Annotated in this window: 58 protein-coding genes and 1 rRNA gene (1 of these 59 running past the window's edge); 52 read left to right on the top strand and 7 right to left on the bottom strand. The window is 52.7% G+C overall.

The window, feature by feature from the left end; translation table 11 throughout:
* The 23 genes from DXH47_RS01250 to trxA all read left to right on the top strand — a co-directional run.
* Positions 1–42, top strand: the end of a protein-coding gene (locus tag DXH47_RS01250; protein ID WP_129031275.1) for a competence/damage-inducible protein A. The gene continues 1,212 nt to the left of window position 1, outside the view; only the last 42 of its 1,254 coding nucleotides appear in the window; the start codon falls outside the window, past its left edge; the stop codon is at positions 40–42.
* 92 nt (positions 43–134) lie between these two features.
* Positions 135–1,298 carry a recombinase RecA gene (recA, locus tag DXH47_RS01245; protein WP_225423473.1) on the top strand — a complete coding sequence of 388 codons (1,164 nt, stop codon included), beginning with the start codon at positions 135–137 and terminating at the stop codon, positions 1,296–1,298.
* A gap of 259 nt (positions 1,299–1,557) precedes the next feature.
* Entirely contained in the window at positions 1,558–3,117 is a 1,560-nt protein-coding gene (gene rny, locus DXH47_RS01240) for a ribonuclease Y (RefSeq protein ID WP_129031274.1), read from the top strand.
* A gap of 115 nt (positions 3,118–3,232) precedes the next feature.
* Entirely contained in the window at positions 3,233–4,030 is a 798-nt protein-coding gene (locus DXH47_RS01235; RefSeq protein WP_129031273.1) for a TIGR00282 family metallophosphoesterase, read from the top strand.
* A 32-nt stretch (positions 4,031–4,062) separates the two neighbouring features.
* Positions 4,063–6,795 (top strand): DNA mismatch repair protein MutS, encoded by a 2,733-nt coding sequence (mutS, locus tag DXH47_RS01230; protein WP_129031272.1) that lies wholly within the window; start codon positions 4,063–4,065, stop codon positions 6,793–6,795.
* Positions 6,796–6,851: 56 nt separating this feature from the next.
* On the top strand, positions 6,852–8,864 hold the full coding sequence (gene mutL, locus DXH47_RS01225; RefSeq protein ID WP_129031271.1) for a DNA mismatch repair endonuclease MutL: 2,013 nt from the start codon (positions 6,852–6,854) through the stop codon (positions 8,862–8,864).
* Positions 8,865–8,942: 78 nt separating this feature from the next.
* Positions 8,943–9,545: a Holliday junction branch migration protein RuvA gene (gene ruvA / locus DXH47_RS01220; RefSeq protein ID WP_129031270.1), complete on the top strand. Its 603-nt coding sequence runs from the start codon at positions 8,943–8,945 to the stop codon at positions 9,543–9,545.
* A 27-nt stretch (positions 9,546–9,572) separates the two neighbouring features.
* A complete protein-coding gene (gene ruvB / locus DXH47_RS01215; RefSeq protein WP_129031269.1) occupies positions 9,573–10,589 on the top strand; it encodes a Holliday junction branch migration DNA helicase RuvB in 1,017 nt (338 codons plus the stop codon).
* 15 nt (positions 10,590–10,604) lie between these two features.
* Positions 10,605–11,642 carry a tRNA preQ1(34) S-adenosylmethionine ribosyltransferase-isomerase QueA gene (gene queA / locus DXH47_RS01210; RefSeq protein ID WP_170954927.1) on the top strand — a complete coding sequence of 346 codons (1,038 nt, stop codon included), beginning with the start codon at positions 10,605–10,607 and terminating at the stop codon, positions 11,640–11,642.
* Between the two features lie 13 nt (positions 11,643–11,655).
* Complete coding sequence (gene tgt, locus DXH47_RS01205; protein ID WP_129031267.1) at positions 11,656–12,801, top strand: tRNA guanosine(34) transglycosylase Tgt; 1,146 nt, start codon at positions 11,656–11,658, stop codon at positions 12,799–12,801.
* Positions 12,802–12,872: 71 nt separating this feature from the next.
* Positions 12,873–13,328, top strand: coding sequence for a preprotein translocase subunit YajC (gene yajC / locus DXH47_RS01200; RefSeq protein WP_225423472.1), 456 nt, complete (start codon positions 12,873–12,875; stop codon positions 13,326–13,328).
* Between the two features lie 111 nt (positions 13,329–13,439).
* Positions 13,440–14,540: a DNA polymerase IV gene (gene dinB, locus DXH47_RS01195; protein WP_129031266.1), complete on the top strand. Its 1,101-nt coding sequence runs from the start codon at positions 13,440–13,442 to the stop codon at positions 14,538–14,540.
* Between the two features lie 97 nt (positions 14,541–14,637).
* Positions 14,638–15,597, top strand: a complete 960-nt coding sequence (locus tag DXH47_RS01190; RefSeq protein WP_129031265.1) for a DHH family phosphoesterase — start codon at positions 14,638–14,640, stop codon at positions 15,595–15,597.
* A gap of 1 nt (position 15,598) precedes the next feature.
* Complete coding sequence (locus DXH47_RS01185; protein ID WP_129031264.1) at positions 15,599–16,957, top strand: DEAD/DEAH box helicase; 1,359 nt, start codon at positions 15,599–15,601, stop codon at positions 16,955–16,957.
* A 278-nt stretch (positions 16,958–17,235) separates the two neighbouring features.
* On the top strand, positions 17,236–19,875 hold the full coding sequence (alaS, locus tag DXH47_RS01180) for an alanine--tRNA ligase (RefSeq protein WP_129031263.1): 2,640 nt from the start codon (positions 17,236–17,238) through the stop codon (positions 19,873–19,875).
* Positions 19,876–20,062: 187 nt separating this feature from the next.
* On the top strand, positions 20,063–20,335 hold the full coding sequence (locus DXH47_RS01175; RefSeq protein ID WP_129031262.1) for an IreB family regulatory phosphoprotein: 273 nt from the start codon (positions 20,063–20,065) through the stop codon (positions 20,333–20,335).
* Positions 20,332–20,769 (top strand): Holliday junction resolvase RuvX, encoded by a 438-nt coding sequence (gene ruvX / locus DXH47_RS01170; RefSeq protein ID WP_129031261.1) that lies wholly within the window; start codon positions 20,332–20,334, stop codon positions 20,767–20,769. The genes DXH47_RS01175 and ruvX overlap by 4 nt, the downstream gene beginning before the upstream one ends.
* An 8-nt stretch (positions 20,770–20,777) precedes the next feature.
* Positions 20,778–21,086, top strand: a complete 309-nt coding sequence (locus tag DXH47_RS01165) for a DUF1292 domain-containing protein (protein WP_129031260.1) — start codon at positions 20,778–20,780, stop codon at positions 21,084–21,086.
* Positions 21,087–21,215: 129 nt separating this feature from the next.
* Positions 21,216–21,527, top strand: coding sequence for a cell division protein ZapA (locus tag DXH47_RS01160; protein ID WP_129031259.1), 312 nt, complete (start codon positions 21,216–21,218; stop codon positions 21,525–21,527).
* 1 nt (position 21,528) lies between these two features.
* Positions 21,529–21,825 (top strand): CvpA family protein, encoded by a 297-nt coding sequence (locus DXH47_RS11955; RefSeq protein ID WP_263853887.1) that lies wholly within the window; start codon positions 21,529–21,531, stop codon positions 21,823–21,825.
* Complete coding sequence (locus tag DXH47_RS11950) at positions 21,822–22,055, top strand: CvpA family protein (protein WP_263853886.1); 234 nt, start codon at positions 21,822–21,824, stop codon at positions 22,053–22,055. The genes DXH47_RS11955 and DXH47_RS11950 overlap by 4 nt, the downstream gene beginning before the upstream one ends.
* A gap of 26 nt (positions 22,056–22,081) precedes the next feature.
* The gene (locus tag DXH47_RS01150; protein ID WP_129031258.1) at positions 22,082–24,442 is read left to right on the top strand and encodes an endonuclease MutS2; all 2,361 of its coding nucleotides are present in this window, start codon (positions 22,082–22,084) and stop codon (positions 24,440–24,442) included.
* Between the two features lie 112 nt (positions 24,443–24,554).
* A complete protein-coding gene (trxA, locus tag DXH47_RS01145) occupies positions 24,555–24,872 on the top strand; it encodes a thioredoxin (RefSeq protein WP_129031257.1) in 318 nt (105 codons plus the stop codon).
* Between the two features lie 164 nt (positions 24,873–25,036).
* Here trxA and DXH47_RS01140 read toward each other — a convergent pair whose 3' ends face one another.
* Positions 25,037–25,552, bottom strand: a complete 516-nt coding sequence (locus DXH47_RS01140; RefSeq protein WP_129031256.1) for a YslB family protein — start codon at positions 25,550–25,552, stop codon at positions 25,037–25,039.
* A 199-nt stretch (positions 25,553–25,751) separates the two neighbouring features.
* Here DXH47_RS01140 and murI point away from each other — a divergent pair, with 199 nt between their 5' ends.
* The 4 genes from murI to cbpB are packed head-to-tail and all read left to right on the top strand — an operon-like array spanning position 25,752 to position 28,232.
* Complete coding sequence (gene murI / locus DXH47_RS11805; protein WP_225423471.1) at positions 25,752–26,585, top strand: glutamate racemase; 834 nt, start codon at positions 25,752–25,754, stop codon at positions 26,583–26,585.
* Between the two features lie 3 nt (positions 26,586–26,588).
* Entirely contained in the window at positions 26,589–27,188 is a 600-nt protein-coding gene (locus DXH47_RS11800) for an XTP/dITP diphosphatase (RefSeq protein WP_225423470.1), read from the top strand.
* 2 nt (positions 27,189–27,190) lie between these two features.
* On the top strand, positions 27,191–27,721 hold the full coding sequence (locus DXH47_RS01130; RefSeq protein ID WP_129031255.1) for a YfcE family phosphodiesterase: 531 nt from the start codon (positions 27,191–27,193) through the stop codon (positions 27,719–27,721).
* A gap of 4 nt (positions 27,722–27,725) precedes the next feature.
* Positions 27,726–28,232: a cyclic-di-AMP-binding protein CbpB gene (gene cbpB / locus DXH47_RS01125; protein ID WP_129031254.1), complete on the top strand. Its 507-nt coding sequence runs from the start codon at positions 27,726–27,728 to the stop codon at positions 28,230–28,232.
* A 73-nt stretch (positions 28,233–28,305) separates the two neighbouring features.
* Here the strand turns inward: cbpB and DXH47_RS01120 are convergent, their stop codons facing one another.
* Entirely contained in the window at positions 28,306–29,187 is an 882-nt protein-coding gene (locus tag DXH47_RS01120; protein ID WP_129031412.1) for a mechanosensitive ion channel family protein, read from the bottom strand.
* A gap of 229 nt (positions 29,188–29,416) precedes the next feature.
* Between DXH47_RS01120 and DXH47_RS01115 the strand changes: the two genes are divergently transcribed.
* Both DXH47_RS01115 and DXH47_RS01110 read left to right on the top strand, forming a co-directional pair.
* Positions 29,417–29,833, top strand: coding sequence for a DUF948 domain-containing protein (locus tag DXH47_RS01115; protein WP_129031253.1), 417 nt, complete (start codon positions 29,417–29,419; stop codon positions 29,831–29,833).
* Positions 29,834–29,854: 21 nt separating this feature from the next.
* Positions 29,855–30,283 (top strand): hypothetical protein, encoded by a 429-nt coding sequence (locus tag DXH47_RS01110; protein WP_182150712.1) that lies wholly within the window; start codon positions 29,855–29,857, stop codon positions 30,281–30,283.
* A 363-nt stretch (positions 30,284–30,646) separates the two neighbouring features.
* Here DXH47_RS01110 and DXH47_RS01105 read toward each other — a convergent pair whose 3' ends face one another.
* The gene (locus tag DXH47_RS01105; RefSeq protein WP_129031252.1) at positions 30,647–31,744 is read right to left on the bottom strand and encodes a M24 family metallopeptidase; all 1,098 of its coding nucleotides are present in this window, start codon (positions 31,742–31,744) and stop codon (positions 30,647–30,649) included.
* Positions 31,745–31,942: 198 nt separating this feature from the next.
* Here DXH47_RS01105 and ccpA point away from each other — a divergent pair, with 198 nt between their 5' ends.
* The 3 genes from ccpA to DXH47_RS01090 all read left to right on the top strand — a co-directional run bounded on the left by ccpA (position 31,943) and on the right by DXH47_RS01090 (position 37,841).
* Positions 31,943–32,944, top strand: coding sequence for a catabolite control protein A (gene ccpA / locus DXH47_RS01100; RefSeq protein WP_129031251.1), 1,002 nt, complete (start codon positions 31,943–31,945; stop codon positions 32,942–32,944).
* A 167-nt stretch (positions 32,945–33,111) separates the two neighbouring features.
* Positions 33,112–33,936 (top strand): hypothetical protein, encoded by an 825-nt coding sequence (locus tag DXH47_RS01095; protein ID WP_225423469.1) that lies wholly within the window; start codon positions 33,112–33,114, stop codon positions 33,934–33,936.
* A 347-nt stretch (positions 33,937–34,283) separates the two neighbouring features.
* Positions 34,284–37,841 (top strand): leucine-rich repeat protein, encoded by a 3,558-nt coding sequence (locus tag DXH47_RS01090; RefSeq protein ID WP_129031249.1) that lies wholly within the window; start codon positions 34,284–34,286, stop codon positions 37,839–37,841.
* 91 nt (positions 37,842–37,932) lie between these two features.
* Here the strand turns inward: DXH47_RS01090 and DXH47_RS01085 are convergent, their stop codons facing one another.
* Positions 37,933–38,673, bottom strand: a complete 741-nt coding sequence (locus DXH47_RS01085) for an amino acid ABC transporter ATP-binding protein (protein ID WP_129031248.1) — start codon at positions 38,671–38,673, stop codon at positions 37,933–37,935.
* Positions 38,666–40,144 (bottom strand): ABC transporter substrate-binding protein/permease, encoded by a 1,479-nt coding sequence (locus DXH47_RS01080; protein WP_129031247.1) that lies wholly within the window; start codon positions 40,142–40,144, stop codon positions 38,666–38,668. Before DXH47_RS01080 ends, DXH47_RS01085 begins: the two co-directional genes overlap by 8 nt.
* A 405-nt stretch (positions 40,145–40,549) precedes the next feature.
* Between DXH47_RS01080 and DXH47_RS01075 the strand changes: the two genes are divergently transcribed.
* From DXH47_RS01075 to DXH47_RS00995, 17 genes are all read left to right on the top strand, one after another.
* Complete coding sequence (locus DXH47_RS01075) at positions 40,550–41,287, top strand: YebC/PmpR family DNA-binding transcriptional regulator (protein ID WP_129031246.1); 738 nt, start codon at positions 40,550–40,552, stop codon at positions 41,285–41,287.
* A gap of 215 nt (positions 41,288–41,502) precedes the next feature.
* Positions 41,503–42,474, top strand: coding sequence for a competence type IV pilus ATPase ComGA (gene comGA / locus DXH47_RS01070; RefSeq protein ID WP_129031245.1), 972 nt, complete (start codon positions 41,503–41,505; stop codon positions 42,472–42,474).
* Positions 42,461–43,462: a type II secretion system F family protein gene (locus DXH47_RS01065; protein WP_129031244.1), complete on the top strand. Its 1,002-nt coding sequence runs from the start codon at positions 42,461–42,463 to the stop codon at positions 43,460–43,462. Before comGA ends, DXH47_RS01065 begins: the two co-directional genes overlap by 14 nt.
* A complete protein-coding gene (gene comGC / locus DXH47_RS01060) occupies positions 43,462–43,776 on the top strand; it encodes a competence type IV pilus major pilin ComGC (protein ID WP_129031243.1) in 315 nt (104 codons plus the stop codon). The genes DXH47_RS01065 and comGC overlap by 1 nt, the downstream gene beginning before the upstream one ends.
* A gap of 10 nt (positions 43,777–43,786) precedes the next feature.
* Positions 43,787–44,242, top strand: a complete 456-nt coding sequence (locus DXH47_RS01055; RefSeq protein ID WP_129031242.1) for a hypothetical protein — start codon at positions 43,787–43,789, stop codon at positions 44,240–44,242.
* Positions 44,193–44,420, top strand: a complete 228-nt coding sequence (locus DXH47_RS01050) for a hypothetical protein (RefSeq protein ID WP_129031241.1) — start codon at positions 44,193–44,195, stop codon at positions 44,418–44,420. Before DXH47_RS01055 ends, DXH47_RS01050 begins: the two co-directional genes overlap by 50 nt.
* A complete protein-coding gene (locus DXH47_RS01045; protein ID WP_129031240.1) occupies positions 44,417–44,845 on the top strand; it encodes a prepilin-type N-terminal cleavage/methylation domain-containing protein in 429 nt (142 codons plus the stop codon). The genes DXH47_RS01050 and DXH47_RS01045 overlap by 4 nt, the downstream gene beginning before the upstream one ends.
* On the top strand, positions 44,806–45,018 hold the full coding sequence (locus DXH47_RS01040) for a hypothetical protein (RefSeq protein WP_129031239.1): 213 nt from the start codon (positions 44,806–44,808) through the stop codon (positions 45,016–45,018). Before DXH47_RS01045 ends, DXH47_RS01040 begins: the two co-directional genes overlap by 40 nt.
* A gap of 110 nt (positions 45,019–45,128) precedes the next feature.
* A complete protein-coding gene (locus DXH47_RS01035) occupies positions 45,129–46,145 on the top strand; it encodes a class I SAM-dependent methyltransferase (protein WP_170954925.1) in 1,017 nt (338 codons plus the stop codon).
* 17 nt (positions 46,146–46,162) lie between these two features.
* Entirely contained in the window at positions 46,163–47,353 is a 1,191-nt protein-coding gene (locus tag DXH47_RS01030) for an acetate/propionate family kinase (RefSeq protein WP_129031237.1), read from the top strand.
* A gap of 211 nt (positions 47,354–47,564) precedes the next feature.
* Positions 47,565–48,971, top strand: a complete 1,407-nt coding sequence (locus DXH47_RS01025) for an amino acid permease (RefSeq protein WP_129031236.1) — start codon at positions 47,565–47,567, stop codon at positions 48,969–48,971.
* Positions 48,972–49,208: 237 nt separating this feature from the next.
* Positions 49,209–50,057: an aldo/keto reductase gene (locus tag DXH47_RS01020; RefSeq protein WP_129031235.1), complete on the top strand. Its 849-nt coding sequence runs from the start codon at positions 49,209–49,211 to the stop codon at positions 50,055–50,057.
* Positions 50,058–50,072: 15 nt separating this feature from the next.
* Entirely contained in the window at positions 50,073–50,681 is a 609-nt protein-coding gene (locus DXH47_RS01015; protein WP_129031234.1) for a metallophosphoesterase family protein, read from the top strand.
* 56 nt (positions 50,682–50,737) lie between these two features.
* Positions 50,738–52,123, top strand: coding sequence for a bifunctional metallophosphatase/5'-nucleotidase (locus DXH47_RS01010; RefSeq protein ID WP_129031233.1), 1,386 nt, complete (start codon positions 50,738–50,740; stop codon positions 52,121–52,123).
* Positions 52,124–52,136: 13 nt separating this feature from the next.
* Positions 52,137–52,802, top strand: coding sequence for a YutD family protein (locus DXH47_RS01005; RefSeq protein WP_129031232.1), 666 nt, complete (start codon positions 52,137–52,139; stop codon positions 52,800–52,802).
* An 11-nt stretch (positions 52,803–52,813) separates the two neighbouring features.
* Positions 52,814–53,608, top strand: coding sequence for a TIGR01457 family HAD-type hydrolase (locus DXH47_RS01000; RefSeq protein ID WP_129031231.1), 795 nt, complete (start codon positions 52,814–52,816; stop codon positions 53,606–53,608).
* Positions 53,601–54,236: a TIGR01906 family membrane protein gene (locus DXH47_RS00995; RefSeq protein ID WP_129031230.1), complete on the top strand. Its 636-nt coding sequence runs from the start codon at positions 53,601–53,603 to the stop codon at positions 54,234–54,236. The genes DXH47_RS01000 and DXH47_RS00995 overlap by 8 nt, the downstream gene beginning before the upstream one ends.
* Positions 54,237–54,301: 65 nt before the next feature.
* Here the strand turns inward: DXH47_RS00995 and DXH47_RS00990 are convergent, their stop codons facing one another.
* Complete coding sequence (locus tag DXH47_RS00990) at positions 54,302–54,997, bottom strand: VTT domain-containing protein (protein WP_225423468.1); 696 nt, start codon at positions 54,995–54,997, stop codon at positions 54,302–54,304.
* A 102-nt stretch (positions 54,998–55,099) separates the two neighbouring features.
* The gene (locus DXH47_RS00985; RefSeq protein WP_129031229.1) at positions 55,100–55,609 is read right to left on the bottom strand and encodes a phosphatidylglycerophosphatase A family protein; all 510 of its coding nucleotides are present in this window, start codon (positions 55,607–55,609) and stop codon (positions 55,100–55,102) included.
* A gap of 122 nt (positions 55,610–55,731) precedes the next feature.
* Here DXH47_RS00985 and DXH47_RS00980 point away from each other — a divergent pair, with 122 nt between their 5' ends.
* The 3 genes from DXH47_RS00980 to DXH47_RS00970 all read left to right on the top strand — a co-directional run.
* Positions 55,732–56,319, top strand: a complete 588-nt coding sequence (locus DXH47_RS00980) for a peptidylprolyl isomerase (RefSeq protein ID WP_129031228.1) — start codon at positions 55,732–55,734, stop codon at positions 56,317–56,319.
* Positions 56,320–56,355: 36 nt separating this feature from the next.
* Complete coding sequence (locus DXH47_RS00975; RefSeq protein ID WP_129031227.1) at positions 56,356–56,745, top strand: CvfD/Ygs/GSP13 family RNA-binding post-transcriptional regulator; 390 nt, start codon at positions 56,356–56,358, stop codon at positions 56,743–56,745.
* Between the two features lie 467 nt (positions 56,746–57,212).
* A 16S ribosomal RNA gene (locus tag DXH47_RS00970) occupies positions 57,213–57,671 on the top strand; the annotation flags it as partial.

Below are 57,671 nucleotides of genomic sequence, written 5' to 3'. Positions count from 1 at the left end.
GGTTTAGATTGGTTACGGCGACTGATCCCGGCAGCAAAATAAGGGGAACTTTTGTTCTGGTTTTGCTTGCATTTTGTCCCTAATGCCGGTATAGTATTACTTGAATGTTTAAGAGCGATTAAAGGAGGATTTGAATGGCTGACGAACGACAAGCGGCGTTAGATAAAGCGCTGAAGAAGATCGAAAAAGATTTCGGTAAGGGCTCCATCATGCGGATGGGTGACGATGCCAAGACACAAGTCTTGACGGTGCCATCTGGCTCGTTGGCTTTGGACGTGGCCTTAGGTGTCGGGGGTTACCCACGGGGCCGAATCGTTGAGATTTACGGTCCTGAATCATCTGGGAAAACGACCGTTGCCTTACACGCGGTAGCCGAAGTGCAAAAGCGCGGCGGTACGGCGGCCTACATCGATGCCGAAAATGCCTTGGATCCCGCCTATGCGACGGCTCTCGGGGTAGATATTGACAATCTCTTGCTGTCTCAACCGGATACCGGAGAACAAGGGTTACAGATTACGGATGCGCTGATTTCTTCGGGAGCGGTCGACATCGTGGTCATTGACTCCGTGGCAGCCCTGGTTCCACGGGCTGAAATCGAAGGCGAAATGGGTGACGCCCACGTGGGGTTACAGGCCCGGTTGATGTCCCAAGCACTCCGGAAACTATCCGGGACCATCAACAAGACCAAGACCATTGCCCTCTTTATCAACCAGATTCGGGAAAAAGTTGGGGTCATGTTTGGGAACCCAGAAGTTACGCCCGGTGGTCGGGCTTTGAAGTTCTATTCGACGATTCGCCTGGAGATTCGGCGGGCCGAACAGATCAAGAACGGCACGGACGTGATTGGGAACCGGACCCGGATCAAGGTCGTGAAGAACAAGGTTGCGCCGCCGTTTAAGAAAGCCGAGGTCGACATCATGTATGGCCAAGGAATTTCCCAGACGGGTGAATTGCTCGACATGGCGGTCGAAAAGGACATCGTGGACAAGAGTGGGTCCTGGTATTCTTACGGTGAAGACCGGATTGGTCAAGGCCGCGAGAACGCTAAGCAGTATTTAGCGGACCACCCGGACATGATGGCTGAGGTCAACCAACGGGTTCGTAAGGCCTACGGGGTGGCTGATGAAGACGCCAATGACGATGAAGCAGCGGGCAAGTCCAAGGCAAAGACCAAGGACGACGCTAAGTCAACAAAGTCGGCAACCAAGACAGCCGATAAAGCAGCTGCGACTAAGGGGACAGCCAAACCGGATACAACGCCTGGTGCGACGGTGATTCAACCCCATTCAACCAAATAACTAACTGACGAAACGATTTGAGAAACGCTCAGCCAATGGAATGACCACTGGCTGAGCGTTTTTTGTAAGCCGGCAATTGCTCGTCTACCGTGAAGCCATGCGGCTTGAACTGATTTTTGAACTTAGTCGGGGTTTCTGGTGAGTTTAGTTGACAGGCCCCCTAGCAACTATTAAAATTAAGTTTGTGTCAGTTATCATATAAACATCTTAAAAAGTCTGATTTTTAATTAGTCATTTTTGATGATGCGGAGGTGGAATCATGAGTGTTCCAAGCATAATCCTCGCAATCATCGCTATCGTTGTTGGTGTCGTGGGTGGTTATTATTTACGGAAATCCGTTCACGAACGACAGTTAGACGCTGCAAAGTACACGGCCAAGGGTGTATTAGCGGAGGCACATAAACAAGCTGAAACGGCTACTAAAGAGGCTCTGTTAGGGGCTAAAGAGGACAGTCATAAGTACCGCGCGGAAGTTGAACAGGAGCTCAAGCAACGCCGAGCCGAAGTTCAAAAACAAGAGGATCGGTTGATTCAGCGTGAAGAGACGTTGGACCGGAAAGATAACTCACTAGAGAAGCGTGAAAACGCTTTGAACCGGCGGGACAAAAAGCTGAGTGCTGAAGAGCAGAACTTAACTCGTAAGCAGCAACAAGCAGACTCACTGATTGAAAAACGGCAGGCAACGGTTGAATCCGTTGCGGCCTTATCCCAGGAAGACGCACGGGACCTGATTATTTCCGAAGCCAAAACGACTTTGGCCGGGGAACGTGCCAAAATGATCAAGGAGAGCGAAGAAACTGCCCGCAAGACGGCCGAAGCGAACGCGAAGGACTTAATCGTCTCCGCGATTCAACGCAGTGCCGCCGACATGGTGACCGAAACGACGATTACCGTTGTGACGTTGCCGAACGACGACATGAAGGGTCGAATCATTGGGCGTGAGGGTCGTAATATTCGGACCTTAGAAACGCTGACCGGAATTGATCTTATTATTGATGATACGCCCGAGGCAGTCGTCTTGAGCGGATTTGATCCGTTGCGGCGCGAAGTCGCGAAGATCGCGCTAGAGAAGTTGATTCAAGATGGCCGGATTCATCCGGCACGAATTGAAGAAATGGTTGCCAAAGCGAAGAAGGAACTCGGCGAACGTATCCGAGAACTCGGTGAGCAAGCAACCTTTGATTTGGGAATTCATTCGATGCATCCCGAACTGATCAAGCTCGTGGGTCGCTTGAATTTCCGGATTTCTCACGGGCAAAATGCGTTAGCCCATTCTATTGAAGTGGCGAAGATCACTGGGGTCTTGGCCGCTGAACTCGGTGAGGATGTTACGTTAGCAAAACGTGCAGGATTACTACATGATATTGGCCGCGCTGCAGAGCACGAAGATGACAGTTCATTTATCACCCTCGGAACGGAACTGGCGAAGAAATACCGGGAAAGTTCGACCGTGGTAAACGCCATCGCGGCGCAAGCAGATCAGACGGCTCCGCAATCTGTGATTGCGGAACTGGTCGAGACCGCGGATACGATTTCTGCGACCCGACCGGGAGCACGTTCGGATTCCCTGGAAAGCTACATTCACCGCTTAGACAAACTGGAGACCATCGCCAATGAATTTGACGGGGTCGACCATAGCTTTGCCATTCAAGCGGGACGGGAAGTTCGGGTCATTGTGCGGCCGGAGAAGATTTCCGATACGGATGCCGTGGTCTTGGCCCGCGACATCAAGAAACGCATTGAAAGTGACCTGGATTATCCGGGCCACGTCAAAGTTTCCGTGATTCGGGAAGTTCGGTCAGTTGAATATGCAAAATAAGTCAGAGAAGCTAGGCCCTAGGTCCTAGCTTTTTTACGTCATAACCTAAAGAAGCATGGTAAAATAGACAATATTTGAAGTGGCGGCAACGACCCGCCCAGATAGGGGAACGAAAATGCGTATTTTATTTGTTGGTGACGTGGTCGGAAACGTTGGGCAGGCCATGATTCACGAGTATTTGCCCCAATTGAAACGGGACTTAAAGCCCCAAGTGACCATCGTCAACGGCGAAAATTCCACACCGGTGGGCCGCGGAATCAGTTATAAAATTTATAAGCAATTATTGAAAGATGGCGCCGACGTGGTGACTATGGGGAACCACACCTGGGATAACGCGGAGTTGTTTGACTTTATCGATGATGCGAACCGGTTGGTCCGGCCCGCCAACTTCCCGGGTGAGACACCGGGACAGGGCTGGACCAAGGTCAAGGTCAACCAACAGTCGTTGGCCGTGGTCAACCTGCAAGGGCGCGTCTTCATGAACCAATTGGTCGATGACCCGTTTGCCAAAATGACGGCGCTGTTGCCACAATTGGACACGCCGTTTGTCTTCGTCGACTTCCACGGGGAGGTCACCAGTGAAAAGCGGGCCTTTGCCATGCGCTTTACCGGCAATGTGTCAGGTGTCGTCGGCACCCACACCCACGTGCAGACCAGTGACGCCCAGGTCCTGGACCACCAGACGGCCTTTTTGACCGAAGTGGGGATGACCGGTCCAGCCGACAGCATCTTAGGGATGCAGGCTGACAGTGTCATCACCAAGTTCGAGAATCAACGACCAGCCCGCTACACGGTCCAAGAACAGGGACCGGGGCTGTTATCGGGGTGTGTGATCGACCTCAACGACAAGACGGGCCACGCGACCGCCATTCGGGAGATTTTAATCAGTCCCGAGCATCCCTATCAAGGCTAGGACGACGGAAATGGAAGGATGACAGAATTTTCATGAGTACACCAAAGCTAACCCCGATGATGGTTCAATACCAAAAAATCAAGGATCAATATCCCGATGCCTTTTTATTCTACCGGCTCGGGGACTTTTACGAAATGTTTAATGACGACGCCGTTAAGGGGTCACAATTACTTGAATTAACGCTGACGACGAGAAGTCACAGCTCGAAGAACCCCATTCCGATGTGTGGGGTACCGCATAAGGCGGTCCAAAACTACGTGGACATCTTGGTCGACCAGGGCTACAAGGTCGCTATCTGTGAACAGATGGAGGATCCAAAATTGGCCAAAGGGATGGTCAAACGGGAAGTCATCCAACTGGTGACGCCTGGGACCCAGACCGATACGGGCGCAGCTGGGGCCAAACGGAACAACTATTTGACGGCCTTGATGATGCCGCAGGCCGACCAATATAACCTGGCTTACACGGACCTTTCGACCGGAGAGCTCAAGGCGGCCGCTATCGATAGCCGGACCACGGTCATGAATGAACTGATGAGTTTACAGACCAAAGAAGTCGTGGTGGACGACAGTGTGCCCACGGCCTTGACCAACCAATTGCAGAAGATGGGGATTTTAATCTCTAAGCAGGAGACCGTTGAACCTAGCGCTGAGGTCAGTTACGTCCAACAAGACCTGACCGATCCCCGCTTACAACAAGTCGTGGGCTTATTGGTGACCTACGTGACAGTGACCCAAAAACGCAGCTTAGCGCATTTGCAACGAGCAGTGGCCTACAAGCCCACGTCGTTCTTGAAGTTTGACCACTCGTCACAGGTAAACCTGGAACTGACCCAAAATCTGCGGACCAAAAAGAAGTCTGGGACCTTACTCTGGTTGCTGGACGAGACCAAGACGGCGATGGGGGGCCGACTGCTTAAGCAGTGGCTCGACCGCCCGTTAATCGATCGGCAGCAAATCGAGACCCGGCAGGCGCGGGTGGGTGCCTTACTGGACCACTATTTCGAGCGCAACAGTCTCCAAGATGAACTGGTCAAGGTCTATGATTTGGAACGCTTAGCCGGCCGGGTCGCCTTTGGTAGCGTCAACGGCCGGGACTTGATCCAACTCCAGACCTCACTAGAACAGGTGCCACAAATCAAGCACACCCTAGCGGAACTGGATGAAGCAGTTTTTGACCCGTTGCTGACGCAACTGGACCCGGTCGACGACGTGGCAGCGGCCATCAAGGCCGCTATCGTCCCCGAACCACCATTGTCGGTCACCGACGGGGGTCTCATTAAAGATGGGTACAACGACCAATTAGACACCTATCGCGACGCCATGCGTAATGGCAAACAGTGGTTGGCTGAGATGGAAGCCCACGAACGCGAAGTCACCGGAATCAACAACTTGAAGATTGGCTATAACCACGTTTTTGGCTATTACATCGAAGTGACCAAGGTCAATTTGGACAAGTTACCGGCGGACCGATACGAACGCAAGCAGACCTTAGCCAACGCAGAACGGTTCTCGACGCCTGAATTAAAGGATAAAGAACGCTTGATCCTGGAAGCGGAAGAAAAGTCGGTCGCTTTGGAATACAAGTTGTTCGTAGACTTACGCGAGCAGGTCAAGTCTGCTATCACGCGCCTTCAGAAATTAGCCGCAGCGATTGCGAGTCTCGATGTGTTACAGAGCTTTGCCGTGGTCAGCGAAAATTACCACTTTGTGAAACCGACTTTTACTACGGGGCACGTCTTGGATATCAAGCAGGGCCGGCACCCGGTCGTGGAGAAGGTGTTAGGGCGCCAGTCCTACGTGCCCAATGACGTCGAGATGCCCGACGACACCACCATCTTACTGATTACGGGGCCGAACATGTCCGGGAAGAGTACCTACATGCGGCAACTAGCGTTAACGGTCATCATCGCGCAGATGGGGTGCTTCGTCCCAGCGGAAAGCGCGCAGATGCCGATTTTTGACCAAATCTTCACGCGTATTGGGGCGGCCGACGACCTGATTTCGGGCCAGAGTACCTTCATGGTGGAAATGCAGGAAGCTAACCGAGCACTCAGCCAGGCCACCGAAAATAGCCTGATCCTCTTTGACGAAATCGGGCGGGGGACCGCAACCTACGATGGGATGGCGTTAGCCCAGGCCATCGTGGAGTTTGTGCACAACCATGTTCACGCGAAAACGCTGTTCTCGACTCACTACCATGAATTAACGGCCTTAGACACCGTGCTCCCTGCGTTACGTAACGTGCACGTGGGCGCGGTCGAACAAGATGGTGATTTGGTCTTCTTACACCAGGTCCAGCCTGGTCCTGCCGATAAGTCATATGGGATCCACGTGGCAAAACTGGCGGGGATGCCGGAGTCGTTACTCAAACGGGCCGACGTGATTTTAGGTGAGTTGGAACAACAAGCCGCCAGTGCACCGACCGTGGCCAAGGAACTGACGCATGATCACCCTAATGTGGCTTCTGCTGAGTCACAGTTTGCTACAACCAGTCCGGTCAGTGCCAGTACCAGTACTAGTACCGTTGCGGAACAATCCGTTTCGGCTGTGTCCGCGACGCCGGCAGCAACCAGCGATGCGGTGACACCCAAACCACAACCAACGGATGCCGACCAACAACTGTCCCTGTTTACGGATGAACCGGAGGTCGACCCCACTCAAGCCAAGGTTTTAGCCCAATTGAAGGACTTGAACTTAATGGGGATGACGCCGATGGCTATCATGAACCAGGTCTACCAGTGGCAGCAGAAATTGAACAAATAAGACAAGACGGCGGCCAAGATGCGCGCCGATAAAACTAAGCGAAAGGAAGGGTCACAATGGCGAAAATTCATGAACTAGCCTCGGTACTAGCCGACCAGATTGCGGCGGGTGAGGTGGTCGAACGCCCCGCTTCCGTGGTCAAGGAATTAGTGGAAAACGCCATTGACGCGCACAGTACCCAGGTGGACATCACCGTGGAGGAGTCTGGCTTGAAACGCATCTCGGTGGTCGATGACGGTGACGGTATCGCCGACGAAGACGTTGAGATGGCTTTTAAGCGCCACGCGACTAGCAAAATTACTGACCGGCGGGACCTCTTTAAGGTCAAATCACTGGGGTTTCGGGGTGAGGCTTTACCGAGTATTGCCTCGGTGGCCGACGTCACGTTGACCACGTCCACGGGCAGCGTTGGCACTATGATTCATAACGTGGGGGGCAAGATTGTGGCCCACGAGCCCGCGGCCGCCCGTAAGGGGACCGACGTCACGGTCAAAGACCTATTCGGCAACGTCCCGGCCCGGTTGAAGTATTTGAAATCACCGACGACCGAGTTGTCTAAAATTACGGACATCGTTAATCGTATCGCGTTGAGTTATCCCGACATCGCTTTTTCGCTGGTGCATAATGGCCGCGAATTAACGCGGACCAGTGGTCGTGGTGACCTCCAGCAGGTGATCGCCGGCATCTACGGGGTCCAAAGCGCTCGTAAGATGGTGGCTATCTCTGGTGAGACGCCCGACTTCAAGGTGAGTGGGTACGTGAGCCTACCAGAACTGACCCGGGCCAGCCGGCAATATATCTCGATACTGCTGAATGGTCGCTACATCCATAACTACCAGTTGAGTAAGGCCCTAGTCGCCGGTTACGGCTCGAAGTTGATGGTCGGCCGGTACCCGCTTGCGGTGCTGGCCATCACCATGGACCCGTTGCTGGTAGATGTGAACGTGCACCCGACCAAGCAAGAAGTCCGGATCAGTCAGGAAGCGGATCTGACCAAGTTGATTCAGACTACCGTCTTTCAACGCTTGTCTCAGGAGAACTTAATTCCGGATGTTTTCAGCGAGATGCCGAAAAAATCTCGGACCGAACCGGCCAGTGACCAGTTGACCATGGCGTTGAACCAGGTCTCCCAAAAACACGCGCCGACTAGTAGCTTAGCGGCCGCCCCGCACGCAAGGTCCGCGGCTTCGCTCACGGCTCAATCAGCCGCCACGGCACCGGAAACGGCTGCGACTGAAAGTGCCGACCGCCCAGTGGGACCCGCACCGATGACCACGCCGACGACTAACCCGGTCGAACCGGTGATGGTACAGTCGGCCGCCGAATTACAGTTGCCGGCGGTCCAGGCGTTTGATGCCAAGTACCAGCATGAGGGCAAGGTCTGGGCGTTAGGAGCACCGGACCCCGCACCACAAGTGGCCACGGCGCCAGCCCAGCCCACGTCGCCGCAACCTCGGTTCCCCCAACTGCGCTACTTGGGGCAGGTCCACGGGACTTATTTACTGGCGGAAGCGGACGATGGTTTGTACCTGATTGACCAACACGCCGCTCAAGAGCGAGTCAACTACGAGTATTACCGCCAGGCGATTGGCGAGGTCGGTGACGATGAACAGAAGTTGCTGGTGCCTATCGTCTTGGATTACCCGACTACGGACATCCTGGCATTGAACGACCATTTAGATACCTTAGCGAGTGTTGGGATTCACTTGGAGTCGTTTGGACCGAACAGTTTCATCGTCCACGAGCACCCGACCTGGTTCAAGGCTGGCCAGGAAACGGCGACCATCAAAGAAATGATCGACTGGGTCTTACGGGACGGTAAGTTGACCGTGGCTGCCTTTCGAGAGAAGACCGCCATCATGATGAGTTGTAAGCGAGCCATCAAGGCGAACCACCATCTGGATGGTCAACAGGCCCAAGCCCTCTTGGCCAAGCTAGCGACCGCCGAGAACCCGTTCAACTGTCCTCACGGCCGCCCGGTACTGGTTCACTTTACCGACCAAGATTTGGAACGCTTGTTTAAACGGATTCAAGATCCACACCATAGCGGGGATGATTGGGGCGAGTAGTTTCTCCGTAATTGTTGGTGCGAATATGGTACAATTTAAAAAAGCAAACGTATGTTTCTAAAAGGAGAATCAAGCGGCATGTATGAATACCTACGAGGGACCGTGGCGGCCATCAAACCCGACCATATCGTGGTCGATGTGCAGGGCGTTGGCTACTTGGTCAACACGGCCAATCCCTACCGCTACACCCAAGACCAAGAAGTCACGATTTACGTCTATCAGGCGGTCAGTGACTCGGCCCAGACCCTTTACGGGTTTGCAGACTATGCGGAAAAGCAATTGTTTTTGAAACTGATCAACGTGAGTGGAATCGGGCCCAAGAGTGCTTTGGCGATTCTGGCCAATCCAGACCACCAGGGACTGATGGTCGCCATCAAGACCAACGACATCAGCTTTTTGACTAAGTTTCCTGGTGTGGGCAAGAAGACCGCGGGCCAGTTGGTCTTAGATTTGCAAGGCAAGTTGGATGACTTAGCGGATAACGAGTCGCCGGACCTGTTCAAACCGGAGGCCGTTGCCACGGGCACGACCAACGCCCAGCTCGACGACGCGTTGGCGGCGTTGCAAGCTTTGGGCTACCGGGAAGCCGCCGTCAAAAAGATTACCCCGCAACTCAAGCAGTTAGCGGGTCAAGACACGAACGAATACTTGAGTGAGGGCTTACGGCTCTTGACCAAGTAATGGCAAATGAGAAAGGAGGGGTCGTGTATGGCAGATGACGACCGCATTGTGTCACCAGAACCGGAAGATGCGCGGGAAGACTCCGTAGAAAAATCCTTACGACCCCAGACATTGGGGCAGTACATCGGCCAGGCGCCCATCAAGCACGAATTAAATGTGTATATCAAAGCCGCTAAGCAACGCGAAGAGTCCTTGGACCACGTTCTGTTGTATGGGCCACCGGGACTCGGGAAAACCACGCTGGCTTGGGTGATTGCCAACGAAATGGGGGTGCAGATTCGCACGACCAGTGGCCCGGCTATCGAAAAACCGGGGGACTTGGTCGCGTTGCTCAATGAATTGCAGCCCGGTGATATCCTGTTTATCGATGAGATTCACCGGTTACCGAAAATCGTCGAAGAAATGTTGTACTCGGCAATGGAAGACTTTTACATCGATATCGTGGTGGGGCAGGGCCCAACTGCGCACCCGGTCCACTTCCCGTTACCGCCGTTCACGTTGATTGGGGCGACGACACGAGCCGGATTATTGTCGGCACCATTACGGGATCGCTTTGGCATCGTGGAACACATGGCGTATTACAACGCGCAGGACCTCGAAGAAATCGTCTTGCGGTCGGCCGACATTTTCCAGACACCGATTGCGACGGGCGGGGCCCACGCAATTGCGCTCCGGTCGCGGGGGACGCCGCGAATCGCTAACCGGCTGTTGAAGCGGGTCCGCGACTTTGCGGAAGTCTCCCCGGACCACGACACCATTGACCCGGAGATCGTCGACCACGCGCTGACGCTATTACGGGTCGATTCCGCCGGGTTAGACTCGACAGATATCAAGTTACTGACCACCATGATCGACTATTACGATGGCGGTCCGGTCGGGTTGAACACATTAGCCGCTAACATTGGTGAAGAGACCGAGACGGTAGCGGCGATGTATGAGCCGTACCTGTTACAACGAGGGTTTTTGAAGCGCACGGCGAAGGGCCGCGTGGTGACCGAAGCGGGTTACCAACACCTGGGCCGGCAGTTTAAACCCAAAGACTAAGGTTAAAGGGGGATGCTGACGATGACGACACTAGCGGATTACGATTACGAGTTGCCACCGGAGCTGATTGCGCAAACGCCAATCGAGCACCGGGATGCGTCGCGGTTATTGGTCTTGGACCACCGCACAGGCCAATTGACCGACAAGCACTTTTACGATATTTTGGCGGAGATTCACCCGGGGGACGCCATCGTCATGAACAATTCCCGGGTGATGCCCGCCCGATTGTATGGGGTCAAAGAAGATACCGGTGGTCACGTCGAAGTCTTACTGTTGCATAACGTGGCTGGTGATGTCTGGGAGACTTTGATGAAACCGGCCAAACGTTTACGAGTTGGCACCACCGTTAGCTTTGGGGCCGGTCAGTTAACGGCGACCGTGACTGAAGAACGTGAAGATGGGATTCGGCTGATCGAATTTCACTACCAGGGCATTTTTATGGAAATCCTGGAACAACTGGGTGAAACGCCGTTGCCGCCTTACATCAAAGAAAAGTTGGCTGATGCCGACCGTTACCAAACGGTTTACGCCAAGGAAAACGGCTCGGCGGCCGCCCCCACGGCAGGGTTACACTGGACTCAGGCGTTACTGGACCAGGCCGTGGCTAAGGGGGCCAAGCTGGTGTACCTGACGTTACACGTCGGGTTAGGTACCTTCCGGCCGGTCGAAGAAGAAAACGTGGACGACCACAAGATGCACAGCGAATTTTATCGGTTGGACGAAAAGTCCGCCGCGACCTTGAATCAGGTCCGGCAAAACGGGGGGCGAATCATTGCCACCGGGACCACGTCGATTCGCACCTTGGAGACCATTGGCACCAAGTTTCACGGTGAGATACGCGCCGACTCCGGCTGGACAGACATCTTCATTCGTCCGGGTTACCATTGGCAGGTCGTTGACGCGTTTATCACTAACTTTCACTTGCCTAAGTCGACCTTGATTATGCTGGTGGCCGCCTTTACGGGGCGCGAGCAGATTCTGGCCGCTTATCAGCACGCCATCGCTGAACGTTACCGTTTCTTTAGCTTTGGGGATGCAATGTTTATCAAATAATTGGAGGGACAGCATGGAACCCGCGATTAAGTATCGTTTGATCAAGACCGAAAAGCACACCGGAGCGCGGTTGGGTGAACTCATGACGCCCCACGGGACCTTTGCGACCCCGATGTTCATGCCGGTCGGGACTCAAGCGGCCATGAAGGGGGCCATCAGTCCCGAGGAACTGGACGAGATGGGCTCACAGGTCATTTTGGCCAATACTTATCACCTGTGGCTCCAACCGGGGGCAGACCTGATAGCCGAGGCGGGAGGCCTGCACCGGTTCATGAATTGGCCCAAAGGAATTTTGACCGATTCAGGGGGCTTTCAGGTCTTCTCGCTGGCGAAGAACCGGCGACTGACCGAGGAAGGCGTTCATTTCCGTAACGCGGTCAACGGTGACCGGTTGTTTTTGTCGCCGGAAAAGGCGATTCACATTCAAAACCAACTGGGGCCTGATATCATGATGAGTTTGGATGAATGCCCGCCGTTCTTTGAAAGTTACGATTATGTCAAACACTCGGTCGAGCGGACCTCGCGCTGGGCAGAACGGGGGTTAAAAGCCCACGCCCACCCCGATTACCAGGGGTTGTTTGGCATCGTACAGGGCGCCGGTTACGAAGACTTGCGACGTGAATCCGCCCGGGACTTGGTCAGCTTGGACTTTCCGGGTTATTCGATTGGGGGGCTTTCCGTGGGCGAATCCAAGGACGAGATGAACCGCATCTTAGCCTTGACGACCCCGCTCCTGCCAACGAGCAAACCCCGCTATCTGATGGGCGTCGGGACTGCTGATTCCCTGATTGACGGGGTGATTCGTGGCGTCGACATGTTCGACTGTGTTTTACCTACTCGGATTGCCCGGAAAGGGACTTGCATGACCACCCACGGTCGTTTGGTGGTCAAAAACGCCAAGTATGCCCGGGATTTTCGGCCCATTGACCCGGATTGCGATTGCTATACTTGCCAGCATTATAGTCGGGCCTACTTGCGGCATTTGTTCAAGGCGGACGAGGATTTTGGTCTCCGGTTAGCCAGTTACCATAATTTGTATTTCTTACACCACCTGATGAAACGGGTGCGCCAGGCAATCCAAAATGACAGTTTGTTGGACTTGCGGGCGGAGGTCTTCGACACGTATGGCTATAATGCCGAACATCCGAAGAACTTTTAGAAATAATTGGACGGATTCCTTGGAGTCTGGTAAAGTTGTTCATTAGATAGGATACGAAGGAGTGAACCAATGTGTTAAGTAATCTTGTAGTTGCCGCAGGCGGCCAGTACTCGACGTTAATTATTTTGGTCGTTTTCTTGGCCTTAATGTACTTCTTAATGTTGCGGCCGCAACAAAAGCAACAAAAGAAGCACCGGGACATGATGATCCAGTTGAAGAAGGGTGATCATGTCATCACGATTGGCCGGTTACACGGGGTCATCGATGAAATCAACCAAACCGACAAAACAGTCACCTTGGATTGTGACGGGATTTATTTGGTCTTTGACTTACGGGCGATTGCGCAAGTGACGTCCCAAGGCCCACAAGCGGTCACTGCACCGGCTGCTAAGCCAGCCGCGGCCGCACCCGCAAAGCCGGCGGACCAACCAGCCGACACGCAACAACCAACGGCAACTAAAACAGATGATCAAGCTGACGATGCACCGAAGTCTGACGACGATGCCAACGATAGTGCCAAGAAGTAAGCTTGATGACCCGGCGACTCCTTTTGGGGGTCGTTTTTTTTTAGCGCTAAGCGTGCAAGCAAACAAACGTTCTGGTATAATAATAATCAACGGGGAAGGGTGGTGTGTTCAATGATTGACGCAAAATTTACGCAACGCAAAATCATTCATGTCGACATGGATGCCTTTTACGCGTCTATTGAGGAACGGGACCACCCAGAATTCAAACGCCACCCGTTGATCATCGCCAAGGATCCCCGTAAGACCGGTGGGCGTGGCGTAGTGACCACCGCCAATTATCGGGCCAGAAAGCATGGTGTTCACTCGGCAATGAGTGCCAACGAAGCGTTGAAACTTTGCCCGCAAGCCATCTTTCAGACACCGAATTTTCCCCACTACCGGGAAATCTCTAACCAGATTCACCGCATTTTTCACGAGTACACAGATAAAATCGAACCGGTCGCCTTTGACGAAGCCTATCTGGATGTAACTGAAAATAAGCACCATCTGCATTCGGCCGTGCAGGTGGCCCACGAAATCCAAGCTGAAATCTATGATCAGACCCATTTGACTTGCTCGACGGGGATTTCTTACAGTAAATTTTTGGCCAAGGAAGCCTCGGATTTTCGCAAACCGGTCGGTGTCAGCGTGATTTTACCCGAAGACGCCCATGATTTTTTGATGGCACTGCCCATCGAGCGCTTCCGGGGCGTGGGTAAGAAGACCGTCCCCAAGATGCACGATTTGGGCATCCAGACCGGGGCTGACCTCTACCAGCGCTCGCAACTGGAATTGATTCACGACTTTGGGAAGTTCGGCTACGTCTTGTATCAGCGGGTCCGCGGCATCGACGAGCGGCCAGTGGCTTATCAACGGGAACGCAAGTCCATCGGTAAAGAACGGACGTATGGTCCGCCGTTAACTACTAGTGGTGAGGTGGAGAACCAGTTGCGTCACTTGGCCGAACTGGTGGCTCAGGCCGTGGCCCGTAAACAGCGGCACGGTAAAACGCTGGTCTTGAAGTTGCGGACCAGCGACTTTACCACGGTGACCAAGCGGGTGACTCAGGAAGATTTTTTGACCAACGAAGCAGAAAATTACTACGAGTTAGCGCTGGAGTTGTACCATGAGGTGGCGACGCCCGATGAACAGATTCGTTTGCTAGGCATCACCATCACCAGTCTGGCTGCACAGACTTTTGAAAACGTCCGCCTGCCTTTATGGGGGGATTAAGGCAGACTTTCTTTGAAATTACCCCCTAAAACTTGTATACTGAAACGCAGTATTGCGGCGGGAGCAACCCGCCAATCGGAAAGAACGGGTGAACAGCATGGCAATTCAAACCGCCATTTTAGAAGAAATCAAACGTTACCAGACCATTATTATCCACCGACACCAGCATCCAGACCCGGATTGTGTGGGCGCCCAACTAGGCTTACGAACCATTTTACGGGCTAGTTTTCCCGCTAAGACCATCTTAGCGGTAGGTAAGCACTATCCTGGTTTTGACTGGTTAGGCCAAGCCGACCAGAATGTCAGTGACGACCAATATAAAGACGCTTTAGTCATTGTGGTCGACACGGCCAATCAGCCGCGGGTCGACGATGCGCGTTGGGAAACGGGTAAGGCCGTGATTAAGATCGACCACCACCCTAACGACGACGCCTTTGGTGACCTCCAATGGGTCGACGATCAGGCGTCGAGTACCTCGGAATTACTAACGGACTTTTACACCGCCAACGAAGCGGAATTGACGTTGCCCCAAGAGGCCGCGCGGTTATTCTACGCCGGCATCGTCGGGGATACGGGCCGCTTCATGTACCCGGCTACCTCGGCGCATACCATGGCTGTGGCGGGGCAATTGATGACCACGGGCTTTTCCGCCAACGACGTCAACCAGGCCGAAGACGAAATTTCGCCAGCTATGGCGCGCTTATCGGCGTACGTTTATCAGAATTTGACCATCCTGCCAAGTGGGGCGGCTTATTTGAAGTTAAGCGATGCGGACTTAGAACCCTTCGAGTTAGCGGAGACCGATTCAACGTCAGCCGTGGTCCCGTTGCCTGGCAAGATCACCACGGTCAAGGCCTGGGCGTTCTTCGTCGAAGTTAAGGACCACACTTACCGCATTCGGTTGCGGTCGAAGGGTCCTTCGATCAACGGCTTAGCCAAGCAACACGGTGGCGGGGGCCACGCCTTGGCCAGTGGCGCAACGGCCCATGACCAAGCTGAAATTGACCAGGTCATCCAGGAATTGGATACCTTGGTCGCACAAGATAAAGGAGAGTAACATGACCGCAAATTTTAGCGAGTTTCACTTGCAGCCATATTTGATGACGGCCTTAAAAAAGATTGGCTTCAAACAGCCGACCGCCGTGCAGGAAAAATTGATTCCCATCATTGCTGCGGGCAAGGACGTCGTCGGCCAATCCCAGACCGGGAGCGGGAAAACCCACACGTTCTTACTGCCCATTTTTAACCAGCTGACCAGTGAGAACCAGGTCCAGGCCGTTATCACGACCCCCAGTCGGGAGTTGGCCTACCAGATCCACACGGCGGCTGAACAGTTAGCCGCCGAAGCCCCCTTTGAGATTCGGATTGGCAACTACGTCGGGGGGACTGACAAGCAGCGTCAGGTCAATAAATTGCACCATTTCCAACCACAATTGGTCATCGGGACCCCCGGCCGGGTCTTGGATCTGATTCAATCACAAGCCCTAGACGTGCATACGGCGCACCAATTCGTGGTGGACGAAGCCGACATGACCTTGGACCTCGGGTTCTTGGATCAGGTCGATAAGATTGCGGCCCGGATGCCGCACGACCTGCAGATGATGGTCTTTTCCGCGACCATCCCGCAACGGTTGAACCCGTTCTTACGCAAGTACATGAACCAACCGGTCATCGAAGAGATCCCAGTGACCTCGATTATCAGTGATACTATCGATAACTGGTTGATTTCGACTAAGGGGAAGAACCGTAACCAGTTGATTTACCAACTAATTACGATGGGAGAACCCTACCTGGTGCTGATTTTTGCCAACACCAAGAAGCGGGTGGAAGAACTCCACGATTACCTGAAGAACCAGGGACTGAAAGTCGCCATGATTCACGGCGACATCAAGCCGCGGGAACGTAAACGGGTGATGCGCGAAGTCAAGAACCTGCAATTCCAATACGTCGTGGCGACCGATTTGGCGGCTCGAGGAATTGACATTGAAGGGGTCTCGCACGTCATCAACGATGATATTCCGGAAGATCTCGACTTCTTCATTCACCGGGTCGGCCGGACGGGTCGTCAGGGGATGCCAGGAACGGCCATCACCCTGTACTCCCCAGGGGAAGAGGCCCAGGTTGCGGCCATCGAAGAACTCGGCGTGCACTTCAAACCTAAGCGCATCAGCAACGGTGAAGTCGTCGACTCTTACGACCGGAACCGGCGAAAGAAGCGCAATAAGTCCACCCAAAAGCTGGACCCAACGCTGATTGGCCTGGTCAAGAAGAAGAAAAAGAAGATTAAACCCGGCTACAAGCACCAGATCAAGCAAGCCATTCACCACAAGAAGGACCAGGAACGCCGGATCGAACAACGGGCTGCGGCCCGGGCCGAACGAAAACGGCGCAAACGCGAGTCCAATCGTTACCAATAGACTTGCGATTGACAAGTGCCAACCGGCCACCTATAATTTCAAGTGGACAATTAAATAAGCATAGAGGATATACCGGTGGGGCCCGACTTTCAGAAACGTTTTGGGTGCTGTGAAAAACGACTCGACCCCAATTGGTGCTCCCTCGCAGGCAACATCGCGACTCGGCGTTATGAGTTTAAGAGGTTAACGACTAAACATCGTTGCAAGTAAAGTGGTACCGCGCTTCGGCGTCTTTACGGGCAACGGTGTTTTTATCTTTTTTTGGAGGTATTTAAGAGATGAAAGAGCTAAGCAGTAGTCAGATTCGGCAGATGTATCTCGACTTCTTCAAGTCCAAGGGACACACCATTGAACCCAGCGCCTCGCTGGTGCCGAAGGATGACCCGTCCTTACTCTGGATCAATTCCGGAGTAGCAACCATGAAAAAGTATTTCAGTGGCCAAGTGGTTCCCGAAAACCCGCGGCTGACCAGTTCACAGAAGAGTATCCGGACCAACGATATCGAAAATGTCGGTCGGACCGCCCGGCACCACACGTTATTTGAAATGTTAGGGAACTTCTCGGTGGGTGATTACTTTAAAAAAGAAGCCATCACCTGGGCTTGGGAACTCTTAACGTCGCCCGACTGGTTCGGCTGGGACCCCGATAAGCTGTACATGACGGTCTACCCCAAGGATACGGTCGCTAAGGAAGACTGGGAAAAGGCCGGGGTCGCCCCCGACCACATCATCGCGGTGGAAGACAACTTTTGGGATATCGGTGAAGGGCCTTCGGGACCCGACTCCGAAATTTTCTATGACCGGGGCGAAGACTTCAACAACTTAGCACCGGACGACCCGGAAAACTACCCGGGTGGTGAAAATGAACGGTATCTGGAAGTTTGGAACATCGTCTTCTCCCAGTTCAACCACGAACCAGACGGCAGCTACAAGCCGTTACCGCGGAAGAACATTGATACGGGGATGGGGCTGGAACGGGTCGTCTCGATTTTCCAAAACGCCCGGACCAACTTTGAGACCGACTTGTTCATGCCGCTGATTGAAAAGACGCAAGCCTTAAGTGACAACAAGCATTACGGTGCTGACAAGGAAGATGACATCTCCTTTAAGGTCATTGCTGACCATGCGCGGGCCATCACTTTTGCCATCGGTGACGGGGCGTTGCCAAGTAACGAAGGCCGCGGCTATGTCATCCGGCGCTTGATTCGTCGGGCCGTTGTCAACGGGCAGAAGCTCGGGATTCAAGGCGCCTTCTTGGACCAATTAGTGCCCATCGTGGGGCAAATCATGCAGTCCTACTACCCAGAAGTCTTAAAGCAAAAGGACTACATCGCAAAGATTGTGCGCTCTGAAGAAGACCGGTTCGGCGAAACGCTGACCGGTGGCTTGGACCTCTTGAACGGTTTAATCGCCGATCTCAAGCAAACGGGGAAGAAGCAAATTAATGGGGCTGACGCCTTCAAATTGTACGATACCTACGGCTTCCCGGTTGAACTGACCCAGGAATACGCCATCGATCAGGGCGTCACGGTCGATCAAGACGGATTCAAGGTCGAGATGCAAAAGCAACGGGACCGGGCTCGTAATGCGCGCGGTAAGCAAAAGGCCATGGGCTTACAACACGACTTGTTGATCAACGTCAAAACCCCGAGTGAATACGTGGGGTACACGCAGCTGACGGCTAAGAGTGACTTGGTCGAATTAGTGGCTAACGACCAGTTGACCGACGAAGTCACCACTGGGACGGCCGAAGCCATGTTTGCTCAGACGCCGTTCTACGCCGAGATGGGGGGCCAAGTCGCCGACCACGGGGACATTTATGACTTGGATGGTCAGGTCGTGGCTCACGTGACGGACGTGCAACATGCCCCGAACGGCCAGAACCTGCACACCTTAGATGTCGTAGCGCCACTGAAAAAGGGCACCACGTACGAACTCAAGGTCGACCCAGTCTTCCACAGCAAGGTCGAAAAGAACCATACCGCAACGCATTTGTTGGACAAGGCGTTACGCGATGTCTTTGGCGAACACACTCAACAGGCCGGTTCCTTAGTTGAAGGCGACTACCTGCGGTTTGACTTTACCCACTTTGGCCAAGTCGACCCGGCTGATTTGGCGAAGGCCGAAGCCATCGTCAACCAAAAGATTTTTGACGAATTGCCGGTGAACACGGTCGTGACCGACATCGACAGTGCTAAGAAGATGGGCGCCATCGCGTTGTTCAGTGAAAAGTACGGCAAGACGGTCCGCGTGGTGAGCGCCGGCGATTACGTCACGGAATTCTGTGGCGGGAACCATGTCCGCAACACCAATGAAATCGGCTTGTTCAAGATTACCTCGGAATCCGGGGTCGGCGCCGGTGTGCGGCGAATCGAAGCCGTGACCTCGGCGGCCGCTTACCGTTACTTGAATGACCGGAGTAACGTCTTGGATCGGGTTGCGGGCGATTTGAAGGTCACCCAGACCAGCGAAGTTGAGATACGTCTGCAGGCCTTACAAGCCCAGGTCAAGGACTTACAACAGAAGCAGGCGACCTTGGAAGGCAAGTTGGCCGGTCAACAAGCTGGAGCGGTCTTTGACCACGTCGAAACGGCTGGTCAATATCGGTTGATTAGCGGGACCGTCCAAGTCTCCAAGATGGACCAGTTGCGAGCCTTAGCTGACACTTGGCGCGACAAGGCGTTATCCGACGTCTTGGTCTTGGGGGCCGAGGTCAACGGTAAGGCTAATCTGATTGTGGCGGTCAGTGCCGACAAGCAAAAGCAAGTCAAGGCCGGTGATTTGATTAAAGCCATTGCCCCGAAGATTAACGGTGGCGGTGGCGGCCGGCCGAACCTAGCTCAAGCCGGTGGCAAGAACCCAGCGGGCTTGCCGGATGCGATGCAGGCCGCTAATGATTGGTTAAGTGCCCAAGATTAACCGGTTACGAGACTGAAAATGGTAAGGACGGTGAGGACGCGTAACTAGTGGCCGCGCCGTCTTTGCGTTGGCACCCCAAAGTGGTTAAGAGTATTACGAAAACATTACATTGGAGGCCCGTCGTTGTAGTTTAACGGGCAATCGAGTAAAATTAAGACTAAGTGAGGAAGTACGGGGGTGTGATATAGTGAGTTCATTAGACAAAACGATGTATTTTGATTTTGGCGCCAACCAGCCAAAGGATGTTCATGAGACACTGGTAACGGTTTATCAGGCACTGGAAGAGAAGGGGTATAATCCCATTAATCAGATTGTCGGGTACCTGCTATCAGGCGATCCTGCGTACATCCCGCGAATCAATGATGCGCGGAATTTAATTCGCAAACACGAACGTGACGAGATTATTGAAGAACTCGTGCGTTTCTATCTTAATCAGAATGGACCGGTGAAACCTTCATGAAGTTAATGGGACTAGACGTCGGATCACGAACCGTGGGGGTCGCCGTGAGCGACGCCTTGGGCTGGACGGCTCAAGGGGTTGAGATCATTCCAATTGATGAAGATCAAGAGGTGTTTGGCTTGGACCGCGTGGCGGAACTGGTCAAGGCCCATGAAGTTGACGGTTTCGTGGTCGGATTACCTAAGAACATGAACAATACCTTAGGCCCGCGTGTGGCGGCTTCGCAACGTTACGGTCAAATGTTAACGGATCGGTTTCACTTACCGGTCGATTACGAAGACGAACGGTTGACAACGGTTGAAGCGGAGCGTATGTTAGTGGAACAAGCAGACACGTCACGGCGGAAACGCAAGCGTGTCATTGACAAATTAGCAGCTGGGTTGATTTTGCAGAATTATTTGGATCGTAAAGGCAAATTAACCCGAGAAAAGTGAGGTTTCCCATGAACGAAGACCAAGAACAAATTACATTAGTTGATGAAAATGGTAACGAAGAGTTATACGACGTGTTATTCACGTTTGAATCCGACGACTTTGGTAAATCTTACATTTTGATTTACCCGGCTGGTAAGAGTGACGACGAAGAAGTCGACATTCAGGCCTATGCCTTACCGGCTGACGATGACCCGGCTAATCCTTCCGGCGGCGATCTTCAATTGATCGAATCCGACGAAGAATGGGACATGGTCGAATCCGTTTTGAACACCTTCTTAGCGGATGGTACCATCGACCCGAACGCGGGCAAAAAGTAAAGCAAGCGGGCAATGAGGGGCGGATGACCGCCCTTTTTGTTTGGGCTCATTTTGGTGTGTGTCAAAACTAGGCCCAACTCCCAATTAATGGTAAAATTAAGGCATTGTGGAAAATAGGGGGATGATGAGATGACAGAACAGACCCACCGCTTTAAGGCGGTGATTGCGGGCAAGCCCTACACCATCGTGGGTCAAGCAACCGATGACCATATGCGTGCCGTAACCACTTTATTGAATGAACAATTCGACCAATTGAAAAAGGTATCTCCGGATATCAGTAAGGAAGATGCGGCAGTTTTAATGGCGTTTAACGCCATTTCGGATCAATTGAAGATGGCGGCCAAGGCTCAGAATCAGCAAAAAGCCCCCAATGCGCAGAAGACGTCCGCGGATACGGAGGACCACACTCCCCGACCGCACTCACCAGAAACGGGGGCTTAGGGTGTTACTCAGTCTCGGAATTTTAGTGATTTTAGCTTGGGGCTTTCACCGTGGTTATCGGCGCGGGTTCGTGATCCAAATTTTATTGACCGTGGGGTACCTCGTGGTCTGGGTGGCAGCTCGATTTGGCGCCCAGCCGGTGGCAACGGGCCTCAGTCAATTCGTGGGCAACTTGAATCTGAATAGTTCGGTCAGTGCGGTAACGGCTGGCCAAAGTAGCCACTTTTTCTTGAATGGGTTGGCTTTTTCCGCCATCCTGACCGTGGGCTACTTTATCGTGCGCCGTCGTTTGGGTTGAACCGGGCGACTAAGCTACCGGTCGTCCACCAAGTGAACGCCTTAGCTGGCGGTTTGATCAACTTAGTGATTCGTTATGTGGTTATCTTTTTAATTTTGAATTTATTGATTTTATTACCCATTACCGGGTTTCAAACGACCTACCAGGCGTCTCCTGCGGCGCAGTGGATCGTGAAACAGACCCCTGGCTTGTCTTATCAGATTTATGACTGGTGGTTGACCAAGTCCTAGGGAGCCCTTTGTGAGAGGAGTTACACATGAACCAAAAAACACTCAGCATCATGGAGTATGGGCGCATCAAGCAAGCTATCCAGCACTACTTGGTCTCGGCGGCTGGTCGCCGAGAACTCGATCACTTACAGCCCACGGCCGATAGTGAGCAGTTACAGCGTTGGTTAGATGAATCTCGTGACGGCGCGGATATTTACCGCTTAGAAAGTGGGATTCCGTTGCCGAAACTAGATGACATTCGCCCGCATTTGAAACGGTTGGCCTTAGAAGCCGTTTTAAACGGTCTGGAATTAGCGCAAATTAGTCGAATCCTGTGGACGACCAGTTCCGTGGTCCGGTTCTTTGAACAGTTGGCGGATAAAGAAGTTGACCTACGCGTACTAGACCAAGAAGTCCACGAATTAGTGACTTTACCAGACGTGACGCGGCGGTTACGCACGTCGTTAGAAGGAGACGGTCATCTAACTGACGACGCGTCACCGGAGTTACGCCAGATTCGCCAACACATCACCCAAACGGCGGCGGCCATTCGTCAAAGTATGGATCAGTACACCCGGGGCAAGGACGCCAAGTATTTAAGCGAGACCATCGTAACGATTCGCGACGACCGCTACGTGTTGCCGGTCCGTTCGGAATATAAGCAACACTTCGGGGGCATCGTCCACGACCAAAGTGCCAGTGGGCAGACCCTGTTTATTGAACCGCAAGCGGTGGTTAGTTTGAATAACCGTTTGCGGCAAAACCAGATGGACGAACGGCACGAAGAGCAGCGTCTGTTAGCGGAATTGACCGCCTTACTGACGCCGTACCAACAAGAAATCTTACGTAACGCTGAAATTTTAGGGCACTTTGACTTTATCAACGCCAAGGCCCAGTACGCGCATCACTTGCACGCCACAGAACCCAAATTGTCGACGACTAATCAGGTGAACCTGCGCCAAGCGCGGCACCCGTTGATCGACCAAAAAAAGGTTGTGGCTAACGACATCGCAATCGGTCAGGATTACAAGACCATCATCGTCACTGGGCCCAACACTGGTGGGAAGACCATCACCTTGAAAACCCTGGCGTTGGTCCAGTTGATGGGTCAGTCCGGTCTTTTTATTCCAGCCAACGAGAACAGTGTGATTGGCGTCTTCGACGATATTTTTGCCGATATTGGAGACGAACAATCCATCGAACAAAGCCTAAGTACCTTCTCGGGGCACATGGAAAACATCGTCGGCATCTTGAAACAGGCCGATGAAAATAGCCTGATTGTTATCGACGAACTGGGTGCTGGGACCGACCCTCAAGAAGGGGCCGCACTGGCGATTGCCATTTTGGACCAGATTGGGACTTTGGGCAGTTACGTGATGGTGTCGACCCACTACCCGGAACTCAAGGCTTACGGGTATAACCGGCCGGAGACCATCAACGCCAGCATGGAGTTCGACGCCGAAAGTTTGCAACCGACTTATCGGTTGTTGATTGGGATTCCGGGGCGCAGTAACGCGTTAGATATCGCGGCCCGTTTAGGAATGCCTAGCCAAGTCGTGGCGGCGGCGCGGGGCTTGACCGACCAGGATAGCCAAGACTTGAACGCCATGATCAGTGACTTGACCGAGCAAAAACGCGTGGCTGATAGCCATGCGGCCGAATTGGCCACGCAACTGAAGGAAGCCACGGAACTGCACCACGAGTTGCAACACCAATTTGACCAGTATCAGCAGCAAAAAGACCACCTGATGACGACGGCCAAACAGGAGGCCAACCGATTAGTGGACGAGTCACGTAAGCGGGCCAACAAGATCATTTCTGACCTGCGAAAGAAACAACTCGATGCGGGGCGCAGTGTGGTCAAAGAAGATGAGTTGATTGCCGCGCAAGGCGCGTTGAACGCCATCCAACAAGATACGGGCCTGAAGAAAAACAAGGTTCTCCGCCGGGAAAAGGCGAAGCATACCTTCAAGAAGGGTGATAACGTGCTGGTCAAGTCGTACGGCCAACAAGGCGTCTTGATGCAACAACTCGACGACGACCACTGGGAAGTTCAATTGGGCATCTTGAAGATGAAGATTGCCACGTCGGACCTTGAAAAGGGTGCCGATCCCGCTAAATCAAAGAAGCAACCCCGAGCATCGGTACGCCGGACTGGGTCGAGCGGGATGTCACCAACTTTGGATCTGCGGGGGCACCGCTACGACGAGGCGATGGCCGAAGTCGACCGCTACATCGATGCCGCGTTACTCGCGGGTTACCCGACCGTGACGATTATTCACGGCAAGGGGACCGGGGCATTGCGTAAGGGGGTGACCGACTACTTGAAACGTAATAAGCGCGTCAAGAGTTTCGGTTTCTCGCCCGCTAATGCTGGTGGCGACGGGTCGACCGTCGTTCGCTTCTAACAAAATTAAGTTGTAAGCAATTTAGTTGTCATTTCGCGTCAATCTGTTAGACTAATCAATGTAGATGATTAACAGCTACTGGTAGTTCATAACGAATTAGGGAGGCAATAAGATGGTTACAGAAACAACGGATAAAACCTTCGAAGAAGACACAGCTAAGGGCGTCACGCTGACCGATTTTTGGGCAACGTGGTGCGGCCCGTGCCGGATGCAATCACCAGTGGTGGAACAGTTGTCTGAAGAAATGGGTGATCAAGTCACGTTCACTAAGATGGACGTAGACGCTAACCCAAATACGCCCCAAAACTTCGGCATCATGAGTATTCCAACGCTGTTAGTAAAAAAGGACGGCGAAGCGGTCGACTCCATCGTGGGTTACCACTCCAAGGAACAATTAAAGAAGATTTTAGACCAATACGTTGAAGCTTAAGTACGCTCCACGTTATCTAGAATGAAGCGGCGCTTATTCGTCGCATTTGAGGGGCCAGAAGAGATTCTGACTCCTTTTTTGATTGATCATAAAAAACGTGCCTCACAAGGGTCACGTTAGCTAGAGCTAGCGCGCCGTTATGGGACACGTTTCGAAAAATTAAATTATTGGTCCTGGTCGGCGTCAGTCGTTGGTGTGATTAACTTAAGCGGCTGGGGAGCGTCATAATCGGGAATGACGTCGTTGGGGTCCGTATAAACGTTGAAGGTGACTACGTGGTCGCGTAATTTGCGCGTCGTCTCGGTCATTTCGGCCTCGGCATTAACTCCGAGTTGTTGGGCCATCATTTCGGCTAAGAAGCCGGCTTCTAAAGTAAAATCGTTGTCGGCTTTGACTTGCTTGCGTAGCTTAACGGGTTCCCCGCTTAGTTGCCAACTGGTCATCTCGGCCGTTTGGTTGAGCAATGTTAGGTCGCCAAACCCAACTTGTTGGAAGAAGGTGGCCGCGTCCGTTGGGTTGCCTAGGGGGAACTTACGGGCGAGGGATTTACCTGCCCAGTAGCCGATGGCCCCCCGGTCATCCCCTAACAGTTCTGGTATGAGCGCGTCACGCAAAATCAACTGGGGCAAATAAGGTGCGCCGGCAGCGTCGTGCATGACGGTTTGGTATAAATTCTTCAAAATTATTGACTCCTTCGTCCGATTAGTGGTCTGTTTTGTTACCATATTGTTATTATACCGTAAAATAAGAGGGGAACTGGATTTTACGATAACTTTAGACTTTTTTTAGGACCGGGGGTCATGGCATCTGACTTGAAACCGGTTCAATAAAGGATGATAATATAAGTTCAACTAATAAGCTGTGAGGAGGCGTTGAGTGATGCGCAATGATCCGATTGGATTGATAGATTCGGGAGTGGGCGGATTGACAGTATTGAAGGCGATTCACCGGCGATTGCCGGCGGAAGCCACGGTGTATTTTGGGGACCAGCAACGGTTACCATATGGCCCCCGCACCAAACAGGAGGTCCGCACGTTTGTCCGGCAAATTGCGACGTTTTTGCGGCGGACCGATCGAATTAAACTACTGGTGATTGCCTGTAACACGGCGACTGCGGCGGCCTTGCCAGCCTTACACCAAGAACTCCCCATTCCGGTCGTCGGCGTGATTGCCCCGGGCGCAAAAGCCGCGGCTAAGGTGACGCAGACGCATCGCATTGGAGTCATCGCCACGGCCGGAACGGTCAACAGCCGCAGTTACGACCGGTTGGTCCGTAAACAGGACCTGCAAAATCAGGTCACCAGTCTGGCTTGTCCGGAGTTCGTGACCTTGGCGGAAGCTAACGACCTGACCTCGCCTCACGCCCAACAAGTCGTGACCGCCAAGCTTCAGCCGTTACGCGCGGCACATTTGGACACGTTGATTTTGGGGTGTACCCACTTTCCCCTTTTACAACCGGTGATTCACCGCGCGATGGGGCCGACCGTTCACTTGGTGGACCCCGGCGTCGCGACGGCCCAACGGGTGGCCACCGTGTTGACGGAGCACCAGCTAACACGGTTAAAAACAACGCCACCCACCGCGAGATATTACACGACCGGGGATGGGGCGAGTTTCGAACGGGTGGCGCAGCAATGGTTATCGACAGCTGTCCACGTGCAGACCGTTCCACTGACCGATTTAACGCAATTAGACACATTGGAGGCTAAATAAACTATGACAGAAACACTAGTCGTTGCAACGACCAATGCCGGGAAGGCCCGTGAATTTCGGACGATTTTTGAACCGAAGGGCATCACGGTCAAGACCCTGGCAGATTTTCCAGCTTTACCCCCGATCAACGAAACGGGGCATACGTTCACCGAAAACGCGGTATTGAAGGCGACCACCGTGGATCACGCAACCCAGTTGCCGGTGTTAGCCGACGATTCGGGGTTGATGGTCGACGCCCTAGACGGAGCGCCCGGCATCTACTCCGCCCGGTATGCCGGGGACCACGATGACGCAAAGAACAAGTCCAAACTCTTGGCACAACTGCGGGGGACGGCGCCGGCTCAACGGACGGCGACCTTTCATACCTCGTTGGTGCTGGTAAAGCCTAACGGTCAACAATTGGTGACCGTGGGTGAGGTGGCCGGAACCATCTTAACGGCTCCACGGGGAACGGATGGCTTCGGGTACGACCCGTTGTTTTATGTCCCGGAAGAACACCAGACTTTCGCGGAGATGCCGCTGGCCAAGAAGAACCGGCTCAGTCACCGGGCTAAAGCCACGGCGGCGATGCTGGCAAAATTTGACGAATGGTGGGGGGCCTAGCGATGGCACGATGGTTAGTCATTAGTGATAATCACGGCGACCGGACGATTCTCGAACAATTGCGGCATCAGTTAGCCCCCGACCGCGTCTTTCACTGTGGCGATTCTGAAATGACGGTCGATGATCCCTGGTTTCAGAATACCTGGGTGGTCCGGGGCAACATGGATCGTGACCAACGGTTCCCGTTGACGGCGACTCCCAAAGTTGATGGCAGTCAGGTTCTACTAGTTCACGGACATCACGATGCGGTCAACTGGGACCTCACGCAATTAGCTTTACACGCCCAAGCCGAACAAGCCCAGGCGGTTTTCTTTGGCCACACCCACGAGTTAGCCGTGGAATTGGTCCACGGCTGCTTGTTCTTGAACCCGGGTAGTATCAGTCAACCCCGCGGGGAGTTTCGCACCTTAGGGGGCACCTGTGCGTTAGTCACGGTTACTGCTAAAAACTGGCAGGTCCAGTACTACACGCGCGACGGGCAACCCGTGCGCAAGTTGAACTTTACGTTTCCCCGTGCCACGCAGAAAGGATGACGGTATGTTAGACCCTGCAGTTGCCGACCTATTGCGGCAGACGCCCAAGAGCTATGTGATTCCGGCTGACCGGGTCGCCAACGTGACAGCCACCAATAATTTGGAGCACGCTTTGATGGTGCTGTCGAAAGTCGGCTACACGCGAATCCCCGTTTTGGCGCCCAACGACCAGCTTCAAGGATTATTGACGCTATCTTCGGTCACGGACCGTTTGTTACGAGTTAAGGGGGCGGCCGTGGAACAACTGCGGACGGTTCAAGTCGCCGACGTGATGTTGCCGGTGACCCACTGGGTCGATGATCCTGCTAAATTAGAACTGATTTTGAACCTGTTGGTGGATGAACCGTTCGTCCCTTTGGTGGGAGAACAAATGATTTTTCGGGGCATCATTACCCGTCGGGAGATTCTAAAACGCGTTAACTACTTAGCCCATAACTTGGACAACCAGTATCAGGTCATCCCCAAACAGACTGAGCAGACACTGAGTCAAGATTCTTGGCCTAAATCATAAACACGTTACTAAAAAACGCGCATTACATAACCGGAGAAGCTGGTTATGCGATGCGCGTTTGGTTATTTGACGATTAAGCTTGATGGGATGTGGAGGTATGGGTCGGCAGGTGAATGCCCGCTTGCCGAATAGCCTTCAAGTAGGCCGTGAGAAAGATGGCCTGTAGGTTGAACTGACTCCCGTTTTTAGTCATGAGAATGACTTGGTAGACCAATTCACCGGTCGGCAAAGTCACGACGCCCATGATGACGGGGTCCTCGATGATGCTCGGGTGCTGCGGGACCAACTGGTCGTTGACCGTGTCGATGATGGGCCGCAATTCCTCGATCGGCGTCGTCGTCGCAATGGGGATGTTGACCAAAGCCCGCATGTTATTGCGCGACCGGTTGGAGACGATGGTGATGTTGCGGTTGGGAATGAAGTTGACCGTCCCGTCGACACCGGTGACCTGGGTGGTACGTAACCCAATGGCAGTGACGATACCTTCGATGGTCCCAATCTTGACCGCGTCACCCACATCGAGCTGTTGTTCCAGGAGGATGGAAATCCCGGTAACCAAGTCACTGACGAAACCTTGAGCACCCAGCCCTAAAGCCAGACTGAAGATTCCGGCCCCAGCGACCAAAGTGCCCACCGGAACGCCTAATGTGGATAGAATGGCGTAAAGCCAAAAGAATAGAATGGTGTAATGGAACAGGTTCATGGTCAGCATGCTGATGGTCTGCAGGCGATTGGTCGACTGCTGGGTCTTAGATTTACCCTGTAAGTAACGCTTGAAGCTGTGGTTCAAGATGGCCTTACCAATGAGGTTAATCAAAAAGAAGAGCACGGTCAGTGCCAGTAAGGCGAAGAAGCGGCTGGTGACCAGGTGGAGAAAGGACTCCCAGTCAAATGATTTAAGGTAATTTTTGAACCACGAACTCGATTTGAGAGAAGTGGTGACGGCTGTTTGGATCGTCAAGCGACGAACCTCCTTTATAAAGAATGGGGCCCGGTCAACTGAAAGTCATGGTTGACGGCGAGCCAAGTGGTCAATCTGCCAAGCTCTAGTTTAGCAGATTTCCGGGCTGACGCCTATGATTAGACCGGAAATTGCGAAATTGGGGTGGGGTTTTAATTGCACCCCCGGCGTGACAATGCTATTCTATGGGTAAGTCATTAAGTATGCATAAGGAGGGGTTGTCATGACCGGGGGACAGATAGCAGGCTTGATTGCAGCAATTGCGTTGTTGATCTTGGTGCTCTTCATTGGGATGTTCTTAGTCAAATTAAACAAAACGTTAACCGAGGTTAATCGTTCGATGAAAACCGTGACCGATGATGTCGATACGTTGAGCAAGCAAACGGAAAACATCATGGCTAACGCTAACGAATTATTGAAGGACGTGAACCAGAAGGTCGCTACGATCGACCCGGTTTTCCAAGCTGCGGCGGACTTGGGTGAAAGCGTCTCCGATTTGAACACGGCGACGCGTAAATTGACCGACCGGGTCGGCGTCACGGCGACCCGTAAGTCGTCAGTGGCGGCGCGCATGAGTAAGACGGCATTTGATCTGTACCGGAATCGGCGCCATAAGCACAAGCAGACGACAGTCGACTAATACGGAAGGGAAGTCATCAGAATGGCAAAGCACAAGTTATTAGCAGGATTAATTTTAGGCGGTGCAGCCTACGCGGCCTACCAAGCTTTGGATTTGGAAAAACGTGAGGCCTTGAAAGATATGGTGCGTAAACAAGGGGATGCCTTGAAGGATCGCGCCGTGGACTATGCCTTTTACGCGGCTGATGCCTTAGACGACTTTAAGGAAAACCTTCACGATCACTTGGACACTGATGAAGACGATGACGAGCCAGAAGATTGGCGGACGGCGAGTGATGAAAGCGCTGAAGCGACCGATGACGACATCGTGTTGAGTAGTGACCAAGTTTCCAGTATGGACAGTGAGACGGCGACTGAATCAGAGACCGACTCTTCTGAAAGTACGGCCGCGACCGATACGGCAAGTGAAGCCTCCACGTCGGCGACGACTCAACCAGGTACACCGGCTTAACGGTTGCCATAACCTAAAGTAAAGATCGGTGTTCAAGTGACCCTCCAAGATTGGAGATTAAAGCCAATCCTGGGGGGTCACTGTGTTTCCCCTTTTTGAGTATCGCGAGTGGGGGAAGTGATGCCCCTTTGCAAGAAATTTTATGATACATTGGTGTCCAAGTCTGGTAAAATGATGATAGCTCATAGCGGGGACGTCTTTGCTTTTCGTGGTTGTTAGGTGATTAAACCCGCTATGGGTCTTTTTAGTGATTTGGTGTCTGTCAACGTAAGGCAGCACAACATAAAACCCCTAGGGTGGCTTTTAAGGGCCAACCTGGGGGTGTTTTTAATTTCGATGATTTTTTAAGCTATTGGGTGCAACTTAACCGACGTAAGTGAGTTCCTTTGACGTGTGGGTGAAGGGGAGACTGCCGTCAGCGGTGACGTGGACGCAGTCTTCGATACGAACACCCGCCACACCAGGGATGTAGATACCGGGCTCAATGGAGAAGCACATGCCGGGTTCTAAGACCAGGTCGTTGCCCGCCATGATGGACGGAAATTCGTGGTCGCTCATGCCCATGCCGTGGCCTAACCGATGAATGAAGTATTCGCCATAACCGGCCTTAGTGATGATGTCGCGGGCAATCTTGTCGAGTTGGGCGGCCGTGATACCAGGCTTAACGGCAGCTTGGGCCGTTAACTGGGCTTCTAAGCAAACGTCATAGATTTCCTTTTGCTTGGCGGTTGGCGTACCCAAGGCAACGGTCCGGGAAGCATCCGAAATGTAGCCTTGGTAGACGGTCCCGAGGTCGAACAAGACTAATTCGTTAGTGGCAAATTTGGTATCGTTGGTTGCCCCGTGGGGTTCCGCGGCGTGGGCGCCAGCTTGGACCAGACTGCCGAAGGACATCTCCATGATGCCTTCCTTCATTAAAGCGTACTGCAGTTCGGCAACAGCGGATTGTTCCGTGCGACCGGCTTTCACGGCGGCAAAGCCATGTTCAAAGGCGAAATCGTCCCACTTTCCAGCGATTTCCAGCTTCTTGATTTCGTCGGCGGACTTGATCAGGCGCATGTGGTCGATGAAGCTGGTGATATCGATATCGAAGGTCGGGTGGTTCAACTGAGCGCCTAAGGCTTCCATGCGGGCCACCTGTAGTTGTCCCTTTTCCAGGGCGATGTGCGTGGGGGCAACGTGGCGTGCCTTGACTTGGTCGGCGATTAACGCCCAGGGATTTTCGTGATCTAGGTAACCGATGACTGGGAAGGCCCAACCAGTGGCTTTGATAACTTCCACTTCTAGCGCGGGAGCGAAGATAAAGGGATCTTGGTCGGGAAAGACGACTAAAGCGAGGACCCGTTCGATGGGGTCACTGCCAAAACCAGTTAAATATTGGATGGTTTTGGGATTGCTGAGGTAAGTCATATCCGCGTGGTGTTCCGCGGTCCATTGCTGGATCTGTTCGAGTTTTGTCATGTCATCACCCTTTCAAAAGTTAGCCTCATTATAGCATAGCCAGGCTCTTAGCTTGAAAATTCAGTGAAATTAGGGTATTCTTTGGGATGAAAGCGTTTTCAGTTCTTGCACGCCAAACTAACTTTTTGTATACTAGTTCAAGTCGCATGAAAACGGATGAAAACAACTTAAAACAGAAAAGAAAGGGCTATCGTTATTATGGAAAAGCAGACAGTAACAATTTACGATGTGGCGCGTGAAGCGGCAGTTTCCATGGCCACCGTCTCCCGGGTGGTCAATGGCAATCCGAACGTTAAACCAGCAACTCGGAAGAAAGTATTGGAGGTCATTGATCGTCTGGACTACCGGCCAAACGCCGTCGCTCGTGGCTTAGCTAGTAAGAAGACCACCACGGTCGGGGTTATCATTCCGGACGTCACCAACGTGTACTTTGCCTCGTTAGCACGAGGAATCGATGACATTGCGATGATGTACAAGTATAACATCATTTTGACCAACTCCGATGAAAATGGGGGCAAAGAGGTTCAGGTGCTGAACACTCTGATGGCTAAACAGGTCGACGGAATTATTTTCATGGGTAACCAAGTAACCCCCGAACTCCGCGATGAGTTTAAACGGTCAAAGGCGCCAATCGTTTTGGCGGGTTCAGTGGACGAAGAACAGAACCAACCGAGCGTCAACATTGACTACGTGGCTGCAGTGGCAGAAGCTGTTAAGAATTTGATTGATCACGGGAACCGCAAGATTGCCTTTGTGTCCGGGTCGATGGATGAGGCCATTAACCATGATTACCGCTTGAAAGGCTACAAGAAAGCCTTGAAAGATGCGGGGATCGCTTACGATGACAAGCTGATTTTTGAAACGGATTACACTTACAAGGCGGGGCAAGCTTTGGAGCCCGCGTTGATGTCGACGGGAGCTACGGCGGCCTTTGTTGGCGACGACGAACTGGCAGCTGGGGTGATGAACGGTTTGACCGATGCCCAAGTCGCTGTCCCAGATGACTTTGAAGTCATCACCAGTAACGATACCAAGTTAACGGAATTGGTTCGGCCAAAGATGAGTTCTATCACGCAACCGTTGTACGATATTGGTGCCGTTGCGATGCGGTTGTTAACTAAATTAATGAACAACGAAACGGTCGACGACAAAACGGTCATCTTACCTTATGGGCTGATGAAGCGGAGTTCGACCAAGTAAGCAATCCGGATTGGGCCACAAGAAAAGCGGCTCTCAACCTGGTTTGTGTGAGGGCCGGGACGGTTTGGCGTTCCGGCCTTTTTCACCTTAAGCCCCCCTTAACCTTTTAACCATTAAGATGTGCTACAATAAGTAACAATAAATTTCTAGTCATGGAGGTGGCTGGTGTGAGTGAAAACACTCGAATGGCCCGTTACCATCCCACAGAACCTAAACAGGCCCCGGACCCCCAACCACAGGCCACTTATCAGCGGCGCCCCGCGTTAGGGCGTTGGTTGGCCGTTTTGGTTCTTCTGTTAACGGTAACGGTTGGCCTTAAACTGACCGTTTTTAACGCGACGTATACGGCCGGTGTAGTCTCCCGGTCGACGGTGGGGGAACGTGTCATCAACCGGTTGAATAATAAACTTAGTGATTTAGGCGTGACGGGAAATCCGGTGACTGCGAGCGTTGCGCAACCTTATCTGGCGATGGGGGTGGCCCAGTTGTATGGTCAATCGGCTAATTCCGTTGATGCAACCGAATTGACCAGTGCGATTGAGACACAGGCCTCGACAGATGGCGTGTCCGCTAGTACCTCGTTGACCAAAAGCATTGCCCAACGAGCAGAGAAGCTTGTGACGAAGACCTTTAACACGACGGCCATGCAGACAGCGGCTAGTCAGTTACAATGGGCTCGGCAGCTGAACTTCTACGTGCTGGTCGCGGCGTTACTCTTAACTGCGGTGACAGTGGGGTACGCGTTAAGCGTCCACCATTTCTGGGCCGGTTTGGGACCTGGTTTGACGTTGGGGGGCTTGTTAGCTGTGATTGTCGGCGTGGTGGGCTGGTTCATATTGCCAGTTATGTTGCCCAACACGACCACCACGGTGACCCACTTATTAACCTCGATTGGCCATAGTGGCCTGGGCGTCTTGATCTTTGTTGGCGGGGGTGAAATTGTCTTAGGCCTCCTCGCCTTACTCGGTCACCGCACGTTTCGGTCCGCGTAACTAATTGAATGTTAAAACAGTGTCATTAGCTCGGGAGAGACTCCCGGGCTTTTTTGTTGTTTCAACAAGTATGGGTGGGGAAAGTGGCAACGTGCGAATAATTAATTACCCACTCAACCTATAAAAGGATAATGGACTAACTAAAGCTGGTAAAAAACTACCACTGGGTAAGCGTCCGCTTTATGATGTAAACGGATTTGAAACCAGCTATCTGATGGGATTACGAGCTGGTCGGGGTACTTAATGCAACCCATAATTAATAGTTGCAATTAATAGATAATCGCTTAATATATTTGGCAGAGCCTCATTTTAATCAGAGTGGGCGACAGAATCTTGGGGGGATCAACATGCCAGTGAAACAAGGGACCACAAAACAAATTTTGACACAGCGTTGGGCCATTACGGCAGCCACTGTAGCGGCGATTGGAATCGGCGTCACCACTGTGCCTGGGCACGCGGACGAAACTTCGGCAGCGGCTAGTTCAGCACAAGCGACAGTGAGTGCGGCTCAGACCACCACAACGAGTCAAGCGACGTTAAGTTCGTCTTCAGCGGTAAGCTCGGCGGCGAGTTCAGAAGCGACGCCAAACCGGAGCGCAACTGCTAGTTCGGCCACAAGTAGTGCTGTGACAAAAGCACTGAGTTCCGCTGAAACGCCAGTTAGTTCTGGGGCGGTGACGAGCACGGCACAACCAGGTAGTTTAGCCGCCAATTCAACAGCGACTGTGAGTTCAAGTGCGGCAGCAGGGAGTGGTCATTTGGCGGCTAGTTCTGTGGCTGCATCAGTAGCGGCGACCATTACCAATGATGCGCAGGGGACGGGGCAAGGCACAGCTTCAGCCGGCAAGGCAACGGTCGCCCAAGCCGCGCAGCAAGCTACGGCTACCAGTTTACAAATTCCGGTCGTACCAACCGTTACGGCCGCAGCCACGGCGGCTAAGACGCCCGCTTATGCGGACAGTAGCGTGTTTGATTGGCAATTGAACGCCGATGGCACTGCGACGATTACGGGAGTCACCCAGCAAGTGACCGGAACGTTGAATTTACCCCCGACTTATACAGTCAATGGGCAGACTTATACGGTCACGGGAATTGGTGCGGCAGCCTTTGCATCGCAAACCGGGTTGACGGATGGATTGACCGGCGCGGTCTTTGCCAACGGACTGATCACGATTGGGGATTCCGCGTTTGCGTATTTACCGAATCTCCAGCTGGTCGATTTTTCGGCTAACCAGACGCTCCAGACGATTGGGCGGGAAGCCTTCGTTGCCGATGGGCTGACGCAACTGGTCTTACCTGCTAGTGTGACTAGCATTGGTGAAGCAGCGTTCACCTATAATAATACGTTGACCACGGTGACGCTGCCTGCCGCGTTGACGTCACTGGGCGACACGGCCTTTGCGAGTTGCGCCCAGTTGACTAGTGTTGATTTGACACCGGCTACGGGGCTGACCACAATTACCGCGCACGCCTTTGAAAACGACCCGCTGACGACTTTAGTGATTCCCGCCAACATCCAAACGATTGGTGAAGCAGCGTTTGCCAATAACGTGCACCTGACCACGTTGACCTTTGCGCCGGCTAGCCAATTGACCACGATTGAAAAAGATGCGTTTATCTATGATTGTGAGTTGACTGATCTGGTCTTACCAGATGCTGTGACGACGATTGGCGACCAGGCTTTCTTGGCGAATGCCAAACTAGCAACGTTAACGTTAGGAGCGGGCCTACAAACGATTGGGGTCAATGCGTTCACCTACGATAATGCACTGACCACGGTCGATTGGGCGCCGGCTCAACAGCTCCAAACGATTGGCGCCGGCGCCTTTGAATATGACAGTATCATGGGTGACTTGCCGGTGTTGGCGAGCCTCACCACGATTGGTGAGGCGGCGCTAGCAGGCAACCAACTGAATAGTGTGGTCTTCGGCGATCAACTGGTGACTATCGGGGACGCGGCGTTTAGCTTTAACCACTTGACGGGGAGCCTCGTGGTTCCCGAAACGGTTACCAGCGTGGGTGAACGGGCGTTTTACGGTAACGAATTAACTGCGGCTACTGTGGGCGATGCGACCACCTTAGGAGTGGACGCGCTGTCTTATAACCGTTTGACCACGTTACACGGGCCAACGGTCAGTGATATCGTGGCTGATGAGCAACTGGTGACCACCTTTAAGATGGCCCCGGACACATTACCGTTGACCGATTTATTCGATTTGAATCTCGGCGGCCAAACGACGGCGGATCTCACCCTCAGTAATCTCACCAATGGCGTCACATTAGTAAATGGTCAATTGATAATCCCGCAGGGGACGGATCGGTTCACCTTCGACTGGGCCTTGCCGCTGACGACGGGGGCGACCGCTTACTCTGGAACTTATACGGTCATCTTGGACAATCCGGATATCAAAGTCACGGATTCGACCATTTTCGCGGGAAGCACTTGGACGCCGAGTGATAACTTCGTCAGTGCGGTCACACCACAGGGCGACGATTTGACACTGGACCAATTGACGACGGTCGGTAACGTGGACACGACTCAGGCGGGAACCTATCAGGTGACTTACCAGTACCTGGCGAACGGGGCCGTGGTTTCGGCGCAGACCGCTACCGTGACGGTGCTCAAGCGAACCGCCACGTACCGCTTGACCGGAAGTTCGACCACGACTTATACGGGGCAGACTCCCACGTTAGACGGCAGTGGTTACCGGATTGTGTTGCCCGATGGGACCATTTGTGAGTTGACCACGGGTGATCTCGATTTCACGGGAACTGCGACCGCCCCCACCGCGGTTGGAACTTATGCAGTGGGGCTCTCAGCAGCGGGTCAAGCGAAACTAGCCGCTCAGCCAGCCTCGCAAATGTACGATTGGGTCGCAAACACTACTGGGGCCACGGCGACCATTACACCCGCACCGGTGACCATCACCCCTAATAACGTTGTGGTCTATGTGGGCGAGACGCCGACGTTGACTGCGACCGTCAGTGGCCAGCCAGTTGATGGGGTGCCGGTTGACTATACTTTTGCACCGGTGACCACCACGACGGCGGGGTATCAAGATATCCAGGTGATTTTGGGCGCTAACCCGAACTATACGGTGACCCTCCAGCCGGGACGGTTGACCGTGTTGGCTTCTCAGCAGACCTTATTGGGAACGGATTACACCTGGACGATTGGCGACCCAACGCCCACGGCTGCCGACTTCAATGCCAGTGCCACGGATAAAACGGGGGCGGCGATTCTCGTGACGGTCGATTTGAGTCAAGCCGAATTGACACAGGCAGGGGATTATCCGGTCACGCTCACCACGAGTGACGGACAAACCAAGACCGTGACGTTACACGTCGTGGCCGCGACCACGGGTGGTGACACCGGCGGCGGGAATGGGGCGGTGACGCCAGGGGAGGATCCGGACCAGGGCGTCGACCCTGACACGCCAAGTAGTCCGGACCCAACACCAGTCGTACCGGACCCAGCACCCACGCCAACGACACCAGGAAGTAATCTGCCGGCGGATAAGTCAACGGACGGCGAAACGCACCGTGTGATTGGGGATGCCGCCGTCCCTAAGACGGTCACCGGGAGCGCACTGGTGCGGTCGTTAAAGACGAATCCGCGTTTGCGGGTTCCAGGTTCAACGGGCACTTCAACGACTTCTACTCGGCAAGCAAATGGGTATCGGGGGCACGGCGTTCAATCGCTAGCGACGAGTCACGGTAAAACGACGCAACTTGCCAAAAGCAAAACCAACCCAACGACGCCAAGGTCAACCATTAAGGTGGCTCAAGCAACGGTCTTGCCACAAACCAATGAAAACCCACTTCACGGTCGGTTGTGGGCCGCGATAGGGCTGATTCTCGGTGCGCTGGGGTTGAAACGGTTCCGCCGGCACACGGATGAGTAATTGAATTTAATATGAATAAGTAAGATAAGTAAAAGTGCGTCCCCAAGAAATCATCATCTCTTGGGGACGCACTTTTAAGTCGTTTGTGAGGTTACATTAAGATTTTAGAGAGGAAGTCCTTGGCCCGGTCGGTCTTGGGGTGGGCGAAGAAATCCGCCGGGGTACTGTTTTCTTGGATGTACCCGTCGTCCATGAACCAGACCCGGTCGGCCACGGACTTCGCAAAGCCCATTTCGTGGGTCACGACGACCATGGTCATTCCCTGAGCGGCTAAGTCTTGCATAACGTTGAGGACTTCACCGACCATTTCGGGGTCTAGGGCCGACGTGGGTTCGTCAAAGAGCATGACCTTGGGGTTCATAGCCAGGGCCCGGGCGATAGCGACCCGTTGAGCTTGCCCCCCGGAAAGACTGGTTGGGAAAGCATCGGCGTGGTCGTCCAAGTTGACCTGTTGGAGTAACTGGTGGGCTAACTTGGTGGCTTCATCGTTACCCATGCCCTTGACCTTCATTGGGGCCAACTTGATGTTTTCTAGCACGGACATGTTCGGGAAGAGGTTAAAGCTTTGAAATACCATTCCCATTTCTTCTCGCAAGGCGTTGACCCGTTTGGTGTCTAGCGTGGTCAGGTCTTGGCCATCAAAGGAGACTTGGCCACTGGTCGGGGTCTCGAGTAAGTTCAAGCACCGCAGAAAGGTACTCTTCCCACTCCCGGAAGGGCCGATGACGACCACGACTTGACCGGGGTCGACCTGTTCAGTGATGTCTTTAAGCACCACGTTTTTGTCGAAATTCTTGGCGAGGTTCTTGACCTCAATGATCGGTTTAGTCATGTTGCATTCTCCTTTCGAAGTAGTTCAAAATCCGCGAGGCGGTAAAGGTCATGATAAAGTATAGCACCATGATGACCGCAATGGGAGCCACGCCCCGGTAGGTATCAGACCGCACGATGTTGCTTTGGAAAATCAGTTCGGAGACCCCGATGATCGAGACGATGGAACTATCCTTGATTAAGGTGATAAATTCGTTTCCAAGTGATGGCCAGATGTTCTTTAACGCTTGAGGGAGCACCACGTAACGTAACGTTGAGGCGCTGGTTAACCCTAGGCTCCGAGCGGCTTCGGTTTGGCCTTCGTCTACGGAGTTAATCCCACCCCGAATGTATTCGGCGATGTACGCCCCGGAGTTCAACGAAATGGCGATAATCCCGGAAGTCAAAGCGGGGAGGTTCACGATGAGGCCTAATCCGAAGTAGACGAACATAACCTGGACCATCATTGGTGTCCCCCGAATGAATTCGACGTAGGCTGTAGCTAACCACCGCAAACCGGTCTTGAGGACGCCACCGTGTGCCATCCGGGCCAGCGACAAGATAACCCCTAAGATGAACCCGAAGAACACGGAGCAGACCGTGATGATCAAGGTGTATTTGACCCCGGTCAAGAAGGCTTTCCAGTAGTGCCACATGCTGGTGTTAACGGTGTTGGTCTTCAAATGCTTCCCGGCAGCGGGTAAGTACTTTTTGTTGACCAAGTTTTGTTTGCGAATCTGGTCGACAGACTTGTTGGCGGCGTTGACCAAGGAAGTCGAGCCCTTCTTAAAGGCCACGGCCGCACTAGTATCGGAAGAACTTAGATCAAAGTGGCTGGGAATCATGGCCAGTTGCTTGTTGTTCGCTACGTAGGCTTGTGCGGATGGCTTTTCCATCGCGACCCCATCGATTTTATGGCTTTGCAGGGCCAAAATCAGGTCGGACACGGAGGTCATCCCCTTGACCTTGGTGCCGGTCGTTTGCTTCTTGGTTTCGTTAAACATGGTCGACCCCGTTTGGGCACCAATCGTCTTCCCCTTGAAGGAATCCTTGTCCTTGTACAGGCCCTTTTCGCTCTTGTTGACCACGATGCTGTAACCACCTTGGTAGTACAGGTGGGTGAAGTCAACGTTCTTCTTCCGCGCGGGGGTCGGGTTCATCCCGGAGATGACCATGTCGACCTTACCAGTCTGCAAGGCGACCAGTAAGGAATCGAACGACATTGACTTGACGACTAGCTTGACGCCTAAGTCCTTGGCAATTTTTTGGCCGACCGCGACGTCCATGCCGACGATTTTGCTTTTGCCGTGGACCGTGGCTTGGAATTCATAGGGCGGGTAGTCGGGGGACGTCCCCATGACCAGCTTGCCCTTCTTTTGCACCTGGCTCAATGAGTCATCGGTGGCAGCTTGTGCCGTCGTGGGGGTCAGGGCTCCCCAACCGATGAACAGAGCGAAGGCAAGAGCGAAAATAAATGCTAATTTTTTCTTCATACCGAATTAATGCTCCTCTTTTATTGAATGATTGACCCTTATTATAGCGACAAATGTTTATTTATACAAGACATAGTTTCTAAAAACACATTTTATACATAAATTATTCTTATACGCAGGTTAAAAACGCACTGTATAGCTGTTTTTAAAATGTATATTATTTGATAATTTATGTATAGTTTAGGGGGCTGATTTGAAGTAGGCCTTACTAATGAAGAAAGGGCCCCATCATAAGGCGCTATGGTGGCCCCAAAATGGGTTGCGGACAGATGGGTTGGTAAAGCCAGCTAGGGGGCGCCATGGCGGGATGGACGTTTATCTTGAAAAGGGCCCAAAGTGGTGCTAAAATTAGCATTGTCTGTTTTATATGGATATATAAATTTATTAGAAAAGAGGAGTTACGAGATGTCAGGACACTCTAAATGGCATAACATTCAAGGGCGTAAAAACGCCCAGGATGCAAAACGTGGAAAAATTTTCCAAAAGATCTCACGTGATTTGTACCAAGCTGCAAAAGCAGGTGGTGTTGATCCCGACGGTAACCCTCAACTTCGTTTGGAAATGGACAAGGCCCGGGCAGCTAACATGCCGAAGGACAACATCAAGCGTGCGCTTGACAAGGCTTCCGGTGTTGGCGGTGCCAAGTTCGAAGAAATCACCTACGAAGGTTACGGTCCTGGCGGGACGGCAATCATGGTGGCAGCGTTAACGGATAACAAGAACCGGACGGCTGCGGCTGTACGGTCGGCGTTCACGCACCATGGTGGCTCATTAGGCGCTGCTGGTTCCGTTTCCTACATGTTCGACCGTAAGGGTTACATTGTAATCTTACGTGACGGCTTGGACACGGATGAAGATACGATGTTGATGGATGCTTTAGATGCCGGTGCGGACGACATGGAAACGACCGATGATGAATTCACCATCTGGACGGATCCTTCACAAGAAACGGCTGTCCGTGACGCGTTACAGGACAAGGGCTACAAGTTAGACACTTCCGAAGTACGGATGTTCCCGCAGAACACCACTGAAGTACCAGAAGCCAAAGTTTCCCAGTACCAAGGCTTGATCGACGAACTGGAAAACAACGACGATATTTCGGATATTTACGAAGCCGCCGTTTTGCCTGAAGGCGTGGAATAACAACACAAGATGAGAAGGCCGCGGGCAACTTGCCGGTGGCCTTTTTTGTGGGCTGAAAACGCGATGATTAGAACTGCAAAGTGGCGCGCCAAGATGACTTGTCTTGGCGCGCCACTTTTTGTCCGGTTCGGGAATGACGTTTATTTTAAGCTTTTCAAACTTTAAGGCTCAGTTTGCGAAACTACAGAGTACAAACGTTACGGGAGGTGACGGGGATGCCAATCAAATCCCTAATTGACGAACTCTTAGCTGCTGCGGTCCAGGACAAAAGCAGCGACATTTACGTGTTACCCAGGGCACAAGCCTACTATATTCATTTACGACAAACGCAAACCGTACGATTATGGCGGGAGGTGACTACTGACGTGGGCCAGCAATTGCTGACCTACTTTAAGTTTCATGCCGACATGGCCGTGAGTGAGCACCGACGTCCCCAAGTGGGGGCGTTGACCTGGCCGACGGTAACGGGGCATTTAGAACTGCGGTTTTCGACGGTCGGTGACTACGCCGGTCGCGAGTCACTGGTCATTCGGGTGATTTACCCTTATCAGACGCTTCAGTTAGATTACTTGGAAACCGGTCAACGACAACAATTGGGTGATTTGGCCCAACAACGGGGGCTCATGCTCTTTGCCGGGCCCACTGGTGCGGGTAAGACCACGACCATGTACACTACGGCGCGGCATCTGACCGCGAAAGCCGTAGTGTTGAGTATCGAAGACCCGGTCGAAATCAAGGAGCCTCATTTTATTCAGCTTCAGGTCAATGCCTCTGCGGGGATGACCTATGACGAGTTGATCAAGGTTGGCTTACGGCACCGGCCGGATGCCTTTATCATTGGCGAGATTCGCGACGCGTTGACGGCCCAAGCCGCAATCCGGGCAGCCCTCAGTGGTCACTTAGTGTTGAGTACGGTTCATGCGCGCAGTGCAGCGGGAACTATCAGCCGTCTATTGGACCTTGGTGTGGCGCAGACGCAGCTACGCCAAGTCCTGACGGCGGCCTGTTACCAACGGCTAATTCCCCGGCAACAGCAGGGATCAGCCGTGTTATTGGAGATTTTAGCCGGGGCGGCTTTGTGGTCCCCGACGACTAACCCACGAGAAAGGTGGCGGCACAGTCTTGAACAAGCACGAATGGCGGGAACGATTAGCCAGCAGACTTACCAGACGTATGCGGCCGGGTAAGTGGTCGTTAGCCCAGCAGGCCCGGGTCTGTCAATTGTTGGCGGACCAATTGCAAAGTGGCTTTTCGTTGCAGCAGGCGTTGACCTTTATGCGCACGACGGATAGTCGTTTGCCAGCAGAGTTGCAACAGATTGAAGCGCAATTAGTCGCCGGAGTGGGGTTAGTGGTGGGCCTCAAGCCGTACCTCCAAGAAAACATTTACTTCCAGTTGCGTCTGACCAGCCATTACGGGGACTTAGGACCCGCGTTAGCCCGTTCGGCGACGTTATTGACCTTGATGGCCACTCAACGCCAACGACTACGGCAACTCTTAGACTACCCAGTGGGGTTACTGGGGGGCATGGGCCTGCTCTTTGCCACGCTCCAATACGGGGTGATGCCGCAGTTACAAACCAGTCTGGCTCCGACCACGACCGGCCCCCGGTTGACCTGGCCGGCGTACGTTGCCATTGTAGCCATTATCGGGTTTGGCATCACGGGGGTGGCCGTGGCTCGGTGGTGGTGGCACCAACCAACGCTTTCTCGAGTCCGGGGCTACTTACGTTGGCCATTGGTGGGGCGGATTTTTCAGGCTTACTACGGCTATTACTTAACGGAAAACCTCAGTCAACTGGTTCAAAGCGGGCTGAGCGTCAAACAAATGATTCAGACCCTCCAACGATTGCCAGAACGGGCATTGTTGCACCAACTGGCCGTGGTGTTGGCCCAACTTTTGGATCAAGGCACGTCACCGATGGGCTGGCTTTCCCGGCAACCCTACATCCCCAGCCAATTGGTGGTGTTACTCCAGCAGGGTAACACGCCAGAACAACTGGCCCGAGAACTAACGGCTTACAGTCGGTTACAGTACCAGCGATTGGTCCAACGTAGCGAACGGGGCTTAGCCTGGGTGCAACCGATTTTATTTACCCTGGTGGCAGGCCTCATCGTCATGGCGTATTTACGGTTGTTACTACCGCTCTACCATAATTTACAGGGGGTCTACTAATGACACGTGTGCGGCGGGGATTCACTCTGGTCGAAATGACCATCGTCCTCTTTATTATTTCCCTATTGATTTTAATTATTCTACCGAATTTAAACGGTCAGCGCAGCCGCGCCCAAAAGATTCATCGTGACGCCATGGTGACCATGGTCCAGGGACAAGCGACTGCCTATTTAGATGAGAACCCGACCGCTAAGACGGTTACCATCGAGGAACTGGGCAAACAGGGCTATTTGACCGCGCAACAGGTGGAACGGGCTGGAAAGGAAGGGTTGGTGATCCATGATGGCCAGGTTGAACGTCCGGCGAAGAAGTAGGGGCTTTACCGTGTACGAAGTGTTACTGGTCTTGATGATGACGACCGGCTTGGCCGTGGTGGTGGCACGGCCAACGACGAGTGCCCCTAAACTGGTGGCGGAACGCGCCTTTTGGCCCGCCTATCAGCGCCTGTGGACGGCAACGCGACAACTCGCCGTCCGCCGTCGCGCCAGATACGTCGTGCACATCGACAGTGACCACCACCAAGTCGAAGTCTTGACCACGACGACCCCGGCTCGGCAGGTGAGCAGGTTACCGATTCCCCGGTCGTTGACGTTGGCCGATGAGCGGGCCCCCATTTGGGACCTTAAAATTTATGAGTCGGGCTGGGCGCAGGGAACGACCGTTGAATGGTACAGTCAGGCCAATCACCGGTGGTGGTACCAGGCCTTTCAACTGAGAGGAGCGATGATTCATGTTACGTCCGAGACGACGCGTCGGCCACCTAAAGCCAAAGCGGCGTAATCGCGGCTGGTTGTTGCCCGACGCGTTGCTGGCGTTAAGTATTGTTGCGCTAACTTTGGTCATGTCCTATCAGGCCTTGCAAGTCACCCAGCACGTGGAACGGGTCCGTGAAGCACGGTTAGCCAGTGCTCGGTTGGCTCACGACCGGGCCTTAGAAAAGGAGTTGGCGGGCTCATGAGGTCACATCAAGGATTTACCTTAATCGAGGCCGTTTTAGCCCTCGGTATCGCAGCGTTATTGGTGGGTTTGACCACCGGCTGGGCGCGCGCTTTGAGTTTTCCGTTGCAGACCGATGCAACGGAGTTCTACGAGATGCTGGCAGTCTTAGAGGTACCGCAACGGTATTCGGTCGACAAGGTGAGCGCGACGGAACTCACATTAAAGGATTGGACCGAAAAGCAAAAAATCGTGACCTTGAGTGTGGATCATGATGGAATGTTGAAACTGAGTAGTCAGACGGGTCAAGGGTATTTGCCCTTGTTAGCGCATGTGACGAAGCTGAACTGGCAAAAAACGACTTCACCAGACCTAGTGCGTTTAAATTTAAAACAGGAGGGCTTGCCATGGCGCCACACCATCGTCGACTTTCGCGGGGGTTCTTAACCTTATGGGCGCTGGGCTTTTTGGTAGTCGTCAGCACCTTATTGATGATTGTCTTGGCCGGACAACTCGCCCGAATTCGGACCACTGATGAGCTCCTAGCTCGCTACCAACGCCCGGTTAACCCGCAGCAGTCCCCAGTTAAACCCGTGACACCAAACGCCCCGTCATCATGAGGGGCGTTTCAATGTTCTCACTAAAGATTGCTTGAATAAGTCCATAAAAATCGGTAGTATAGAGAACGGATACACGATGTTATGGAATCTGCATAAGGAGGCGAAACGTACTGTCACAAGAACAGACAGAGACGCTCTTTAAGGTCTTAGATGAGTCAACAACGACCTTACAAGCAGCGCTCGCGACATCTTATTTAGATGCCTTTATTGAAACGGGAGATAATCTCCTGAATGATGACGTTCAAGTGGAAGACGGTCGCCCGGATGCTGCGACGGTGAAGCGTTTGACGGCGCTTTACCAGCAAGCCGCTTGGCAACAGTATGATGCCGAGACGGTGCGCCGGGCAATTCAACTGGCGATGTTAAAGGCGATTCGGGTCGACGAGATTCAGGCCAATCACCAGTTGACGCCGGATACGATTGCCTACATCATGGGCTACCTCGTGACCCGATTAGAACGGGGCAAGGATGAGTTGACTTTGCTGGATCTGACCGTCGGCACGGGTAACCTGTTGACAGCAGTCGTCACCCAGTTACAGGCCGTGGTGGGCAAGATTGACGCTTACGGCGTGGACAACGACGACACCATGTTGGCCATTGCACAGTTGTCGAGTAACCTGCAACAAATGTCGCTCAACCTAGTGCACCAAGATGCGTTGGACCCGTTATTGGTCCCGGCCAGTGACTTGGTCGTGGCGGATTTACCGATTGGGTATTATCCGGTCGACGACAACGCCGCGGGCTATGCGACGCACGCCAAGACGGGCCACTCCTTCGTGCATCATTTGTTGTTGGAACAAGCCATTCACCAGTTGAAACCCGGTGGCATCGGTGTCTTTTTGGTGCCATCTCAGCTGTTTCAAACGGCTGAAGCCAAGGGCCTGCTCAAATGGTTGCCCCACAACGCCTATTTACAAGGTCTCTTGAACCTGCCGAGCGAGTTGTTTGCGAACACCAACGCTCAGAAGGCCATTTTGATTTTGCAAAAGCCGGGGGCTAACGCCAAGCAAGTTAAGCAAGTGATGTTGGGTGAGTTTCCATCATTCAAGGATCAATCAGCGTTTCAAAAGTTTGTCGCGGAAATCGTCCAATGGGAAGAACAGAATCTCATGACGGATCGCGCGTAAAAGGAGAAAAAGACCACATGGGAAAATCTATTGCAATTAACGCCGGAAGTTCAACGTTGAAGTTCAAGCTGTTCCAAATGCCAGAAGAAGCGGTGATCGCTGAAGGCGCCATCGACCGGATTGGTTTGGGCAACTCGTTAGTCGAAATCAAGTACGGTGACGGCCAGAAATACGAAGCCCACCAAGACGTCAATGATCATCGGGAAGCCATCCAATTAATGTTGGACCAACTGACCGAACTCAAGATCATCACGAACTTTGACGAAATCACCGGTGTTGGTCACCGGGTCGTAGCCGGTGGGGAAGAGTTCAAGGACTCCGCCGTCATCGATGACGATGTGTTGAAGAAAATCGAAGACTTAGCCGAATACGCACCGCTGCATAACCCAGCGGCTGCCATGGGCATTCGGGCCTTCAAGAAGATTTTGCCAAACGTCTTGAGTGTGGCGGTCTTTGATACGTCCTTCCACCAATCTATGCCAGAAGTCAACTACATGTACGGGATTCCTTACGAGTACTACCAGAAGTTTGGGGCCCGGAAGTACGGGGCTCACGGGACCAGTCACCGCTATGTCGCTGGTCGGGCGGCTGCGATGTTAGGCAAGCCGTTGGAAGACTTAAAGTTGATTACCATGCACTTAGGGGCTGGTGGCTCGATTACCGCCATCAAGAACGGTAAATCCTACGACACGTCCATGGGCTTCACGCCTTTGGCCGGAATCGAAATGGCCACCCGTTCTGGGGACATCGACGCCTCGTTGGTCGCTTATTTGATGGAAAAACTCAACATCGACAAGCCTAACGACATGATCAATATCTTGAACAAGAAGTCTGGTTTGCTGGGTGTTTCTGGCGTGTCTGCCGACATGCGGGACCTCGAAAAAGTTCAGGCTGAAAATCACCGGGCAAAGTTAGCTCGTGACATGTTCATCAACCGGATTGTCCGTTACGTGGGGGCATACTTAGCCGAATTAGGCGGTGCGGACGCCATCGTTTACACGGCCGGGGTTGGTGAAAACGATATTATGATTCGTCAAGAAGTGGCCGACAAGTTAGGCTACTTCGGAATCGGCGTTGATCCCGAAAAGAACAACATTCGGGGCGAAGAACGTGACTTGAGTAAGGCCGGGTCCAAGATTAAGACCTTGTTGATCCCAACGGATGAAGAATTAATGATTGTTCGCGATATCGAACGGTTACGTAAATAAGCTTTGATTTAAGCGACTCGGGTCGGCTAAATGCCGGTCCGAGCCGCTTTTTCACACATAGTTGAATTAATTTCATGTAATATTGATAAAAGTGAAATGAATGCGGCAACGGTGGGCTGGAGACTTGCTTTAGGCCACTGAACTTACCAGCAGTGTTGCTGGTATTGGGGTCAAGCACGTGTATAATGTATTTCAACAAGGGGGCATAAAGATGAAAAATACTCAATCAAATGACGGGCAAAGCTTTTCCCGTGAGCTGAAGAGTCGTCACGTGCAGTTGATCGCTTTGGGGGGAACGATTGGCACGGGGCTGTTCTTGGGGTCCGGGCAGGGGATTCACTTAGCGGGATCTTCCATTATCTTCGCCTACTTAATCACTGGAATCATGTGTTTCTTACTGATGCGTGCGCTCGGAGAGTTGTTGCTTTCCGACTTGAACGTGCATTCTTACATTGACTTCATCCATCGTTACTTAGGCGAGAACATGAGCTTCGTGGCGGGGTGGACCTACTGGATCTGCTGGATCACGATTGCGATGGCCGAAATCACGGCGGCCGGACAGTACATGCAGTACTGGTTCCCGGGGCTGCCGCAGTGGGTCACCGGTTTGGTCTTGCTCGGGGTGTTACTCCTATTGAACTCCGTGACCGTCAAGGCATTTGGGGAAACGGAATTCTGGTTTGCCATTATCAAGATTGTAGCGATTGTGGCCTTGATTATCGCCGGTATCTACATGGTGGCTGTACACTTTGCCACCCCCGTTGGCCATGCCAGTGTGGCGAACTTGAGCAATGGTGGGTTCTTCGCCGATGGGTGGAAGGGCTTCTTCCTCTCCTTCCAGATGGTGCTCTTTAGCTTCGTCGGAATCGAAATGGTGGGGATGACCGCTTCCGAAACGGCCGACCCGAAAAAAGTCATTCCCAAGGCCATCAACGAGATTCCCATGCGGATTATCCTGTTCTATGTTGGTTCACTGTTGGCTTTGATGTGCATCTACCCGTGGCAATCGATTTCCGCCACTAGTAGTCCGTTCGTCCAGGTCTTCAAGAACGCTGGGGTCCAAGCCGCGGCTTCCGTCATCAACTTCGTGGTGTTGACTGCAGCGGCTTCAGCCTGCAACAGCTCGCTGTTTACGACCGGGCGGATGCTCTTCTCCCTAACTTACAAGGGCAAGAGCCGTTTCGCCAAGCGCATGGGCACCCTGTCGAAAGCCCAGGTACCGGTCCACGCCTTACGATTCTCCACGGTCATCATTGCGATCTCCGTCTTCTTGAACCTGATTATTCCAGGCCACGTATTCTCCTTCGTTTCCAGTGTGGCCACCACTTGCTTCCTGTTCATCTGGGGAGCCATCGTGGTTGCTCACATCAAGTACCGGCGCCAGTTAGACGCTAAGCAAGGGACAAGCAGCTTCAAGATGCCACTCTTTCCTGTCAGTGACTACCTCATCCTGCTTTTCTTGGGGATGGTGGCCGTCGTCTTACTGTTCCAAGTCGACACCTTGATTGCGTTAGTTGGTTCCATCGTCTGGTTGCTCGGTTTATGGTTGAGCAAAAGGTTTGCGGACCGCGAACACCTAACGAGTCTAGCTGGCTCCGATGACTCCTCCCGGGACTAAGTCTTAGCCCCCCTTGATTTAGACCTAACTTAAACGAAAGCCCGACACCATTAGCTGGTCGTCGGGCTTTTTTGTTGCCATTAATAGGGTGACAATTGGTCTTGCGAAGCGAACCAGCTGAGAAGACATCTGCCGGGGGCGGCGTAATTAATCGTAAAGTGCTAGGATAAAGAAGGATAACCGATGCCGTTGGGGGTGACTGAACCCCCCAAAAGCGTCATTTAGGAGGAATTCATGATGAAAACCGTAACGTTAGCGGGCCGGACTGTCCCGGCCATTGGGATTGGGACTTGGCACATGGGCGATGAGCCGAAGCAACGGGCCGCAGAGATTGCCACGATTCAAGCGGGAATCGCTGCGGGCGCGCAAGTGATTGACACCGCCGAAATGTACGGTGCCGGTCGAGCCGAATCCTTGGTGGGTGAAGCCATCCAGGATGTTGACCGGCAAAAATTGTTCTTGATTTCCAAGGTCTTACCCGAAAATGCCTCCAAAGCGCGCATGGAACAGAGCTTGAAGGCCAGTCTAAAGCGCCTGGGGACCGACTACGTGGATTTGTACCTGTACCATTGGCGCGGCAGTGTCCCGCTAGCCGAAACGGTCGCCGAATTGAACCGGCTACAAGACACGGGACTCATCAAGGCGTGGGGCGTGTCGAATTTTGATATTGACGATTTAAAGGAACTCTGGGGCTTGCCGCAGGGCGACCAGGCGCAAGCCAACGAAGACCTGTACCATTTGGGTAGTCGGGGCGTCGATTATGCGGTCTTACCATGGCAACGAACACATCAGTTACCGTTGATTGCTTACTCGCCGGTCGCTCAGGGGGACTCGTGGGGCCAACATTTGACCACCAATCCGGTCGTTCAAGAGATTGCGACCCAGCACCAAGCCAGCATTTATCAGGTGCTCTTAGCGTGGGTCATTCGCCAGCCGCAGGTCTTGGCGATTCCGCAGACCAGTTCGGTGGAACATATGCGGCAAAATCTGGCGGCCGGCGATTTAGTTTTGACTGCCGAAGACTTAGCAGCGCTCGATGGTCAATTTCCGGCGCCGACCCACAAACAACCGTTAGACATTATTTAGGAGGCGTTGTGACGCATGCAATACTTTACGGCGGATACGCATTTTTTTCATAAGGATTTACTGGGGATGAGTGACTTTGCGCCCCGGCCATTCCCCGATGTGGCGACCATGAATCAGACCATCATCGATAATTGGAACGCGCGGGTGGCGCCAACCGATACCGTGTACCACCTAGGCGATATTGCGTTATACTTCACTCATCCCGCTAACAAATCAAATGAGGCGGTTGGGGATGTCTTGTCCCAACTGAATGGTCACTTGGAACTCATTAAGGGGAACCATGACAGCCGAGCGTTGTTTAAATATCTGGCGGCCAATAATCCCATCGACCACGGGCGGCCAAAGTACGCGTTTCACGACGTCGGGGTCTTGATCAAGTATGACCACCGGCAGTATTACTTGACGCATTACCCGATGATGTTGGGTATCGTCAAACAGATCATCAACCTGCACGGGCATATTCACCACTATGCCGTACCGGTCAAGGAGAACCTGAACGTGGGGGTCGACACGCCGGAACAGCGCTACCTCGACCAGCCATTACCGTTTGGGACGCCATTTTCGACCGCGGAAGTCGAGCAGATAGTCCTGGGCAAGGCCCAAGAGTTTCAACAGAAACAATAGCTTGACCGGCATGGGGGGATGCCGTACGATTAAATTCAGTGTTGAGGGGAGATTAGATGATGGAACAACTCACCATTTTGCACACCAACGATTTGCATTCGCACTTCGAAAATTGGCCCCGCATTCGACGTTATTTATTGGCCACACAGGAAGCCGAACGAGCCGCTAATCACGCAGTATTGACCTTTGATCTGGGGGACAACGTCGATACGATGCACCCCGCAAGCGAGGCGACGGCCGGACAAAAGAACGTGCAACTGATGAATCAGGCCGGGTACGACGGAGTCACGATTGGCAATAACGAGGGGCTGGGGTTTATGCGCGCCCAGTTGGACCAATTGTACACGCACGCGAATTTTCCGGTCATTCTAGGTAACCTCAAGAAGCCGGAGAATCACCAACAACCCGATTGGGCCATTGACCATAAAATTTACGTGACGGCGGGCGGTACCCGAGTCTTAGTACTGGGGTTGACCGCCCCGTATGAGTTGACCTACCCGTTAGCGGGCTGGGACCCAATCCAAGCGGTGCCCGCGTTAACGACATTACTGCGTCGCTATGCTGCGCAAGCCGATGTTTGTGTGCTATTATCACACCTAGGGTATAATGTGGACCAGAAATTGGCGCGGCGGTTCCCCCAACTAGACGTGATTATTGGGAGCCACACGCACCACTTGCTGATCCATGGGGAACACGACCGGAATAGTCTGTTGGCCGCGGCCGGTAAATATGGCCAGTATATTGGCCGGATCACGTTGATGCTGGATGCTGACCACCACTTACAGACCGCTCAAGCGGCGGTGGTCCGGACAGATACGTTACCACCGCTATCGACGGATGCCGCGGAGATTCGGCAATTGCAGGATCTAGGTGAAGCCATCTTAAGCGAACAACGGGTCGCCAAATTACCGGTCACCTTGGAAGCGGACCAGACGGGACACCCCCAACTGGTCCGCGAAGGGCTCCACGCGATTGCAGAATACGCGGGGACTCAAGCAGCGGTGTTGAACGCGGGGTTATTCTTACACGACTTGCCGCGGGGCATTGTGACGCAAAACCAGATTCACCAATTGTTGCCCCATAGTATGCGGGTGATGACGGTGACTTTAGATGGGTATAATTTGTGGCGGTTAGTTCAGGAGTTTGAAAAGGCCCGGCTGTTCTTGCGGCGCTTCCCCCAAAAGGGGATGGGCTTTCGGGGCAAAATCTTTGGGGAATTGAATTACCTGGGGATTGCCTACAATGACCGGACTCACCAGGTGACCTGGCGCGGCGAACCATTATCGCCGTTCAAACGGTATAAACTGGCCGTCGTGGACCATTACCTGTTTATCCCTTTTTTCCCTACGATTGCCATTGTGGGGGAAAATCAGATTTTATACCATGACTTATTACGGGAAGTCTTTGCTCAGTACCTGAGCAAGCACTACCCGTTAACTTAACGTAACAGAGAGGATGAAAACGGTGGATCGAAAAGGTTTAGAGGCGTTAGTCGCCGAACAACGAGAAAAGCGGGAGCCGAGTGCCGAAGTGTTCCGGGTCGACGAGACCCACCTGAAAATCAATGGGCACGCCTATGAACTAGTGACGAACGTCCGGGACGGCTTTGACGTTGAGGAATTTGCCCAACGTTACAGCACGATTCTCAGTAAGTACGACTATATCGTAGGGGACTGGGGCTTCGAACAGCTCCGGTTGAAGGGCTTTTACGCCAACGACCGGGCTGGTGCCAAGCAAAATCAGATTGGGGCGGTCCAGGACTACCTGTACGAATCCTGTAACTTTGGCTGTGCCTACTTTATTTTGCATAACTTAGATGTCAAACCCGTTCCGCGGCCCCGACGCAACCGGACGCGCCGCCGAAACAGTGGCAACCATAACGGTAACGCCACAACAAACGCGAAGCAGTCCACATCAGCTAAGGCGTCCCCAACGGAAAAACCTGCAAACTCGCACCGACGTCGCCGTCGGTCACGGCGGCATCATGGTGGTCGTAACCGCCAATTTACGGAAGAGCAACGCCAACCCGCTAAAGCCACTACCCCCACGAAAACGGTGACGGTGGCTTCTGGCGGTCAGGGTCGGCGAAGCTTTACCATTCGACAGAAAAAAGAAGAATAGGAGCGTGCTCAGTGAAAGCTTATCAAGCATACATGATTGACCTTGACGGGACGGTCTATGCCGGCAGTCAGCGTTATCCGGCGGCCAAACGGTTCGTTGAACGCCTGCAGGCGGCCCAGATTCCCTTTAAATTTGTGACTAATAACACCACGAAACTGCCCGAAGACGTGGTCAAGAATCTAGCAGATAACCACGATATCCATGTAACGCCGGCAAACGTGTACACGGCTGGGTTAGCCACGGCGGATTATTTGGACCAACGCGCAGGGGCCACTGGCCGCCGGACCGTCTACGTCGTGGGTGAGATTGGCCTGCGCCAGGCGTTAGCTGCAAAAGGGTTCACCGTCGACGAGGAGCACCCGGAATACGTGGTGGTCGGTTTGGACAGTGACGTGACCTACGAGAAGTTCGCTAAGGCCATTTTAGCCATCAAGAGTGGATCGACGTTTATCGGGACCAACTCGGACTCCAACATTCCCAAGGCGCGTGGGTTGATGCCCGGAGCGGGTGCACTGGTTGACCTGGTGCGGTACGCCACCCAAACGGACCCCATCTTTGTCGGGAAACCAGAACCCATCATTTTGAACAATTCCTTGGCTCAATTAGGCGTTTCGGCCGATCAAGCGTTGATGGTGGGGGATAACTACCACACTGATATCGAGGCGGGCATCCATGCCGGGGTCGACACTTTACTGGTGTACACTGGGGTGTCCACTCCCGACCAAGTCGCCCACGAGGCCATTCAGCCGACCTATACGGTGCCATCTTTAGACCAGTGGGACTTGCAGGCGGGGCCGCGTGACTGAACGGCTTAAACGGTGGGGCGGGTTAACGGCCGTCATCCTATTGTTGCTCAGCTTGAGTATCACGCTGACCATCAACGGGGTGTGGCTGTACCGGCTGGATATCAACTGGCTCCACATCGAACATACGGTCAACTTGTCGGCGCATACGTTGATGCACAATTACGGGCAACTCTTGGCCTACCTAGAATTGCCCTGGGTCACAGATCTCAATATGAGCAATTTTCCCACCTCGTTTACGGGGATGATTCATTTTGAGGACGTCAAACGCCTCTTTTTGATTAATCACGTGGTGCTACTGCTGAGTCTTTGGCCAGCGGGGTGGTACCTGCGGCAATTGAGCAAACGCGCGACGCAATGGCGGTTATTGCGGCCCATGCAGATTGTAGCGGTCGTGCCCGTTGCGTTAGCCGTGTGTCTAGTGGTCAACTTCAACGGGTTCTTCGTGACGTTTCACGAGATTTTGTTTCGGAATAACGATTGGTTGTTTGATCCGGACTTAGACCCGGTGATTCTCGCGTTACCGGATACGTTTTTCCTCCATTGTTTCATCTTGGCGTTCGGTTTGTTTGAACTGGGCGTTTTAGGACTGTATTGGTGGGCGAAACGGGCCGTTAAACGGGCAATCTAAAAAAGGCTTCGAGAAAGTCGGGGAAATCTTCCCGAATTTTCTCGAAGCCTTTTAAATTGGTGCAGTTAGTTATCTTCCGAAGCATCGTCGGGGCGTTGGGCCGACGTCGGTGTGGCAGTGGCCGGGGTATGACGGCGACCACGCCACCAGCCGACGAGGGCGGGAATCAGTGAAATTACGATGATGCCCAAGACGACCGCGGAAAAGTGTTCTTTAACGAAGGGAATGTTACCGAAGAAATAACCCCCACCGTAGCAAATCAAAATCCAAGTGATAGCGGCGCTCACGTTGTAGATCAAGAAGCGTCGGTAAGGAAATTGTGACCCAGCTGCCGTGAAAGGGACGAAGGTCCGAATGATAGGCATGAACCGTCCCAGGAAAATAGCGACGGGACCGTGGCGTCGAAAGAAGCGTTCGGACTGTGCTAACTTATCCTTGTTGATTAGCCGCCCGAACCAAGAGTGGTTGGACAACGCGGCCCCGATGCGGTGGCCTAAGTAGAAGTTGAGACTGTCACCACCGATGGCCGCCAGTAAGAAGAGGGCCACGAATAACCAGATGTTCAAGCCGTAAGCTGGGTTAGCCGCCAGGGCCGCCGCAGCGAACAGCAGTGAATCTCCCGGTAGAAATGGCAAGATGACCGCCCCGGTCTCCACGAAGACAATGGCAAAAAGGATGAGGTAAGTGGAGTTGCCAAAGGTGTTCACCAGGTTGACCAGGTGATTATCAATGTGTAAGACGAAATCGATTAAATAACCCATTAAGGTGCTCCTTAGATTAAGATTTGTAGCCGCTAATATTATAGTGGGTTTTGACCCCATTGTCAGCTGGTCTAGGAAAATTTAAAGAAATCATGACCTTTACTAATCAAAAGGGGTGTCTTGTTCGCCCTGGTCATCGTGGGCCAACCGGGCAGCGGCGGCCGCGGCTACGGCCCCAACGAGGTCGTCTAAAAAGGTGTTGATTTTGCCGGGTTCGTGGGCGTTGAGGACTTGGAGGATACCCGGTTTGACCCGGTCAATATAGCCGTAGTTCGTAAAGCCGATGGAGCCGTACAGGTCAACGATGGATAGTGCCATGGTCTCGTCGACGCCATACAGGCCTTCGTCGCGTTCAACGATGGTCTGTAGTGGATCAAGCAAGGCGTGTTGTTCGGCAGCTAAGTCGAGTTGGATACCCGTAATTACCGCATTTTGGACTTCTCGCTTACGTAAAACAGTCCGGACGCTTTGGCGTGCCATGGCCAACGTCAAATCTTTAATGTAATCTTTTTGCAAAAAAATGACCAGGTTGGCAATGGCTTCCAGCGAGACACCGCGCTGTTCTAATAGATCGATGGTTCGCCGGTTTAGCGAAGTCACAGGTTTAGTCATAATGATTCCCCCTTAAGGTTTTGGAATGCCCCTAGTATAGCACTGAGTGTTCAGTTGCATTTTTACCAGTTGGCGGCGATAATAGTTAAAAGAAGTGTTTTGAAAAGATATGGAGGATAATTATGACAAAGTTTCCACAAATTGATTTGGCGAATGCCAAGGGCCCGCAAGTGACGTTAGAGACGTCCATGGGTACAATTTTACTGCAGCTCTTCCCCGAACAAGCCCCGAAAACGGTTGAAAACTTTGTAACGCATGCTAAAGCTGGTTACTATGACGGTCTGACTTTTCATCGGGTAATCCCTAATTTCATGATCCAGGGGGGTGACCCGACCGGAACTGGCATGGGTGGCGAAAGCATCTGGGTCCAACCCTTTGAAGATGAGTTCTCACCAGAGCTTTATAATCTACGGGGAGCCTTGTCAATGGCTAACGCGGGACCGAACACCAATGGCAGTCAGTTCTTTATCGTGCAAGACAAGGATATGACGGACCAGATGCAAAGTCAGATGAAGGATGCTGGTTTCCCGGAAGAAATCGTCAAAGCTTACCAAAATGGGGGGACGCCATGGTTAGACTTCCGCCACACTGTTTTTGGTCAAGTGGTCAAGGGGATGGATGTCGTAGACGCCATCGCCCAAGTCAAAACGGATTCTAGCGACCAACCAGCCACCCCAGTCACGATGGATAAAGTGGTCGTTTCTGAGTAATGTTTAGTCTAGTAGTAGAGATAAGGAGGAATTTTGATGACCTTTCATATTGGTCAGCGAGTTTCGGGGCGGGTGACCGGGATTCAACCCTATGGGGCATTTGTCAGCTTAGGTGGTCACCGCCAGGGACTGATCCACATCTCCGAGTGCCATTGCGGGTACGTGCAAGACATTCATGATTACTTGAAGGTGAATGAAGAAGTGGATGTGGTGATTTTGGGCATCGATGAATTCACAGGAAAAATCAGTTTATCTTTGCGGTGCTTAGAGCGGTTAGACTTAACGAGTCAGCCCAATGGCCATCAGCGACACCATTACTGGACGAACTATCACGTCAACATCGGGTTCAAGCCAATTGCCGACCGCCTAGAAGGGTGGAAAGCCGAGGCAACTCAACAATTAAACCAACAGCAGGCGTCTTCATAATTGAAGGGCCTGTTTTTTTTATAAATTCCGCTTGACCTGATTGATGATGATTGGTATGATATTACCTGTTGTCATCAGGACACGCAGGTGCATAAAAATCAGATTTATGGATAGAAATACAAATTTGAAATTAAACCTTGACGTTGATAAAAACTACTGATACAATGATTTATGTTGTCGATAACCGGTAACGGCCGACAGCTTCAAAATTTAATTTTGAATATATATTCAAAATTAAATGAAAAAAGTTGTTGACAAGGTTTTGACAACATGCTATACTTTAAGAGTTATCACGAAGCAATCGCTTCATTAGACAACTTGGTAGACCTTTGAAAACTGAACATTGTTTCGACAAACCAAATATGTGTAGGGCGGTTTGAATTTATTTAAACCCAAACAATATTTGCGAAGTCAATTCGCTTTTAAAATGTAACAACAATCGATGAGCTATTCGAGCTTATCATCTTTAAGATGAGAGTTTGATCCTGGCTCAGGACGAACGCTGGCGGCATGCCTAATACATGCAAGTCGAACGAGCTTTGGTTGATTGACGTGCTTGCACTGATTTCTTCTTAAAGCGAGTGGCGAACTGGTGAGTAACACGTGGAAAACCTGCCCAGAAGCAGGGGATAACACTTGGAAACAGGTGCTAATACCGTATAACAACAAAAACCGCATGGTTTTTGTTTGAAAGATGGTTTCGGCTAGCACTTCTGGATGGTTCCGCGGCGCATTAGCTTGTTGGTGAGGTAACGGCCCACCAAGGCGATGATGCGTAGCCGACCTGAGAGGGTAATCGGCCACATCGGGACTGAGACACGGCCCAGACTCCTACGGGAGGCAGCAGTAGGGAATCTTCCACAATGGACGCAAGTCTGATGGAGCAATGCCGCGTGAGTGAAGAAGGGTTTCGGCTCGTAAAACTC

The organism is Levilactobacillus suantsaii (assembly GCF_004115745.1).
Taxonomy (GTDB): domain Bacteria; phylum Bacillota; class Bacilli; order Lactobacillales; family Lactobacillaceae; genus Levilactobacillus; species Levilactobacillus suantsaii.
Note: the sequence above shows the minus strand (reverse complement) of the source record. Positions and strands in the feature narration are given on the sequence as shown.

What these genes read in the sequence shown, in the direction of transcription:
- recA (WP_225423473.1), top strand. Translation starts at nt 135, where the DNA reads ATGGCTGACGAACGACAAGCGGCGTTAGATAAAGCGCTGAAGAAGATC.
- rny (WP_129031274.1), top strand. Translation starts at nt 1,558, where the DNA reads ATGAGTGTTCCAAGCATAATCCTCGCAATCATCGCTATCGTTGTTGGT.
- DXH47_RS01235 (WP_129031273.1), top strand. Translation starts at nt 3,233, where the DNA reads ATGCGTATTTTATTTGTTGGTGACGTGGTCGGAAACGTTGGGCAGGCC.
- mutS (WP_129031272.1), top strand. Translation starts at nt 4,063, where the DNA reads ATGAGTACACCAAAGCTAACCCCGATGATGGTTCAATACCAAAAAATC.
- mutL (WP_129031271.1), top strand. Translation starts at nt 6,852, where the DNA reads ATGGCGAAAATTCATGAACTAGCCTCGGTACTAGCCGACCAGATTGCG.
- ruvA (WP_129031270.1), top strand. Translation starts at nt 8,943, where the DNA reads ATGTATGAATACCTACGAGGGACCGTGGCGGCCATCAAACCCGACCAT.
- ruvB (WP_129031269.1), top strand. Translation starts at nt 9,573, where the DNA reads ATGGCAGATGACGACCGCATTGTGTCACCAGAACCGGAAGATGCGCGG.
- tgt (WP_129031267.1), top strand. Translation starts at nt 11,656, where the DNA reads ATGGAACCCGCGATTAAGTATCGTTTGATCAAGACCGAAAAGCACACC.
- dinB (WP_129031266.1), top strand. Translation starts at nt 13,440, where the DNA reads ATGATTGACGCAAAATTTACGCAACGCAAAATCATTCATGTCGACATG.
- DXH47_RS01190 (WP_129031265.1), top strand. Translation starts at nt 14,638, where the DNA reads ATGGCAATTCAAACCGCCATTTTAGAAGAAATCAAACGTTACCAGACC.
- DXH47_RS01185 (WP_129031264.1), top strand. Translation starts at nt 15,599, where the DNA reads ATGACCGCAAATTTTAGCGAGTTTCACTTGCAGCCATATTTGATGACG.
- alaS (WP_129031263.1), top strand. Translation starts at nt 17,236, where the DNA reads ATGAAAGAGCTAAGCAGTAGTCAGATTCGGCAGATGTATCTCGACTTC.
- ruvX (WP_129031261.1), top strand. Translation starts at nt 20,332, where the DNA reads ATGAAGTTAATGGGACTAGACGTCGGATCACGAACCGTGGGGGTCGCC.
- DXH47_RS01165 (WP_129031260.1), top strand. Translation starts at nt 20,778, where the DNA reads ATGAACGAAGACCAAGAACAAATTACATTAGTTGATGAAAATGGTAAC.
- DXH47_RS01160 (WP_129031259.1), top strand. Translation starts at nt 21,216, where the DNA reads ATGACAGAACAGACCCACCGCTTTAAGGCGGTGATTGCGGGCAAGCCC.
- DXH47_RS01150 (WP_129031258.1), top strand. Translation starts at nt 22,082, where the DNA reads ATGAACCAAAAAACACTCAGCATCATGGAGTATGGGCGCATCAAGCAA.
- trxA (WP_129031257.1), top strand. Translation starts at nt 24,555, where the DNA reads ATGGTTACAGAAACAACGGATAAAACCTTCGAAGAAGACACAGCTAAG.
- murI (WP_225423471.1), top strand. Translation starts at nt 25,752, where the DNA reads ATGCGCAATGATCCGATTGGATTGATAGATTCGGGAGTGGGCGGATTG.
- DXH47_RS11800 (WP_225423470.1), top strand. Translation starts at nt 26,589, where the DNA reads ATGACAGAAACACTAGTCGTTGCAACGACCAATGCCGGGAAGGCCCGT.
- DXH47_RS01130 (WP_129031255.1), top strand. Translation starts at nt 27,191, where the DNA reads ATGGCACGATGGTTAGTCATTAGTGATAATCACGGCGACCGGACGATT.
- cbpB (WP_129031254.1), top strand. Translation starts at nt 27,726, where the DNA reads ATGTTAGACCCTGCAGTTGCCGACCTATTGCGGCAGACGCCCAAGAGC.
- DXH47_RS01115 (WP_129031253.1), top strand. Translation starts at nt 29,417, where the DNA reads ATGACCGGGGGACAGATAGCAGGCTTGATTGCAGCAATTGCGTTGTTG.
- DXH47_RS01110 (WP_182150712.1), top strand. Translation starts at nt 29,855, where the DNA reads ATGGCAAAGCACAAGTTATTAGCAGGATTAATTTTAGGCGGTGCAGCC.
- DXH47_RS01105 (WP_129031252.1), bottom strand. Translation starts at nt 31,744, where the DNA reads ATGACAAAACTCGAACAGATCCAGCAATGGACCGCGGAACACCACGCG.
- ccpA (WP_129031251.1), top strand. Translation starts at nt 31,943, where the DNA reads ATGGAAAAGCAGACAGTAACAATTTACGATGTGGCGCGTGAAGCGGCA.
- DXH47_RS01090 (WP_129031249.1), top strand. Translation starts at nt 34,284, where the DNA reads ATGCCAGTGAAACAAGGGACCACAAAACAAATTTTGACACAGCGTTGG.
- DXH47_RS01085 (WP_129031248.1), bottom strand. Translation starts at nt 38,673, where the DNA reads ATGACTAAACCGATCATTGAGGTCAAGAACCTCGCCAAGAATTTCGAC.
- DXH47_RS01080 (WP_129031247.1), bottom strand. Translation starts at nt 40,144, where the DNA reads ATGAAGAAAAAATTAGCATTTATTTTCGCTCTTGCCTTCGCTCTGTTC.
- DXH47_RS01075 (WP_129031246.1), top strand. Translation starts at nt 40,550, where the DNA reads ATGTCAGGACACTCTAAATGGCATAACATTCAAGGGCGTAAAAACGCC.
- comGA (WP_129031245.1), top strand. Translation starts at nt 41,503, where the DNA reads ATGCCAATCAAATCCCTAATTGACGAACTCTTAGCTGCTGCGGTCCAG.
- DXH47_RS01065 (WP_129031244.1), top strand. Translation starts at nt 42,461, where the DNA reads ATGCGGCCGGGTAAGTGGTCGTTAGCCCAGCAGGCCCGGGTCTGTCAA.
- comGC (WP_129031243.1), top strand. Translation starts at nt 43,462, where the DNA reads ATGACACGTGTGCGGCGGGGATTCACTCTGGTCGAAATGACCATCGTC.
- DXH47_RS01050 (WP_129031241.1), top strand. Translation starts at nt 44,193, where the DNA reads ATGTTACGTCCGAGACGACGCGTCGGCCACCTAAAGCCAAAGCGGCGT.
- DXH47_RS01045 (WP_129031240.1), top strand. Translation starts at nt 44,417, where the DNA reads ATGAGGTCACATCAAGGATTTACCTTAATCGAGGCCGTTTTAGCCCTC.
- DXH47_RS01040 (WP_129031239.1), top strand. Translation starts at nt 44,806, where the DNA reads ATGGCGCCACACCATCGTCGACTTTCGCGGGGGTTCTTAACCTTATGG.
- DXH47_RS01030 (WP_129031237.1), top strand. Translation starts at nt 46,163, where the DNA reads ATGGGAAAATCTATTGCAATTAACGCCGGAAGTTCAACGTTGAAGTTC.
- DXH47_RS01025 (WP_129031236.1), top strand. Translation starts at nt 47,565, where the DNA reads ATGAAAAATACTCAATCAAATGACGGGCAAAGCTTTTCCCGTGAGCTG.
- DXH47_RS01020 (WP_129031235.1), top strand. Translation starts at nt 49,209, where the DNA reads ATGAAAACCGTAACGTTAGCGGGCCGGACTGTCCCGGCCATTGGGATT.
- DXH47_RS01015 (WP_129031234.1), top strand. Translation starts at nt 50,073, where the DNA reads ATGCAATACTTTACGGCGGATACGCATTTTTTTCATAAGGATTTACTG.
- DXH47_RS01010 (WP_129031233.1), top strand. Translation starts at nt 50,738, where the DNA reads ATGATGGAACAACTCACCATTTTGCACACCAACGATTTGCATTCGCAC.
- DXH47_RS01005 (WP_129031232.1), top strand. Translation starts at nt 52,137, where the DNA reads ATGAAAACGGTGGATCGAAAAGGTTTAGAGGCGTTAGTCGCCGAACAA.
- DXH47_RS00990 (WP_225423468.1), bottom strand. Translation starts at nt 54,997, where the DNA reads ATGGGTTATTTAATCGATTTCGTCTTACACATTGATAATCACCTGGTC.
- DXH47_RS00985 (WP_129031229.1), bottom strand. Translation starts at nt 55,609, where the DNA reads ATGACTAAACCTGTGACTTCGCTAAACCGGCGAACCATCGATCTATTA.
- DXH47_RS00980 (WP_129031228.1), top strand. Translation starts at nt 55,732, where the DNA reads ATGACAAAGTTTCCACAAATTGATTTGGCGAATGCCAAGGGCCCGCAA.
- DXH47_RS00975 (WP_129031227.1), top strand. Translation starts at nt 56,356, where the DNA reads ATGACCTTTCATATTGGTCAGCGAGTTTCGGGGCGGGTGACCGGGATT.